Raw genomic sequence first — 56420 nt, forward strand, 5'->3', positions numbered from 1 at the left:
GGAGAATTAATCATGACAGAAGAACTGAAATTTTGAAAATGTAAATATGAAATACTCACATAGTGTTATTTAAAATTAAAAACAACAACCTACAAAAATAAATGCAACAAAATACATTTACATTTCTGCCCTAAATGATTCTTGAAAACTGAGAAAATATAGCCGGTTAAAGAGGTAGTTGTTAAATGAAGTTAAAACATGTAAAATATGGATTGGTGCGAGAGGGGGGATTCGAACCCACGAACTCCTACGAGAATGGATCTTGAGTCCATCGCCGTTGGCCGCTTGGCTACTCTCGCACACTTTTTATTGCAGATTTGGTTTGACATTTTCCTGCAACCAGAATATGCAACCTCTAAATAACATGATTTTTTATAAATCTATCGCAGGAGACCTGTAATTGAGACAGCACCGACAACTTGCTAGCCATTCCAATAAGTGCCCTAAAAAGTACATTTTTTATTGCAAGCAGGGACACCTCAATACATCATACAAAATCTATTTTTGCAATAAGTTCCAGGTTCCATATACAGAGGTGGTTTCATGAAACATCCAATATTTCTTTTCCTTATCATTATAGTGCTTGTAGCAGGCTGTATTTCCAACACACCGCAGGAAACAGAAGATGGTGTGCAGGACAATGAGACAGAAACACTGGAATATGACGGTGTTGAACTTACACCGATTGAAGAGCAGCGCAACAATGGCATCAAGGGAACCCAGTATATTGATAGAGAGACCTACACACTCAAAATCAGTGGAATGGTAAATGAAACTACACATACAAGTTATGAACAGCTCGCCTCTTACCCGGCCGTTTCCAGGGTTGTGCCGCTTGACTGTGTAGAAGGCTGGCGCTTTACAGCACTGTGTACCGGTACAGACCCTGCTGGAAGAAGCCGGAGTCAGGACAGGGGTGAACACGGTTATTTTCTATTCAAAAGACGGTTATTCTACATCCCTTTCCCTGAATTACCTGATTGATAACAATATTATCGTTGCCTACAAACTTAACAACGTCACCCTCCCCCCGGGAAAGAGGTTTTCCCCTGCAACTTGTAGCAGAGGGAAAATATGGTTACAAATGGGCTAAATGGATTACCGGGATCGAGGTGACGGACGATGAGAATTATGAAGGATCCTGGAAAAGGCGTGGCTACAATAATGATGCAGATGTGGATAGCCCAAAGTTTCAATAATCATAAATGAATTTCAGAAATTGGAAGGAGACAGAGATATTAAGAATCGGGTGCAAACCATACAATTTGGGACTTTATGTATCTAAGCCTAAATACCTCCGCCTTACTCTTCCAGAATTTACAATCAATCCTCTGTTGCGTTTATACTTCTACAATATAATATACAGAGTATATAGAATAAATATATCACAGAACCACAGGTCAGAACCAATTGTACCTGACATATACTGATACTACCGGATAAGTCTGCAATTTTCGGGAAATAAACTTTTTAAATAGAAACCCTGTCTATTATTAACGATGGGAAAAAATGAGACTAACGATGAGCAAATCTGTGGCTCTCTTGATAAAAACAAAGAAATCGTGCTGAAAGTCGCCAGAGAAGGCTGGAATCCTGTTATAATAGATAAGCACTGTACAGATGATTATCTGATGCATTATGGCGGAGAAAAGCTGGACCGAGAAAATCTCAAGGAATTCATGGGTGCCATACACCATGCCCTTCCAGACCTCCATTTTGAAATAGAAGATATAATAGCTGAAAATGACAAGGTTGTTACACGCTGGAAGGCAGAAGGGACCCATAAAAAAACATTTCAGGGTGTGTTTCCTACAAACCGTAAAGTTAGTTTTACAGGCATAACCATAAGCAGGGTAAAGGATGAAAAGATTGCCGAGGACTGGGAAGAAGTAGACCAGCTCAATTTCACCCAGCAGTTTGGTGTCTATCCCGACAATATATAATTTATTCTATAGCAGGCTACACTATCCTTTGCCCATTTGATTTTAATATAAAAAGATATTAATTCAACCACCTAATCATCACTGGCATAACCATCGGAGAATTCAATTGGACACTACTAACCTCATATTGGCGATATTTTTAGTATACTGGGCTGCAGTTGCCTATCTTAACAAAAAGGGAGTACTGGAAAAGTACAACATATCCGCATACGGCCCCATACTCATGATCAGAACTGTCAGGGGGCTGGCTCTTCTGGATAAACTTGCAAAACCCCGCCGTTACTGGAGAGTATTTGCAAATACCGGCATTGTGCTAATGTTCATAGGCATGTTTGCCATGCTTTTTATTGTCATTCTTTCAGATATCGCGCTTATTTCTTCCCTTACAGAGAATGCAATGCCTCAACCTGGGAAATTCAACGAGGCCCGCAATGTATTCCTGATTCCGGGAGTCAACGAATTTATTCCGCTTACCTGGGGCATCATTGCCCTGGTAATAACACTGGTGGTTCATGAATTTGCCCATGCCATTCTTGCCAGGGTAGAAGATATCAGGGTAAAATCCATGGGAATACTTTTTGCCCTGGTGCCTATTGGAGGATTTGCTGAACCCGATGAGGAGCAACTTTTCGGGGAAGGGAAAGACGAATTTGGAAGTCCTGCAATAAATGAGAAAAAGGCCACCAGAAACCAGCGTGCACGCATCCTGGCCGCCGGAGTGATGTCCAATTTTGCAGTGGCTCTGATTGCTTTTGTTCTCTTTTTCGGACCAGTACTGGGGGCTGTAGCTCCTATGAGCGACACAATGGTAGTGGATGTTAAAGAAGACTCTGTAGCTGATATTGCAGGTATTGAAAAAGGAATGGTAATTACCGGCATCGATGACAGGGAAGTACGTTATGCCAACGATGTTGTAGCCTATTTGAACAAAACAGAAACCGGTTCCACGGTCACCTTGAAGGCAGCCAAAGACCGAGAGATAAGAGAGTATGAACTGAAAGTAACCGACAGGCAGGATACCGGAGATTTTGGGATATATATCAATGATATTGTAGATGGTTCACCTGCAGAAAGAAGTAATCTTGAAAAAGGGATGTTTTTACTTTCTATCAATAATGTTACTACCCAAACTCCTGAAGAATTTGTCAATTTCATGAATACCACAACTGCAGGCCAGGAAGTGGAAATTAAGGTGAAGAAACCCGAGGGAGAAATTAAAAAATACACCCTGACACTGGGCCAACATCCTGATGGCACTTCCGAAAAAGGCTTCCTGGGAGTTTATTATGGCACAGATGGGGTGAAAAACCTACCTATAGGAATTACCATAGGCGAGTATCCGGCCCATGAATATCTGGATATGCTCAAAAGCCTGCCTTCCATGCTCACAGGTGTAGCGGGCTGGGTGATTCTGCTGGGTTTGCCGATAATCGGATTTGCAGGGGAAGGATTCCCGGGATTTAGTGGTACTTTTGCCCAGTTCTATGAACCTGTTGGATGGGGTGAGCCTCTCGGTGTAGGAATTTTCTGGATTGCCAACAGCCTTCTCTGGATTGGATGGCTGAACTTCTATGTAGGCTTATTCAACTGCCTTCCGGCTGTCCCGCTGGACGGAGGACATGTATTCAGGGATTATCTCCAGTCATTCCTCAAACGATTTACAGGGGATGAAATCAAATCAACCACCCTTGCAGGAACCATAGCAGGCACATTTACGATCTTTATCATATTGTCCTTTGTCCTGATGATATTCGGACCCTACATGGTCCATGGTTTCTAAACACAGGAAGGATGAAAATGAAATTGCCGGCTATGTGGAGACGATCACTGTACCATTACCTGGGTATTTCCCTGGCAGTGGTAATCATATATACGATCGTCTTTCTTTTGCTGGTAAATTATGAAGGGCAAACGCAGTTTTCTAATCCTGTAGATGCTCTATATTGGGTAATTACAACTACCACTACTGTAGGTTACGGAGACATTGTATTAACAAGTCCAATTGGCAAATTTTTTACCATCTTCGTAGAATTGAGTGGTGTAGTCATGGTATTTGGTATTTTGATTACTTTTGTCATAACACCGTGGTTTGAAAAAGCCCTGAACATGCCCCTTCCAACAAAAGCGCCGGACTCCTTTTCTTCCCATATAATCATTTGTGGCTACAACCGGTTAATGGAAACGCTTATAGATGAACTTGAGGAGCAGAAAGTCAATTTCATAATCATTGAAGACAATGAAGAGATACTTCGAAGCCTTATTGAAAAAAAGCTACCATGCATATACGGTAAAGCCACAGATGATGAAACACTGGAAAATGCCAGGGTTGGCAATGCTCGCTTTTTGATAGCAAATCGCTCTGATGAAGAAAACGCCAGTATTGTCCTTGCCGCTTCCAGTCTTGCAGATGTTCACATAATAGCAGTAGCCGAAGATTCAGCAAATATCAAATACCTCAAATATGCAGGTGCAAATCGTGTAGTTTCCCCAAAGCTTGTACTTGGCAGGTTCCTGGGAAAAAAAGCACTGGACCCTTATGTAATGGGTCTTGGTGGTGCAACTACATTCCTGGATAAATACAGCATTGTAGAACTTCCCGTATACCCTGCAAGCCAGCTTGTTGGCAAATCATTCAACGAAGCTAATATCCACAAGAAAACAGGAGCGAATATAATAGGAGTAAGGAAAGAAGGTAAATTGTTCCTGAAAGTTGAGGATGAAGAAATAATTAAAGAAAATACTGTACTGCTTGCAACCGGTACAATGGAACATTTGAGTGAATTAAAAGATCTTACAAAATGATAGGTGATCTGGAATGCAAATGGGCCATATAATCGTTCTTGGATACGGGGATGTAGGTAAAAGAATTGTAGAAGTACTTGACGAGAACGACATCCCTTTTGTCATTGTTGATTCAAAAGAAGGGCTTTTCCCAAGACCTGATTTTGAATATATAGTGGGTAATGGTACGGAAGAAGAGGTACTCAAAAATGCAGGTATTGAGAATGCCTCTACAGTGATAATTTGTCTGAATCAAGATACAGATATTATTTTTGCCACTCTTATCTCCAGAGGGTTGAATCCGGAGTCCACAATATATTCCAGAGCAAATTCAGTAGAATCCATTGACAAAATTTACAAAGCAGGAGCGGATTACGTTGCTTCCCTTTCTATAGTTGCCGGCCAGATGCTGGCAAAAATAACTTCTGTTTGTTATGGGACCGGAGGATACTGTCCGATAGAAGACATAATGCTTTATGAAGGAATTGAAATTGAGCGTCATGTCGTGGGTAAGAATATGGAGAATAAGACAATCGGCGAACTTGACCTCTATAATACTCTAGGATGCCGTGTAATCGGCTATATGCAAGGAGATAAGAAAAAGATAGAAGAACTGGATGATGTAGTACTTGAAAAGGGAGATGTCATATCTGTTGTAGGCACACGTGAGGATATTGCCCGCTTCAAAGAAAGATACAAAGATGTAAAGGACAAGTAAGATATAATGGCTGTAGATCCCTTTCTTCTTACAATCCTAATCCTGGGACTTTCCTCCATTTTTGCATTATTGGGAATTGGGGGGGCAGTAATATATGTACCCCTTTTTTACTGGATGGGCATTGACCTGAGAATAGCAATCCCGCTTGCCCTTCTACTCAATGTGACCACAGCCGGTTCAGCTTCATTTACATATCTGAAAAAGAAAATGATAGATTTTCATACTGCAATTCCTTTCCTTATCTTTTCCGTAATCGGAGCACCGATTGGAACACATATTGGCATGAGAGTTTCTGAGGAGACAATTCTCTTTATTTTCAGTGTTGTAATCGTTCTTGTCGGATTAAGCATGCTCATTAATGGCAAAAAACAAGCACATATAGCAGAACCAGCAACCCACAGGAGACTGTTTTTGGGATCACTTGTGGGTATTGGGGTAGGAATATCTGCGGGAATGCTGGGTATCGGAGGGGGAACTTTCGTGGTGCCCCTGCTCCTTGGTCTTGGATACGGAATAAGGGAGGCACCTGCCACTTCATCGCTAATTGTAATGATCTCTTCACTGTCCGGCCTTCTCTCCCACCTTAACAATATAGAAATTTCTGTTACTACCATGATACTATTTGCGACTGCCTCACTGATTGGAAGCCAGTTTGGCTCCCGGATTATGTATACCTCAAAATGGAATCTAGAAACCCTTTCCAGAAAATATTTCAAAAAAATATTCGGATTGATGCTTATAGTAGTTGCTGTATTGTTGCAATATCGTATCAGTTTCTAAATGCCGCTATAGAAAAGTTTAATAGAGGTTATCACTATGATAAGGCTGCTTCCTGCGGGCCCGTGGGGTAGCCAGGATATCCTGATGGGCTTCGATGTTACCTAGAAAGGTGCGAAGATACCCATTGACTCGTGTTCGAATCGCGGCGGGCCCGTTCTTTTTTAGATCGTAATTGAACCTCAGTTACTCATTCCAGGTTTATTTCAAAACCTACAACAGGTTGTCCAAGCCCGAAATTGAGTATGACTTGCGGATGAATTTCTCCCATCACACCTACTTTAATACCATTTACCAGGATATCTGCTCTCCTGCCTTCAATAAATGCAGGGTCTTCTGATGGCTTGACTGAATAAGGGATATTTCGCTCCATCATCATTGAATCAACAATTTCTCTTATTTCCTCGAAATTTGCCAGTGCATGGATAGACATAGCTGCCAGATGCAGTTTATTTGCACAATTTACGATTGCCTCACCGACCTCAAATATGCGCTGAGGTAGTTCATGATGCTGGTTCAGGGAAAGAATTTCCAGCTGGTTGGGCAGGAGGGTCGTGCGTATCATTGTCTGGTCTTCACTGATGGGATGCATTACAAATGTTACATCTTCTGTATGTGGCCTTCTCATATTATCAAAATGCACCTTCTCACTGGTAAGAGTGAATGGCATCACTTCAGAATATCCCAGCCCGACCATAATTTCCCTGATATCATCCTGCATCAGGGAAAGGGGATGTGCTTTCCCGATTGTGGAAGTAGATGGAAATATTGCTTCAATATTGTCAAAACCTACCGAAATTGCAATGTCTTCAATTATGTCATAATTATGGAGGATATCTGCCCTGTAGGGAGGAATTTCTATCTCCACTGCATTGGTGCCTGCAGGTGATGCTGCATAACGCATTCTTCTCAAATGACCTGCTACTTCCTCTGATGTGAAGTCCATACCAACAAGGGATTTTACTTCATCCATTGAAATAATACGTTTTTCCGGTGAGAGATCAGGAGTGATCTTTGATTCCCCATCGGGATTATTAATCTTAACTGATTCAATCCGGCCTCCACGATCGGCTAGTGCAGCCACAACAATGTTGAGGGCTGTATAAACTTCGCCACTCAGGCCTGTTACATCTATGAAAATATCGGTGGTATTTTTGTTCACCATGGTTAGTGTTCCGTTAATTATAGGTGGGAAGGAAAGCACCTGATCATCAGCATCAAGTATAAGGGGATATTTGGAATAGCCTTTAAGGAGATGGGCAAAACGTGTGCCCTTTGGGTGCTTTTCAAGAATGTCGGCCAGGTTCATGGGTTCGGTGAAATCGAGAGGAACAAAATCCACTGATGGGTCGCCACCAATATACTTGAAAGGTGGTTTGACCCCGGAGAGATCATGAACCCCGATTGACACTTTCTTACGGTCTCTGCCCAATCCCCAATGCAGGGATTCCTGCAGATCCATCAGGGATTTTATTGAGGATTCGGTGAATTTGACTCCGCGGACAATAGCACAAGCAAGCACAGGACGGATACTCTTTATATCGTTGTCCAGAAATATTTCAACATCTGAATCGTTAATATTATATTTTACAGGCCCTGTTTCAATATCCATAAAACCCCGCATTGCTCTGGAAACACCTTCAACACTATATAGATCGGGACGGTCGGGGAAGAATTCGATATCAATGGATTTGTCTTCAAGACGTTCGATATCTGCTCCGATCATGGGAACCCTATCTATTATGCTATCCCGGTCAGTACCTGTAAGTTTCTCAAGGTCTTCATAATCCAGTGTTATAATGGGCATGGGGATCTTCCGTAAAGTTGGTTTGTATGCTTGGAAAATGGGTATCTAAGATTTAATGTTTTTCATGGATAGAAGGAGAATATTATCCATAACTATAATAATGATTATAATATTATTACTGATATATATGTACGCTGCATATAGGCTCATAATACCCATAAATAATAATTGATTTCCGGTGACAAAATGAGTGATGAAGATTCCGTAAAAAGGGGTATGGATTATTCAGGCAAGGGAGATAATTCAAAGAACAATAAAAGCTCATCCACTGGCAAGCGAGAAGGACCGGGAGTAATAGAACCAAAACTTTTCAAACCCGGCTCCTTCCGTAAAAAAGAAAAAACTTCTCAAAAAGATACCTTGTTTGTTAAAGAAAAAAAGGATGAAATTATTTTCTCACCTTCCAAAGGTGAAAAAATCATAAGTAGAGAAAATCCATCTGCAAACGAAAATAATGAAGAGCAAAGAATACTATCAGGTGGAGAATCAAATACTTCCGATTCTAAAGAGGATTTGCCAAATATATTCACTCCACATCCAGAAAACGAAACTGCTGACAAAAATATTGATGAGGTACAGAAAAAAACAAATGAAGCCCTTGACACAGAAGACCTAAATGACAACGATATGATGAAAACGTCTTTATCTCAAACTCCTACTGCCACTGATAATACGGAAAATTTACAAGAGGATGAACCAAAAGGAGAAAATAAAGAATCAGGCGAAGAGACTGATTCACAAACTAAAATAAAGACAAGTTTTAAAAATATTAATTTCATCCAGAAAATACGTAATCTCCTCGAAAGAGAAATCGAACCAATAGAACAGTATGACCCTGCTATCCATGGCCCCATTACATATTTTGAAGGGATAGCAAATTATGAAGAAATTGAGAGATATTGGCTTGATGAGCCATTTTGTTTTGTAGTCATTCTTTATAATGAACTCCTCAATGATTATCTGTACCAGATAGTAGAGCCAAAATTGGATGAATTTGAAGAAGTCTTCCTGACAGAGATAAAAGATCGTCTGCGTGATGTTTTACTCGTGGAAAATATTGACAGGCAGGCGGACAAAGAAAAGATACTGGAAGAGAAGATACTGATCATCCTTACGGATTATGCTATTAAATTTACCCCCCTTATGCTGGGAAAAATCATTTATTATATAAAAAGAGATTTTGTCCGACTGGGAAAAATAGATCCACTGATGTATGACGAAGGGATAGAAGATATATCAGGTAACGGACACGACAAGCCTATTTTTCTCTACCACAAGAAATACAGCAATATTTCCACCAATATCTACTTTGAGGAAGATGAACTCAATTCCTTTATAGTCCAGCTTGCTCAAAAAAGTGGTAAACATATATCTGTAGCCGAACCAATGATAGATGCCACAATGCCTGATGGGTCCCGTATCCAGATGACTCTGGGTACAAGTGTAACCACTCACGGCAGTACTTTCACCATTCGTAAATTCAGTGAAACTCCTATTACACCAATTGACCTTCTTGAGTGGGGCACCTTCTCTTCGGCAGGAATGGCATATCTGTGGTTGTGTATTGAAAATAATAAGAGCCTAATATATGCTGGAGGGACGGCTTCAGGTAAGACTTCATCATTGAACGCAGTCTCCTTATTCATTCCTGAAAAGGCAAAAATCGTTTCCCTTGAGGATACAAGGGAACTTAAATTGCCGCATATTAATTGGATACCGGGAGTTACCAGGGATTCATTTACAGCAGATGAAAGGGGAGCTGTTGATATGTATGACCTGCTTAAGGCGGCTTTGAGGCAAAGACCGGAGTACCTGCTGGTAGGTGAGGTCAGAGGCAAAGAAGCACTGACATTGTTCCAGGCGATGTCTACAGGCCATACCACATTTTCCACCATGCATGCTGATTCGGTGTCATCGGCAATTCACAGGCTGGAAAATCCTCCTATAAGTGTACCCAGGAATATGATCCAGGCTCTTGACATAATGAGTATTCAGGCACAGACATTTTCAGCAGGTAAACGTGTCAGGAGAAACCTGAAGCTTGTGGAGATCACCGACATAGATCCAAATACCCGCAATATTCGAACCAATGACATATTTACGTGGGATTCATCTGCTGATTCCTTCAGGCATACCGGTAAATCCAAAGCATTGAACGATATAAAACTACAAAGGGGCTGGAAAGAAGAAGATATAAAGCGAGAACTGCAAACCCGGCAAAATATACTTGAATATATGCTGGACAATGGTATCCGGGATTTCAAAGAGATTGCTACCATCATTAAAGAGTACCAGGCAACACCTGAAAGGACCCTTACCAGATTTGGAATGGATCAATAAATGGTGGGATAAACTTGGATGGATCAAAAGATGGAGAAGATGACGCCACAGTTGAGCCCAATGTAATAAGGGAATCTACGAATCCTGTCAATAAGACATCCCGCCTGCCTCAAACCAATAAAATATCGCACAAACAAAAAATAATAAATTCTTCCAGGCATCTGAAGACACGTTTCAAATTAAATGGAACAAGCAATTCAGAAAAAGATTATGGTCAAATTCTTTTTGAACTTGCCAGAAAAATTCCTTTTGCCCTTCTGGGAGAGAGGGTAAAGGAAAAAGGTGACAGGTATTCAAGTCTCCAGCTCCAGCTAAAACAGGCACGAATTCCTGTGTCTTATGAAATGTATGTATCAGCAGGGATATTTTATTCTGTTGTTGCCGGGGTTTTCGGGGCTTTGCTGGGACTTTTATGCGCATACCTCATAGTCACAGTCATAGGATTACCCGATCAGCTAACCGGCATCCAGATCAATTCATCGTTTGTATGGTTGCTGGCTTACAGGGATATTATAGTAGGTTTTTTTATTGTTATTTTCCTGGCACTTGTGTTGGGAGGTATAACTTATGTCCTTTTCATGTTTTATCCTGCATTCCAGGCTGGCGAGAGGAAAAATAATATCGATCAACAACTCCCCTATGCAGTAACTTTTATGTATGCATTAACAAGGGGCGGGATGAATATCCTGGATGTATTCAAAGCCCTTGCAAAAGCGGAAGATACCTATGGGGAAGTGGCTGTCGAAGTCGATACCATTGTAAAGGATATGGAATATTTCGGCAACGACATCAGAACAGCACTGACAAATATATCCAGTACTACCCCTTCAGACAGGTTTCAGGATTTGATATACAATCTTGTTACAATTATAGATAGTGGAGGAGATATTGCAAAATATTTCCAGGATAAATCAGACCAGTACTTGCAGAAAAGTATGGTGGACCAGAAAGGTTTCCTGGAAACACTGGCATTGCTTTCTGAATCATATGTAACCGCATTTGTGGCCGGCCCACTGTTTATCATAATAATGGGAATCATGATGATAATTATGGGTTCCGGCTCAAAATCAATGGTATATGCAATCATATATGCTGTCCTACCCATCGGTTCCCTAATGTTTGTTGTTATGATCAGCATAATAACACCTGGCGAGCTCGGGGAACCAAAGTTACTCAAGACCAATGATACATATGATCATGGAATTCCCGAAGTACCTCTACACCTCCAGCCTGTTTATGACGAAAAGGGGGATGTTATAGATGAAAAAGAGGAAAAAGTACAAAAACGCGGATATTTTGAAAGTTTCATTAAATCAAAAAAAGGCCTTCAGTATAAGAAATATATAAAGAATCCTTTAAAGCCAATGCTGGAAAAGCCCGAATATACACTGGTTATAACGGGTCCGATTGGTGTATGCATAATAATAATTCCTCTCCTGCTCAATATGAATGATGGAGGATTACCCTCCGGGATAATTGATTTTATTGATGATTATCTTGTATTTGGATTTTTTGCAGCAGTTGTTCCCCTGACAATATTCTATGAGAAGAAAAACCGGCGCAAGAAGAAACTGGAACAAAATATTCCTGACCTGTTGAAAAAACTGGCCAGTACTAACGAGACCGGGATGACCTTACAGGATTCAATAAAGCTTATGTCAAGAAAGGAAACTGATACTCTCAGTAAGGAAATAAAAAAGGTATGGAGGGATATTTCCTGGGGAGTAAACATAAATGACAGTCTTATCAGGTTTGCAAACCGACTGAGGACCCAGGTTGTGGCAAGGTCATTTACCCTTATTACCAAGGCCAATGAGTCCAGTGGAGATATAGGTCAGGTTTTACTCGTAGCATCCCGTGATGCATCATCTGAACAGGATATGAAACGGGAACGTTCAATGAGCATGATGATTTATATAGTAATTATCTACATTGCTTTTTTTGTTTTTGTAGGTGTGATCTATGTAATATCCACTACCTTCCTGACAGAAATGGCATCTGCAGGTGCGAAAATGGCTTCTTCGGGAACACAGGCAAGTTTCCTTTCGAGTTTTAACCTGGATGAGTATACGAGATTGTTCAAACATGCCTGTCTGATACAGGGACTGAGTTCCGGCCTGATGGCAGGTGCAATGGGTGAAGGGAAAGTCCTCGCCGGATTGAAACATTCAATAGTGATGATGACAATTGCATATGTTATCTTTACTTTATTTATATGAAGATGAGGACAACTATGAAAATTGCAGGAATTGACGAAGCTGGCAAAGGACCGGTAATCGGACCAATGTGTGTTGCCGGTGTTATTATGGATGAATCAAACATAAACGCCCTGAAGAATCTGGGTGTGGCAGACTCAAAAAAACTGTCTCCTAAAAAAAGGGAAAATCTCGCCCGCCAAATACGTAAATATGCAGAAGGGATATTTATTCAGGAAATCGAAGCCTGCCAAATAGATGAGTTACGCAACATAATGAGCATGAATGATATCATGATAAGAGGGTTTTCTAGTGTCCTCGAAAACCTGAAACCCGATCTGGCATATGTAGATGCTGCAGATGTAAACGCAGAAAGGTTTGGCAAGAAACTTCTTGCTGCATATGAAAATAAACATGAAGGAGAAAAAAAACTGGAAATTGTTTCCGAGCATCGTGCCGATGACATATACCCAATAGTATCTGCAGCCTCCATTATTGCAAAAGTCAGAAGAGACGAGCTTATAGGAAATATCAAAGAATCTATCAATGAAGATTTTGGAAGCGGTTATCCATCAGATCCCAAAACCAAAAAATTCCTTCAGGAATGGATGGATAAAAATGGGAATTTACCCGATTTTGTCAGGCATTCCTGGAAAACCGCTGCAAAACTAAAAGCAAGCAGATGATTATTTCCAGCCGGCTTCAACCATCGACTTAAACATCAAAAGACCATCATCAGAACCTATAATTGTCTCCGATGCTCGTTCGGGATGTGGCATCATACCCAGTATATTACCCATTCTATTTGTGATGCCTGCAATGTTATTACGTGAACCGTTTGGGTTGACAGCTTCGGTTGGATTGCCTTTTTCATCTACATATCTGAATACAACCTGTTTATTATCTTCCAGCTGCTGCAGGGATATGTCATCGTGGTAGTATTTGCCATCCTTATGGGCAATCGGGATGCGGATTACCTGACCCTTTTCATACATTGAAGTAAAATGTGTATTCGTATTTTCTACCTTCAGGTATGACCATTCACATTTGAACTTGGGATAACTGTTTGTTGTAAGGGCTCCATCCAGCAGCCCTGACTCAGTAAGTATCTGGAAACCGTTGCATATTCCCATAACTGGCTTGCCATTGTCAGCCAGTTTTCTCACAGATTCCATGATAGGTGTTCTTGAAGCAATAGCACCTGATCTCAAATAGTCACCATATGAGAAACCACCCGGGATTACAACAGCTTCATAGCCATCGAGTTTCTCTTCTTTATACCAGACAAGTTCGGCATCAATTCCAAGTACATTCTGCAAGACATGCAGGACATCATTATCACAATTACTCCCACCGAACTGTATGATGGCAACGGTCATTCTATTTCCCTCAGGTCAATCGAGTAATCGTGAATTATAGGGTTTGCAATCAGTTTCTGGCACATTTGGTCAACAAGTCCGCGTGCATTTTCTTCTGATTCTGCATTAAGTTCAATCACATACCTTTTGGTGCTTTTAACACTCTCTGTATTATAACCCAGGTGTCCCAGAGCACGCTTGATAGTAGTTCCTTCAGGGTCCAGCATACCGGCCTTTAGATTGATGGTGACTTCTGCCTCATATAGCATATTAATCCTCAGCTGTGATTGTAAAGAAATCCAACCCTAGACATAAATGATGTGTTATATAATCTCTTCTATAGACGCTGTTTTGCCTCCATAACCCGCTGTATAAAAGTAATATGGGTCAGGATTGCAATAAGTGCAAGTGCTTGCAGGAGGAAACCTGAAAGTGCGCCGAGTATCAGAATTATAATTCTTTCAGATCTTTCTGCCACCCCTATATCAAGTTTGGATGCACCTGCTGCTTCGGCACGGGCGCGTGTGTAACTGACAAGATATGAGCCGATCATTGCAAAGATACACCAAATCCATCCTTCTATAAAAAATCCGGTACCTTGAATTGTGTTGTTTACAAAACCATAAATCAAACCTGCGAAAACAATAGCATCTGCATAACGATCACATACCGAATCAAGTACCCCTCCAAAAGCCGATGTTGTACCACTGGCACGTGCAACGGCCCCGTCTAAAACATCAAGTACCCCTCCAAGAATTAAAAAAAGGGCACCATATAAAAGATAGCCTTTTGCGAATTCGAAAGCTGCCAGAAAACTTACAAAAAGCCCAAGATATGTGATTACGTCGGGGGAGAAGGGGATTCTGGATGCAAATGGCAATACATAATGACGTATGGAGTTTTTTAAATTACCAAGTATTTCCATCCCTCTTCATAAATTGGTAGTATCCAAGTATTTCCATCCCTCTCCATAAATTGATAGTATAATCGTAGAGATATTGGGATTCCACATATATAAAATTAAACACAAATAATGGTACTTAGTAATTGGATGTTTGTTTTTTTTGCTGATTAAGCAGGGATATAGCCTTTTTCAGGTAATTTTTTGCTTCTTCACATTCAGGATCAAGATTTAATACATGAGAAAAACATCGTGTTGCTTCACCATATGCCCCTTTTAAGAAATATGATACACCCCTACAGTTCCACAAAATAGTCCTCTTTTCAGCAGAATCAGTTTCCCTGATATTAATATGTCCATAACAAATAAGGGCTTCATCATATTTCTTTATAGTACACAACATCATTCCTTTATTCAGCCATGCATTATCATAATCTGGATCAATCTCGGTAGACCTGTCAAAGCATTCAATCGCTTTTTCTGGCTATTTCAACTAGGAATAAACTATGCCTTTATTGTACCAAATATCGGGATTATTCCCATTAAGTTCAAGAGCATTATCAAAACAACGAATAGCTTCCTGATATTCTGTCAGATCGCTGTGGGCGATGCCTTTGTTCGTCCATACAAGGGCAATCGCTTCATCATCCCAGATCAAAGAATCTTTTTCCACTTCGAGAACGCGTGAGTAGCAGCGAATCTTGTCTTCAGGATATTCGGCGTGAAAACCAAGCTGAAACCATTTTTCTGCCGCCATTTCTTCCATTTATAGTATACTCCTGACTACGCCAGATATTAAGTATAAGTACAAATATAAGGTTATTCGAAGTATAAAATACTTATTATCTATTACATATAATCATCCAAAAAGGACATCACGAAAGTTCAACTTTATAGAATTTACAACCATAATCATTGTTGAACCATATATCCACTGCAGTCTATTATCATACTTTTCTGAGATACTGACGTGATAGAACTGGCAAATTTATATCCTGCGCCTTTCTTACAGGAAATTGTGGGGAAATAGAAAACTATAAATTTTTTGGCTCCATTATATAAAGCAAAAATGGAATTATGAATAGACATTCAATCACTGATTCGACTTTAAGAGGGAGAGAATCAGGATAAAAAATATATTCATAGTACAAAACATCATCCATAAATGGGGGGGAATTAAATGGATTTTCATCAGGAGGATATTACTACAATACATGATTTTTGCATTGATGTCAATAAACTTGAAGAAAAAATTAAACAACTTGAACAAAAACGACCTGCTTGCCTGATCATACCGATATTATACGAGGAAGTCGAAAAACTTCCTCTCCAGCAAATCGTGGAGGCACTAAATAAATGCGACTGTATTAAACAGATAATTATTCCAATGGCAGCTGATAATCCTGAACAATACCGAAAAGCTGCACAATTTTTCAGCCAGTTAAAAACCGACCATATGCTCATATGGTGTAATGGCAAAAGGGTCCAAAAAATCATTGATGATATGAAAGAGATTGATCTTGACCTTACAGGGTTCAGGGGTAAGGGCATGGATGCCTGGCTGGGCCTGGGTGTTGCCAGCCTGAATTCTTATGCAATTGCCCTGCATGATGCGGATATTGTCAATTACACATCTGCCATTCCTTTAAAGCTTTTTTATCCCATAGTCAGTCGTGATCTGAATTTCTTTTTCAACAAAGGTTATTATGCAAGGATAAACCAGGACAAAAAAACTATGCATGGACGTGTTTATCGTCTTTTTGTCCAGCCCCTTATGAATACCCTGCACAAAGAACGTTGGTGTGATTCAGATATCCTGGACTATTTCAGATCTTTCCGCTACACCCTCTCCGGCGAATTTGCAATGACAAGCGATCTTGCACTCAATATAAGAATCCCGGCAGACTGGGGACTTGAAGTCGGATTACTTGCAGAAGTCTACAATAATGCCACTTTCAAGAGAGTATGCCAGACAGATCTTGGGTTTTACGATCACAAACACAAAGAACTTGGTCATGACCGCACTGAAGGCCTCTGCAAGATGACCGGCGATATTTTCTCAACGCTTCTACGTATAATCACGGAATCATCAACCACCCCCATATCCCATTCACTCTTGCATAGTATACAGGTGAAATATAAGAGAAGGGGGCAGGACATTATAAGAAAATATTATACTGATGCCCTTTTCAATGGCCTCAACTTTAACCGTCATGAAGAGGAAACCTATGTGGATATGTTCTCAAAGGTCATCATGAAATCCGGGGAAGAATATATTGATAAACCCCATAATATGCTGTTGCCAGACTGGACAAGGGTTCTCTCCGCAATACCTGACCTAAGGGAACAAATCTGTTATGCAGCACGCGAGGATGCCAGGGAATTTTATGGTAACGTTTTTTGAGAATTAGATGAAAGATTGAAAAGGTTTAAATAACAAATACAGCGCAATATCATTGCCATAATATCCCAGAAAGTAGCAGACATACCACCTTTTTACGTTATGGAGGTACTGGAGAGGGGCCAGCAGCTCGAAGCAGAGGGGAAAAGTATTATTCATCTGGAGATTGGAGAACCGGATTTTTCCACTGCTCCCCATATATGTGAAGCTGCCCATATGCCCTCGATGCCTGCAATACCAACCTACACACATAGTCAGGGGATACCCGAACTCAGAGAGGTAATCACTGACGACTACAACACACGTTTCAACCTAGACCCTTCAGGTAGTTATCACTTCTGGTACAAGCCCTGCCCTTATGTTGAGTTTCATGGCGCTTGTTGATGAAGGGGTAAAGGTAGCGATGTCCAATCTATGCATGTTATCCCAATTTCGTCAAAGCCATTGGAGGCAAGGCAGTCCTTGTTTCTACAATGGAAATAAGTTTACCGGGAATTCACTTGAATTCAGCAGGCAGATTCTGGAAAAAACCGGAGTTACCACATCGGGTATCGACTTTGGGTCCGGTGGAGAAGGCCATGTGATATTCTCGTATGCCAACAGTTTAGGAAATATCGAAAAAGGAATGAAATACTTGATGCTTTCCTTAACGGGCAATTTTGCTTTTCTGGCGCTTACGCAGCATCTTTTCAGTTTCGATCACAAAGAACACAGAACTGGCGATTATTACTATAATTACCCAGTCAACCAACCTTAAAGGTACTGTGTCAAGGATACCATTAATCAATGGGTTATAGGTTATCAGCAACTGTAGCAGGACAACCACAATCACCCCGGCCAACATTGCCATGTTAGAAAATAGCCGGCCAAATGTATTTTCATAAATGGATTTTGAACTGAAAAGATAGAAGATCTCAAAGAATACAATGGTATTCAACGCAATGGTCTGTGCTGTAGCTACCGGGGTTTTCTGGTTGTTAATCTCAAAGAAGAACAAAAGGAATGTTGCTGTTACCATCAGCAGGGCAACTAAAACAATTCTTTGCTTGATAACCGGCAGTAAAAGTGGCTCTTCGGGAGGGCGTGGATGTCTTCTCAATAACAAGGATTCCTTCGGTTCAAAAACGATGGGTACACCCAAACCGATTGCTGTTACAGTATTAATCCACAATATATGTAGAGGCAATAGAGGAGGATTGGTAATTCCCAGCAGCACTGCAGCCATTACAGCAAGCCCCTCGGCAGCATTGGTGGGCAGCATCCATAAAATAACCTTCTGGATTTTGTCGTAAACATCCCTGCCTTCCTCCACAGCATTTACAATGGAAGCAAAATTGTCATCCGCAAGCACCATGTCCGAGGCTTCCTTGGCAACCTCTGTACCGGATTTGCCCATTGCAACTCCTATATCTGCCCTTTTGAGGGCTGGTGCATCATTTATCCCGTCTCCCGTGACGGCCACAACCTCTCCCTGCTCCTGCAGCAACCTGACAATACGAGATTTATTTTCCGGGGAAGTACGCGCAAAGACAGAAACATATTCTAATTTTTCATGCAGGTGCTCATCCGACATGCTATCAAGTTCTGAACCTGTAAGTACACCTTCTGTGGTTATACCGAGTTGATTTGCGATACTGTGACCTGTGAGTCCATGATCCCCCGTTATCATGATTACACGGATACCGGCTGTTTTGCATTTTTTGATAGCATCCCTGACCTCTTCCCGGGGGGGATCACGCATTCCCTGCAACCCCAGAAAAATAAGATCGTCAATATCCTCTTCCTTTACTTCTTCCCTGTCAGATCCCACTTCCCGGTATGCCATGGCAATAACACGCAGGCCTTCAGATGCCATGTTTGAAGCAACTTCAAGTATTTCAGTCGGATCAAAAACCTCCTCATCTCCGTATTTAGAGGAGCACATCCTGATTATTGTTTCCGGTGAGCCCTTTACAAAAATTATATTGGATTTTTCATCCTTTTCATGCAGAGTTGCCATAAATCGTTTTTCGGATTCAAAGGGCAGTGAATCAATACGAGGTAAATGGAAAGATGATGCTTTCAAAGCGGATACCAGTAGTGCCCCTTCTGTGGGATCACCAACCACACCTCCTTCTTCACGCAGATACGCATCGTTACACAGGAAACCTGCCTTGAGGGTCTCCATCAAGGAACCATAATCATGAGGGGAAACTTGCACTCCTTCACTGGCAAAGGTCCCTTTGGGCAAATAACCTTCACCTGTAACATCAAACCACCCTTCTGAGGTATATATTGTTGTTACTGTCATTTGATTCATAGTCAGGGTGCCTGTCTTATCGGAGCATATGACAGTAGCGGATCCCAGTGTTTCCACTGAAGGCAGGTTTCTCATTATGGCATTCTTTGAGGCCATGGATTTTACCCCTATGGCCAGTGATATGGTGATAAGAGCTGGCAAACCTTCAGGAATGGCCGCCACTGCAAGACTAACTGAGGCCAGGAAAATTTCCAGATATTCAAAGCCCTGCAGACGTCCAATAATAAATGTCAGGACCGAAACAAAAAGGATGACAACAAACAGTAATTTGCTCAGGTGATTGATAGTGCGTATCAGTGGAGTAGAAATACTTTCCGATTCCTTGATGAGTTCTGAGATCTTGCCTATCTCGGTACGAGGGCCGGTTGCCACCACCACACCATATCCAACACCCTGTGTTACAAGAGTGGCTGAAAAAGCCATGTTTTTCTGGTCTGCAAGTGGTACGTCCTCACCGGAAATGGCTGTAGTATTCTTTTCAACCGCCATGGATTCGCCGGTAAGAGCTGATTCATCGATACGCAGGTTCTTGGTCTGGAAAAGCCTTACATCGGCAGGCACCCTTGCACCGGCATCAAAGAGCACCACATCCCCTACCACCAGTTCCCGACTGGGGATGACTTTGCGCTGTCCATTGCGAAGTACAGTAGCTTCGGGACGCATCATCCGGGCAAGGGATTCCAGAGCGTTTTCAGCCTTTTTTTCCTGCACAAAACCAATTATTGCATTAGCCAGGACCACTCCGGCAATCACAGCAGTATCTGCATATTCTTTTAAGAAGAAAGTGACTATTGCAGCAGCGATTAACACATAGATCAATGGGCTTGCAAATTGTCTGGCAAAAAGATACAGTTGACCATGTTTCTTTTTTGCCTCAACTTCATTGTATCCATAGGTAGATAAGCGGAAAGATGCTTCATCTTCACTTAAGCCTTCCTTATTGCTTTCAAGGAGAGAAAAGGTCTCCTTTAAACTAGCACGATACCACTTAACCTCCCCATTCATAAAAAAGAATGGATTTATGGATTTAAAGTTTTTGTGATTGAATTAACGTCCCCAGAAATCCCCATCTGGATATCGGGTGTAACATCTTCATCAATGTTTGTATAAGTAACTGAAATATGCACCATGATGAAATATAATAGGAGCAAATATAATCAAACAGGGTGTGAAGATGGTTAAAAGACAAATTGAAAGTGTACTTATAGAAATTCCAAAGGGAAGCCGAAATAAATATGAGTATGACAAGGAAAAGGAAATGATAAAGTTTGATAGGATGCTTTTTTCTTCGATGGTCTATCCCTGTGATTATGGTTTCTTTCCCGACACACTCGCCCTTGATGGGGATCCTTTAGATGCACTGGTATTAACATGGGAACCTACATTCCCCGGTTGTTTGATAGATGTGCACCCTGTTGCACTATTTGATATGATGGACGAGAAAGGCAGAGATGAAAAGATACTATGTGTTCCGGAAAGTGATCCCTTGTGGATACACATAGAAACGATAGATCAAGTCCCACCCCATCTTTTGAAAGAGATTACCCATTTTTTTGAGACGTATAAATATTTAGAAAATAAAGATGTGGAGATAATAGGATGGAAAGGTCTGGATAATGCAATCAATGTAATTAAAGAAGCTAAAAGCAGACACGTAAAACAAAAGTAACTTCCTGCAAATATTCCTATTAACTCTTAAATTTAGTTAGAAATAGAAAGACGCTGAGGGGGAGATTCGAACTCCCGAGGGGTCAAGCCCCACAAGCTTTCCAGGCTTGCGCCGTACCGCTAGACTACCTCAGCAAATATGATTTCATGTACGCTGCATACGTTTTGTATTCCAGCGACTCGGATAAACATCGGCATCCATTATTACTCTTTCGGTGATAGCAGCAATTCCGCTGGATGAAGCCAAGATTTCAGAGGAGTCCATTGATGCTTTTGCAAGAGCAACAACTTCACCTTTCAAACTAAAAACGGCAACATCACCCTTTTTTTGGACATCAGAATCGATACCGACAATACCCGGTACTGTTAGTGCCGCCCCATGACAAATTGCACTCACGGCGGAATCACGAATTGTGATGTGCGGCAGGTGTACAAGAGCTTGCTCCATTGGTCTGATAATACGACGCAAGTGCTCTTCATCACCATTTTCCTGCCAGAATACAAAAGCGTCTTTCAGGTCATGCAAAGTGACAAGTGATGACTCATCAAATGGTCCTGTGCCAATCCTTCTGAGCTGTTGCATATGGGCCCCACAACCAATCACAAGCCCGATATCATGACAGAGTTTGCGTATATAGGTTCCTGCCTCACATCTAACCCTGAAAAGGATAAGATTGTCTTCAACTTCCAGCACATCCAGGGAATAGATATTGCGTGTCCTGATAGCACGCTTGACAGCCGAAACTACAGGAGGGGTCTGGTATATAGGACCGGTAAATTCATCGCAGACCTTCCGCACACGTTCTTCAGGAACATTTTCATGGAGGCGCATAAGACAGATGTATTCCTTGGCTGAAAGGCGAAGTGCTGAGACAGCTTTTGTTGCCTTACCCAGCATAATCGGCAATACACCTGTCACCCGTGGATCCAGTGAACCTGAATGCCCTGCTCTGGGGAGTTCAAGCATATCCCTGACCCACGCAGTAACCTCATGACTTGTAGGCCCGGCGGGTTTGTCAAGGTTTACCACTCCCATTCTGATGTAAAAAGAGAGAGGACGTTTAAGTGGAGGACAACCATAAGACGGATCTGTATTAGCATTTGCCTTGAGAATATATTCCCTTTGTCGATTTAAATCGTAATCAACATTAATATTATTCGTTAAAAAACCCACCCAGATTATCAATTGCAGTTTTTAATATATCACATATCTGGTATTGGTTCCAGCGGTTTGACTCGATCACCAGATCATAGATAGAAAGGTCATTTATATCTATATCATAAATTTCGCGATATCTCAAAGCTTCGGAAGATTCCCTTTCTATTGTTTCGTTAAGTTTTGCTTCAAAAGAAGAACCTTCACGCCCGACGATACGTTCAACACGGACCTTACGGGATGCTTTGAGCCAGATACACAATGCTTCATCACCTGCCATATGACCGGCCAGCCTGCCCTCCAGAATAATGTTATCCCGGCTTAAAGCAATATCTTGCTGCCTCTCATCAATCATCCTGTCTATTGCAGGATCGGATTCGGCAAGTTTTCCAAATTCACCCAGACTCATAGAATGCTCTTTTGCAAGGTTGCGGAAAACGTCACCTGCTGAAATCATTTCGATGGCGTAATATGAGGCAAGCATCCGGGATACAGTGGTGGTTCCACTGCCCGGAAGACCGCTTATCGTAACAAGCATTCACGCGCCACCGATATCCAGAGCCTTTCGTACAACCTGACTGATAGCCAGAGAAGTGATAAAATACCAGAATATCCAGTACTGGATAGGCCCGATTATAGGAGTTGTTAATAGTGTCTCTCCCATAAAGGGGAAGGTCAGTACAGCACCACCATGTTCACTTATATAGTAATATGCCCACATGAAAAGGGGAAGGGAAATGATACTAATATAGGCCATGGGCTTGAACTGTTGCTTGGACATTTCCATCTGGTCAGACATCATTTCTTTACGCTGCTCATCCAGTTTATTGATCATGTAATTGTTCTGGGCCAACTGTGCTTCGCGATACTCCTTCTGGAAAGTCTTCATACGTTCCTGAGTACTACGCATAAGTTCCCAGTCAATAGTATATTTCTGAATAAGAGAAGCATAAAGAGCAGTAATGGCAGCCATGATAAAAAGCATAACATGAAAATTACTTTCACCAACCAGCATAATGATTGGATCCATTATAATTCCCACAACCGATCCAACTATTTCTCTGCCTTCCTGTCCAATCAGAACGATTGCAAGCATAAGGGATATACCTACAGCTATGACAAATCTTTCAAGCAGCTGTTTTAATTTTGCATTTTCCAAGGCAACCATCACCGACATTTTTCATTAAATTCAATTCACATATTTATCAAGGACATCACGAATATCATCAAATACATCCTTTATGTCCTTTTCGCCATTGATATGCACTACTAAATTCTTATTAGCATAATAATCTATCAATGGCTGTGTCTTATTTTTATAGGATTCAAGACGCTGGCGAATGACTTCTTCCTTATCATCATCACGCTGGTACAATTGGCCACCACAGGAATCACATACGCCTTCATTTTGTGGAGGATTAAACCTGATGTGATAACTTTCGCCACATTTACACATGTAACGACCTGAAAGACGTCCTACAAGTTCTTCATCCGGAACATCAATATTCAACACAACATCCAGTGGCATTCCTATTTTTTCAAGAATACCATCCAGGGCATCAGCCTGTGGTATAGTACGTGGATAACCATCTAACAGGTAACCTTTCTTGCAATCAGGTTCAGCCAGACGATTCTTAATAATACCAATCAGAACTTCATCAGGCACAAGTTCTCCGCGGTTCATATATTGTTCTGCTTCTTTGCCAAGTTTGGTACCTTCCTTTACATTGGCCCTGAGGATATCCCCCGTGGATATATGGGGAATATCATAGTAATTGGAAAGTTCTTTGGCCTGAGTACCTTTTCCGGCACCCGGTGGCCCAAATAACACCACATTCATATTTTTACTTCCTGATATTAATCCTGTCCGAAGAAAGACCGCATCATTGGATGCATTTCCATCATTTGTTCAGAAGCTATATCCTCATACAATCTATATACGATACTTACTGTCAGCAAAAGACCAGTACCGCCTGCTCCTCCAATGGTACCAAGCATACTGGCAACCAATGTAAGAGCACCTATAAATGCACCACCAATTACCGTAACCTTTGGTATGTAACGCTCCATCACTTTTTCGATACTGCCAATATTTCTTCTGAAACCGGGAATCTGCATTCCTGAATTGAACACTTTTTTGGCCGTGGGTTTGGCACCCATTCCTGTAGTCTCTATCCAGAACAGTGCAAAGATGATACCACCAGCAATCAACATAAATGCGTCTACAAATACATGGAGACCAATCTGCCAGAGTTCAGGGGCAGCCACACCATAACCGGTAAAGGTTTCCTGTACTAAAGAAGGAATCCAGTCATAAGGGCTATTTAGAGGTGCCAGGTAATACATTAACCCATTTATAGGGGTTGAACCGGAGTATTCTCCGAGGAACGTAATACCACGACCTGCAAGCATAAGACCAATTAACTGTATGTTTGCCTGTAGTGCCCTGACAAGAATCATCGGCAGAACTGAAGCATAGATAAGTTTCACAGGGAAACGACCTCTTGCCCCTTTCACAGAACTATGCGCAAGAGGGATCTCAATACGGGTACTTTCTGCATATACAACCAAAAAGAAGATTGCAACTGTAGTGATAAGTGCCAATATTCCACCCTGTATCAGGATGAACATTAAGCCGTCACCCGAGAAAAGGTAATCTGCCCCTACATTCTGAATTATATAAATCCATTTGGGAATGATACCGGCAGGTAAACCGGATGAATCAGGCACCCAGTTAATTAAACCGGTTACAATCTGCTGCGAAACACCCGCAACAATGAAAAGACCTACACCGGATCCAATACCCCACTTGGAAACGATTTCGTCCATAAAGAGGATCAATACTCCACCCACACATATCTGGAGGAATATCAGGAATGTAATTACTCCCAGACCCACTCCCAGAGATGCGGCAATACCAGCATCGGGTTGAATATAACCTCCAAGAATCTGAGGCAACGCCTCAAGGACAATCATAACAAATACAAGGAATTTTTGTGCACCCTGGAAAAAGGCTTGATCCCGGGGATCTGACATATCAAGTTTTATAATATCTGCACCGGTGAGAAGCTGAAGAACAATGGATGCAGTAACAATAGGCCCAATACCAAGAAGCATCAAAGAACCAGAAGCTCCAGCAAAGAAAGCCCTGTATTGTTCGAATAGGTCAATGGATTCCGAGGAAAGCCCAAACAGAGGTACATTTGCAAGAGCAAAGTACAGCATGAGGATCCCCAGAGTCCACAGCAGTTTATTCTTGAAGTGAATATGCCCTTGTGGACTTGCCACAGCAGGTAATCTGTTAAAAAACGGTTCTAAACTTTCCTTAAAGCTCATCAATTACACCTTTTGCTGGGTTCCAATATTGTAATATATAAATGTAAATATATCGGACAGGTTAATAAGAGTAATGTCATTTAGACATTACTCTTCTATAGCAACACATGATCCGCCGGCTTCCTCGATCTTTGATCGGGCAGATCCGGAAAAACTGGATGCTGTAATTTCCATTTTTTTGTTAACCTTTCCTGAGCCCAGAACTTTTTCAATTTCCAGGTCTGCAAGATTGATTTTATAGATATCATCCTCAACATTTGCAAGACCATCCACTACAAGCTGGTCTGCAAGTTCATCAAGTTCACCCACATTAACAATGGAGACTTCATGAATTGATTTTAAAGGACGTTTGAATCCATACTTACCGTGAGTGTAACCACCCTGGAGTGCAAGGACAAAGTGGTGATTGACTTCCCCACATCTGCCACGCCCACCGCGGTTTCCAGCACCACGCCTGTTTTTGGTAGTACCGCCCCCGCAGGTTCTGGAACCCCTATACTTCTTTGTTTGAGTTTTACCCATGATTTCACCTCATCTTGTTGAGAAGAACATTGATGTTTCCATCATGGTTACCAAGTACCCCACCCTTCTGAGTAGGTCTCTTGATACCTGAATGACCTTTCCTTGGAGGATGCAACCTGAATACGGGTTTCAGACCTGGAACTGCGGAAAAACTGGCTTTGCCTTCAAAAACGGCTTCTGCAAAAGAAGCAATCGAATCAAAATCTGTATTTTCAGCAATGTATTCATCGGTAAGGGAAATCCCACCTTCAATTTTACCACGATTGGCAAGAATCTGGGCAAGGGTCTCCGCGTCAATCTTACCATAAGCCACGTAGTCCTTCACTTTTTGGATCATACCACTGTTATTGGGTGTCTCATCGAGTATCACACAGTGATTTATACGATTCAGACGAAGCATAGTTAATGTATCAGCAATTGTTTTCCTGACATTAACATTTCCACGCATTCTTATAACCGCATACATTTTCAGGCCTCCTTACATTCCGTTTTGAGAGGTTCCCTAATTGTACCGGTATGCTTGAGAGCATTGTAAGTTGCTTTGGCAAAATTGAGGGTAGTTCTGGTCTGACCTTCGGTCCTTGTCCAGACATCCTTGATACCAGCCTTTTCAAGCACTTTCCTTGCAGTGTCCCCTGCAGCAAGACCAAGACCCCTGGGAGCTGGTTTGAGTTCTACATTAACACTGCCTGCTTTGCCACGCACCTCGGAAGGAACAGTATGTGGAAGTCCACAACCACATTCCCAGGAACCACAGCCACGTTTTACACGAGTAATGTTCATCTTGGCATTGCGAATTGCCTTGCGGATAGCAGGTCCAACCTGTCCGTCTTTGGCCTGACCAAGACCCACATACCCGTCACCATTTCCTACAATAACTGTTGCCCTGAACTTGACACGTCTTCCAGAGTCAGTCATCCTCTGGACCATATTAATATCAAGTACTTCATCTTCAAGACCGGGTAACAGTATATCCACAATATTAGATTCCCTGATTGGCAAACCTGACTCAATAGCTTCATCCATGGAAGTTATCTGTCCTTCAGCTACCAGACTGCCAAGTCTTGTGAGGGGAACCCAATCTTCTTCATATTGATATGCCATATAACCACCTTAATTGAAATCCGAAAGGATCTTTTCTTTTGTCGCCTCGAAAACCTCTGGCAGATTTGATCCTTCAAGATATTCTGCCACATGTTCTCCACTTATGCGTTCATCTGATGGGAATACAGCAGGATTGTGCGGGATATCCATTCCGGAATCCACTACACCTTTAAGAGCTGCATAGACTTTACAACCGGCAGAGGGAGATTGTAATCCAATATCCAGAACACCTGTTTCATAGCCTTCAGCAAGCGCTTTATTTCCAAAAAGCAAGCCTGTAAGATAAGCCGCGGTGGTGTTGCTGGTAGATCCCTCATAACCGTATTTGCCCAATTCGCCTGAAATTGCGGAGACAAGAGTTTCGTCTCCTTCATTATTTGGAATTACCAGCTGTATCCTGACATTCCTAATACTTTTCCTAACAACAAGACGATTTTCTTTTGAAAGGAGCAGTCTCAGACGTTGGTGATAATCAGTACGCCCTTCCCTTCGTCTTCTGAAAGGAACTTTATAACGGGGGCCTGTTGCCATGATTTATCCTCCAACATATAATATGTAAATTCATTTTAATCAATACTCATTCATCTTTTCCGATATCGAGGTGAGCTTCAAGATGAGCAACACTTCTGTATTCCCCACCTTTGGCTTTCCTGTAAACCTTACAATAGGTGGATCTGTCGAGTGTACCATCATCACGAAGTTCTTTGAGCCTGCGACGAAGTGCACGGATCTTTTTCATCCATTGCTCTTTACTAGGGTTTCTTGCACCTTTCTTACCTTTCCTGGACCCATGACCCTTTCTATGGCCATATTTCCTCTTGGCATCCCTTGCACGAGCCCTGCCACGACTTACACCTTTTACCGGTACAGACTTAATATTACCACTTTCAACAAGTTCACGAATATCTTCCCTTGTGATCGCAGCAGCGATATCCTCCGATGCTTCGGGGTCAAGCCAGACACGGTTCAGTCCGCATCCTAAGACTTTAGATGCAATCCTGCGCTGGTTGGTGAGATCTGTCATCTCACTGACCTCCTTTGCGATTGAATATCTTTATACCCATTTCATCCGCTTTGGATTCAATAAGAGCTCTTTTCCTGCCGCCGACTTTACCAGATATACGGATTGCCTGTATGGAGGCATCGATATCATCCACATCAGCCGGATTGTGCACGAGCACCTCTACAAAGCCGGATGGATGTAATCCCTTTACTGTTCTGGGACTTCCATAACCTGCCTGTGCAATAGCACCCTTGGCAACATAATGTCTACGCAGTTTGCCCTGTAAACCTCTGGGACGTCTCCAGTTGGAATCAAGACGCTTGAATTTGTGGGAACCCGCTCTTTTGAAAGTGGGTTTTTTACTTTTCTGGATTCTGCGTGCCTTGAAAAGCCTTTTATATTCGGCATCTTCGAAAAGCCCACATTTTAAATCAGTATTCTCTTCCATTAAGACCACCTATCTCAACTCTTCTCAATAAGATATAATCCGTCCTGGAATACACGGGGATCAAAAGCTTTGATGCGGGTAATCTGTTCCATATTGGAAGCAGTTTGTCCTACATCTTCCCTGTTGATACCAGTAATTGTCACTTCATCAGAGCTGGTTTTGACATTGGTTTCACCAATTATCCTGGAAACCCTTGCTCTTTTCTCACCAAGGAAATTATTGATAAGCAATTTATCTCCTTCCACTTTAAGCTGCATTGGAAAGTGAGAGTAAACGACTTTCATCTTATACTCAAAACCATTGACAACACCATCCATAAGATTGCTGATGTGAGATGCAAAAGTTCCAACCATTGCTTTTTGCCTTTTCCTTACGGACTGACAATCCACAGTTACTTCAGATTCATCAACGGTAATAGTGATCCCGGGATACCAGAGACGCTTTGTATTGGTTCCTTTTTCTCCTGAAGCTGTGAATACCTTATTTTCATAAGAAACTGTCACACCTTCAGGGATTGGGATTGCCTTTTTCGTTTCATTAACCATATCAACTTCCCCTTCTCATCAGTAGACAAACGAAAGGAGCTGGCCTCCGACATTCTGCTCACGTGCCTGGTACTGGGAGATTACCCCAGCTGGAGTCGTGAGAATTAATGTACCGAAGTTTCTTGCAGGAAGGAATTGCTTTTCCCATTTTTCGAGGTTGTCAGCACCTACTGAATGTCTGGGTTTAATAGCACCACATTTGTTTATCCTTCCGGCAAGTTCAACCTTATAGAGACCAGCTTTGCCGTCATCTTCAAACTCAAATTCACCGATATATCCGGACTCTTTCATTACTTTCAGGACGTTGCCAATCAGTTTTGATGCAGGTTTGACGGTACATTCCTGTTTACCTACGGATTCTGCATTCTTAATTACCGACAGAGCATCTGCAAGAGGATCTAATAATACCATAATCAATCACCTCATGTATATTTTTCAAAACCCATTTCATGGGCTACTTCCCTGAAACAATGCCTGCAAAGGTAGATGCCGTATTTACGGATCAATCCCTGCTTACGACCACATCTTCTGCACTCGCTGGCACCACGTCCAAAACTTTTCTTGGTTTGTACCATTATACGACCTCCACCGCATATTTCTCCTTGAAGAATGAAATTGAATCATCCTTTGTTATTTTATGTGAACTGGAGATTTTGTGTTTAGAAGCACGCCTTTTCTTGACCCTGTAACCCGGACGGTTTACTATGACATTTATGTCCATTCCAAAGATACCGATATTCGGATCGTATCTCATTCCAGGGAAATCAGTGTGCTCCTCGATTCCGAAAGCCACGTTTCCATCATTATCAAACTGGGAAGCAGAAAGTTTTTTTTCAATAATGTTAATCGACGTTGAAAGAAAATCTTCTGCATTCTTTCCCCTGAGAGTTACTTTACATCCTATTGGTTCATGCTTTTTGATACCAAAGGAAGGCATGGTTCTTCTGGAATAACATCTGACAACTCCCTGTCCGGTAATAGTTGACAATATTCCTTCTGCATCCACAAGATGCTGACCACTCTCTCCTACACCCATATGGACAACTACTTTGTCAACTCTGGGATCTTTCATGGGATTAGTCAATCAGCTCACCACCCATTGTAATTTCAGGTTCGTTTTCGCCAATTACAAAAACATAATCCTCAATTGTTTCAAAATCGGTTTCTCCTGAAATGGAAACCGTATTTTTCTTGGAACTGAGAACGGTGTTTATCTCGGCGATCTTCCCGACCTCTCCGGTGTGGCTACCGCCTACAATAAGGGCAAGATTACCTTCTTTGTATTCGATGTGCTTGAGGATCTCTTTATCAGGAATGGACATCACTACAGAATCCTTCCTGTTGTAATCGTTTGATCCGAGCACATTGGACCCGTCGTCCAGATTAAGCTGTAACTTGCCACCTTTTATGCAGGTCTTTCCGTCGATCCTGCAAAGTTTCTTATCCTCAACACCTTCCATTTTCTGGAGGGAAAGCCTTCCCATTCTGTCAAGCAAAACCCTGTATGAAGTGTTATCGGAAGGTATGGTAATAATATCCATTATCCCTACGGGAAAACGAACATCTTTCCGTACTACACCGTCAACCAGAACTTTCCCTTCGGAAAGGACTCTTTTTGCCTCTGCCCTGTTATCCACTATGCCAAGCATATCACGCAGCACTACGGCAAGAGGTACGCTCTGGTCTTTGCTGTGAGGGCCTGGCCTGGTAGAGGTTATCCATTTCCTAGATTTCTTGGATATCTGCCAGCTCTTCGGGACAGATATTCTCTTTTGATGTTTGCCCACACTATCACCTGCTCTTTAGTAATCTTGATTCTCTCTGCTTATCTTTCAAATCCAGTGATGTAATCATTACATTTGACGGATAAAGCGGCCTGGGCACTTCAGTCCCATCTGCCTTGGTGACGTAGATGCCCTCAATCACAATCATTCCACTTTTTAAAGAAGCACCTTCTACCAATCCTTTTGTTCCTGCATGGTCACCACGCATTACCTGTACAGTATCGCCTACCGCTACAGTTGCGTTGCGTCCATACTTGGAACGCAGGTCCTGGGAAAGAGGAGCCTTCATGTATTTTTGCTTGACGTGAAGAGGGGCAGTGCCACGTGCCTTTCTCTGTTTTCTTGGCTGTTTTGACACCATATTGATTACCTCACACAATCATTGATGCTGTAGTCCCTATCTTGGGGAAACGTTCTGCGACTTCCCTGGCAATAGGGCCCTTAATGTCTGTTCCTTTGGGGAAACCGGTGGGATCTGTAATTACCACTGCGTTATCCTCAAAGCTAACCCGGGTTCCATCCGGCCTGCGGAATTCTTTTTTCTGCCTGACAACTACTGCGTGGAGGATCTGTCTTCTCATTTCAGGAGTTCCTTTCTTGACAGAGACAACACACATATCACCTAGACCTGCTTTTGGCTGACGGTTTTTCACACCACGGTATTTCTTGACAGAAATAATTTCCACAGTCCTTGCACCGGTATTGTCGACACAGTCGATACGTGCACCGGCATTAAGGCATTTAGAGACACTGGAACGCATTCCTTTCATACCTGTGCCTCCGCCTTAACAACTACGTAAGATTTGGTCTTGCTCAGGGGACGGCATTCTGCTATTGTTACAATGTCCCCTTCCTTTGCATCAATGCAAGGAGGATTATGAGCATGTATCTTTGACTGACGTTTCTCGTACCTCTGGTACTTATTGATGAATTTATCATATTTTCGCTGGATTACAACTGTCCTGTCCATACTGTCACTAACTACCTTTCCAGACAACACCTGTCCCCTTACGGGAAGTTTGCCATGGAAAGGACAATTTACGTCGTCACATTCTTCGGAAGGTTCAGGAACATTCAATCCAATGTTTCGTGCCATGATTATTACCTCATGCGTAATTTCCTGATATTCTTGGTCCTGTTTTCGGGTTGTGAGAGCAAGAGGGTGCCCCCGACCTCTACTGATGTGGCCGGGGAACATCCAGAACCAACTGGAAGATGAAACACAAATGTGGAACCTTTTTTTGGTACTTGTTTTTCGTACATATCCTCGACCTCGATTACCAACATGTTCCGTGTCTCATCAACTACTTTTCCATTAATACCTGCAAGATATTGATTGGTAGAATCAACCACCTCAACCATCAATCCTATCAATTCGTGATAGATCAGGTTTTGGGGTGATATATCCAATTTATATCTCCTTCATTTCTCTCTGGATGGTTTTTATTCTCGCAATCGTCCTCTTAAGTTCCTTTATACGACCGGGATTTTCAGGCGCGCCACCTGCAGAGGAAAGGGCACGTTCCTTGATAAGCTCATTCATGAGTTTTTCAAGTTCATCCACTTTTTCATTGGGAGACATATCCCTGATTTCCTTTACACGAAGGATTGCCATCAGTTATCCCCCCTGTGAACACGTGCCATGGGATGCCAGTAATCATGTTCTTCATGCTTGTGCTGCCATACACCTTCAACAAGCCGGCGCTGCTCACCTGGAAGTTGTTCATCTTCCGGTTCCGGGACATTTTCTTCGGAGCCTTCGGTTGATTCAACTTCTTCGGATTCTGCTTTAACTTCCGGTTCTGCCTCAGGTACTTCTTCAGCAGCTTTAGCTTCTGTTGCTTCTTCTGTGGATTCGACATCCTCAGCTTCTGCAACTTCACCGGTTGCTTCTGCTTCCACAAGTTCTTCAACGCCAGCACTTTCAGCTTCTTCAGGAGCAACTTCTGCAACTGCCTCTTCCACAACCTCTTTCAGGTGGTAGGAATCTGGCAACACAGCACCCGGATGGATAATTCTCACTTTACAGCCAATTGTACCGAGTTTTTTAACGGCTACTGCGAACCCTTCGTCCACAATATCATCAACAGGTTTTCCTGCATGTTTGATATAGCCATTTACCATTTTCTCGACCCTTGACCTTGCACCAGTAACCTTTCCGGAGAGGATTATTTCACACCCAAGAGCACCGGAATTCATAATGGCACGCATTGCATTGTGACCTGCTTTCCTGAAATACCAGCCACGTTCAATGGAAGAAGCAAGCCTTGTTGCCATCATCTGGGCATTCAGTTCTGGCCTCTTTACTTCCTGTGCATCAATTTGAGGGTTATCAAGATTATAAAGGCGCCCGACGTCTCTTGTGAGCCGGCGGATGACCTTTCCGGCCTTCCCTATAACCATACCGGGTTTTTCGGAATAAACAACAATCTGTGTCCCCATAGGAGTTCGATTGATCTCCATGCCACCATAACCGGCCCGACTCAGCTGGTTTGCGAAATATTCGTCAAGCGAGGCTTTCACATAGCCGTCCTCAACAAATTTCTTCTCTACTGCCATTTTAGCGCACCTCGCTCAGAATAATTTCGATATTTACGGTTTCCGTATTCTTGGGGGTAGCCCTTCCACGAGCCCTGGGGCGCATTCCATGGATAACCCTACCTTTCTTTGTAGAAACATGGTTTATGTACATTTGAGAAGGATCAAGACCCTTGTATTCCGCATTGCTCTCAGCATTCTCTAAAAGTTTGAGAACTTCTGCAGCCACTTTTACAGGATAACGACCTGCCGCCATTGGACCTTTCTTGTGCCCCAGACTGTCATTGTGCCTCCTGAATGGTACAGCCCTTTTGAAATCAATTACCTCTCCAAGATAATTCTTTGCAGATGTAGTACGCATTCCTTTAAGCTCGCGACAGAGTTCGCGTGATTTCTTGGGAGAGATATGTAGCTCTGAACCCATAGCTCTGGCACTTGTTGCTGGCTCAAGTTCCGTTGAATAATCAATTCTTGCCATTAACAATCACCTTACTTAAGTGGTACGAATTTACTGGAACGGGTTGCACCAACACCAGCGCTTCCGTGGGAAACTCTGCCTCTTGTCTGTGCGAATTCTCCAAACCTGTGACCTACCATCTCAGGCTGTACATCTACACTTACGAATTCTTTACCGTTGTAAACTGCAATTTGCTTACCTACCATTTCAGGGAAAATTATCATTGACCTGTGGTGGGTTCGCACACTATCCTTTCCAGCCCTGTATTTCTCCAGGACTTTTTTATGCCCATCGGGAAGCCCACGGTGAATGGTCCTCCTTTCCCTTGCGGGAAGAAGTTCGGCGAATTGCTCAATACTCAATTCCTTGAGCTCATCCACAGATTTGCCCCGATAGGTATATTCTCCTTTCCTCTTTGGTAACCTTGATGAAGATTTTTTAGCCATATATACACCTCATTTAACGCTTTCCGGTCCTCCGGGCTGCAATCTGTCCTACCTTCCTGCCAGGCGGGGCGTTCCTGCCTACGGTAGTTGGTTTGCCGGGATGTTGCCTGTTACCTCCACCGAATGGGTGGTCAATAACATTCATTGCAATACCGGAAACTCTCGGATACTTGGCTGCCCTGGATCTCAACTTATGATACTTCTTACCGGCCTTCAGGAATGGTTTCTCGGCACGTCCGCCACCAGCAACAACCCCAATAGAGGCCCTGCATTTTGGATTCAGCCATTTCATTTCACCTGAAGGAAGCTGGACAACTGTCCTATTCCTTTCATGACCCACAAGGGTAGCATAGGCACCGGATGAACGAGCAAAAGCTCCACCATCGTTTGGTTTGGATTCTATGTTGCAGAGAGGTACGCCTTCCGGGATCTCAGCCAGCGGGAGGATGTTACCCTGTTTGATCTCTGCAGAGATACCGCATTCAATGCGATCTCCTACACCGATACTTTCCGGAACGAGAATTAAACGCTCTTCGCCACTTTCAAAGGAAACCCTTGCGATAGGCGCGGATCTTGCTGGATCATGGACAATTTCCACCACATCGGCAAAAATTGTGCTGCCTTCTTCAACTGAAGGATGTTTAAGAGCAGCTTTATAGCGATGTGAAGGTGCCCTATATGTAGGTGTTCCACGACCCCTGTTCTGTGATATAATTCGTCTTGCCATAAATCAACACCTCACATCAAACCAATACGTGTAGCAATCTCATGTGCTGCATCTACTTCATCAAATGTGACAAGAGCCTTTTTTTCTCCCTTCATTGTTGTCGTTGTGCAAACGGACTTTACGGGAAAACCGTAGATCTTTGTCACATCTTCCTTGATCTGGCTCTTGTTGGCACGGGTATCGACAACAAACTGAAGTTTGTTATCCTCCATATGCGTCATAGCTTTTTCGGTGATGAACGGGTACTTAATAGCGTTCATATGAACATGTCCTCCAGACTGGATATTGCGGATTCTGTCCATACCGTCAGTCGTCCTGCCTTTGCACCGGGTGCAAGTAATTCAGTATAAAGTGAATCTACTGTTGTAACATCCACACCTGGCAGATTACGTGCCGAGCGGAATATTGGACTTTCTGAACCGGCAACGATCAGAACACTTTTCTTATGTTTGTATTTCCTTCCTCTCATCTTACCCTTACCGGCCCTGATGGAACGGCTGTCTTTGGCACGCAGGACATCATCATAAGCACCTGCTGCTTCGAGGAATTTAATAACTTCTGCTGTTTTCTCAACATCCTGCAGGGCATCTTCTGCTACAAGAGGCAGGGTAGCGTCACATACATGACCTCGTCCTTTCACGAGTTCTGCATTAATTGTAGCTGCTATTGCAGAGCGAACTGCAAGACGTTTCTCTTTTTTGTTAACCTTCTCTGTCCTGTCAGCTTCAGGTTTTGGTGGATGGGTACGCCTTCCGCCTACTGCCTGGGGAACTCTTGCAACCCGACTTCCGTTGACAAGCCTTGGAATCTGAGCAACCCCTCTCCCGGATCCCCAGGAGACTGCAGAAGTTTCCATTCCGGCATACATCTTGGGACCATAGGGCTGATACCTTTTAGACTGGGAAGAAAGCACGGTCCTTTTGATAAGGTCCGGCCTGTAAATCTCTTCGAAAACGTCGGGTAAGGTTATTTCACCTTTGGAATTACCTGAAATATCAAGAATATTTGCTGTGACCATCTATCTCACCCCTGCCGGGACTGTGTGTTTATATGCATAAGCTGGGGCTCTCCCACAGCAGATGTCTTTGGCCTGGTTGGTTCCCTGAGTCTGATAAGCCTCTTGGAAGGACCTGGGACAGTACCCTTTACAAGGATATAATCTCCGCCAACAAGGCCGTAGTTCACAAAGCCTCCTGCAGGATTTACTTCATCCACATCAGAAGATACTTTCAGGATACGCTTGTTATACTCGGTACGCTGATGGTAACCGGCCTGGCCCATTTGTGGAACTCTCCAGCTTACATGTGGTGGATTCCATGGCCCAAGAGTACCTACCTGACGCAGACTGCTCTGACGAGAGTGTTTGTTCTTTGCCAGCTGGATACCCCATCTTTTCACAGGTCCCTCAGTACCGTAGCCCCTTGTGATAGCGGCTACATCGATGATATTACCTTCCGAGAAGATATCAGAGATTCCAACCTTGCTGCCAAGTATGTACTTTGCATACTCAAACTTGGCTTTTACATCGGAACCGCTAATTGCAGTTTCCATAATATCCGCTTTCTTCTTGGGAATTCCACTTACTGAAGAGGGGATTGTATATGTGATCACACGAATCTCGGAAACTTTCCCTTCTTCCACAAAGGAAGCCATATTTTCAAGTGATTTTTCTGTATCGTAATTTTTGGGAGTTTTTATCCTGCGTCCAATGTCGCCATCCAGATTTGCTGACCATGCCTCTGAAATTGTTTTTTCTCCATAAGGAGTATCCTTATAGGCACGTATTGCTGCAATACCGATCTGCGGTGTTTCGATAACAGTAACAGGTACGGCAATTTCAGCGCCTTCAGTCAAACTGTTTTTGGCGTCGTCAATCATAATTACATGGGTCATTCCGACCTTGTAACCTGCAAATCCCTGCAATTTTGGCTCACCTTCAGCCTCAGGCCATGACCTGAACCTCGGGATGTGGCTCTTTGCTCTTTTGCGTGGACTGAACGCTAGAGAACCTCGCCTTGGTCTGTGTATTGTTGGCACTTGTATTCTCCTTGAGTTTTTTTATGTTCAATCGCTTACGCAGGTTGAATTAACAAAAAAGTGTGTTGGCTACCTATCAAGGTTTGAGCTCAACATGGATATTCTACGTTATGCGGATAGGAGCAGCAATACTGCAACATCATCACAAAAAGATTTACACATCTACCATCCACACATACACAACGCGCATGCATGGGGGCTTTCATTGAATTGGCCCACTGATGGTCTATGTTAAATCCTACATTTCCACACTTTTTGCCTACCTGCGAAGTATGTATCATCTACATACTATATTCTCAGCTTGGGCTGTATGATGTCATATTAGGTATATAAATGCTTTGGACCAAAAACAGTGATACAGGAAACAACACCTTTAAAAGCACCAATAAACCATTGGAATGCAATGAAAAACAAAGTCAAATTCACCAAACCGATAAGTTCTGATCATGATGGATTACGCTTTGCTACTCCCGAAATTGTAGCAAAGTACCGGGCCAGAAGACTTAAATGTGACGTTCTGGCGGATATAAGTTGTGGTATCGGCGGACAGACCATTTTCTTTGCAAAGGAGTGCAAAAAAGTCTATGCCATAGAAATCGACCCTGTAAAGATAGAACATGCCAAAAAGAACTGCCAGTTATATGGAGTGGACAATGTCGAATTTATCTGTGGTGACGCCCTTGGCCCCGAAATAATACATAAACTTCCTGAACTCGATGTCGTGTTTTCTGATCCTGCAAGGCCCCCTAAAGAGAAGAGGCGCCTACTTTCAAGCATTACACCATCCATAGAAGATATGATTAATGCTTATTCATCCCGGGCAAAAGGATTCGCCTTTGAAGTACCCCCCCAGCTGACTCCAGAAAGAATTCCCTTTGATTGTGAAATGGAATACCTGTCCCTTAATGGCAAAATCAATCGCCTTACACTATACTTCAACCATCTCAAAAAATGCAATCGATCCGCCATCACACTTCCTTCCGAAGAATCATTGTGTGGCAGCGGGACAGGAGAAATCCCTGAATCGGAAATAATTAAAAAATTTGCATATGAACCAGAACCATCTGTTGTGAAAGCAGAGCTGTTGCCCGAACTTGCAGAAAAAATGAGAAAGGGAGATAATAGGACATATTTGTTCCGAATTGATTCGAAAAGGGCATTAATGACATCTGATGAAAAATTGAAGTCCCCCTTGCTTAAAAATCAGTATGTTGTGCTGGCAGAGACAAAGGTATCTGTTGAAGATATCAATAGGAAACTCAAAGAATTAAATGCCAAAAATGCATTGATAAGAGGAAAAATCGACCCTGACAATTACTGGAATTTCCGTAACCGTATAGAAACCGGATTAAATGGCGATAAGACAATTCATCTCTATATTACTGACAATTCTGCGATTATCTGCCAACCCCTTGCTGGAAAAAATTAATCCAGAAGACTACAAACACGTTCTATGAGTTCATCATTGCCAAAAGGTTTGGTAATGTAATCCTCAGCTTTGAGAATATCCAATCCCATCATCCTGTCAAAATCATGGTTCCTGACAGTCAGAAGGACAACCGGCAAACCTTCATACTTTTCCTTAATCCGGTGGAAAGCTTCCCACCCATCCATACCAGGCATCATAACATCAAGAAGGACGAGGTCCGGCAGGGAAGATTCAAGCATCAAAAGACATTCTTCTCCACTGGAAGCACACGATGTGGACATACCATTCAATTCCAACAAATTTTGAAGAAGTTCACGCAAATGCGCTTCGTCATCCACTACAAGTACTTTCTTCCCAGAACAACTCATCCGGTGCACCTTCAAAATAAATTAATGTGAAGTTAATTGATTTTAATATCTACTTTCCCGGTTTCTTCCATAACAGAAAATATTATCTCGAGGACACCATTATTGAAAGTTGCTTTTGCACTATTGGGATCTACTTTTAGTGGCATTTCAAGAGTTTCTGAATATGTATAATGTTTGTTGGAAGCATCGATCTCCAGATACTGACCTGTTGCACAGACCGAAATATCATCCCTGGACATACCCGAAATTTCGGCGGTAACATACACTTTTCCATCCATTTCAAGAACATCTATCAGAGGTTTTTTCTCATCTATGGAGAGGGGGGCGTCTAAAGGATCAATTTCTTCTTCGAAATCATTATAATCAGAAGGTATGTTACCGAATTCCCTGATTTCAGGGTCCTCATTGGCACGCTGTGTAATAGAAAAACCATAAATGAAAGGTTCATCAGAGAATTCTTCTATACCTACTCCGAATCTCTGTAACATCTGTTCGATCATATCAGTAATATCACTGAATGAATCATCACTGCCAGACGGATTGTTTCCTTTCTTTTTATCTGCCATATTGACCCGTTCCATAAATAAATTCTTATCACTTAGAGATATTTGGCCATAAAGCCGCACCTGAACAAGGATCACTTATCCCTGCTTTTATCGGCAGAAAGTAAATCGGATTGCTGATATTCCACCATTATCATATAAATACTATTTCGTTTCATGTATTAATAATAAACGCAGGACCTAGTAATCATTCCTTCTCCTGTAAATCAAGGCAACAGTATTCGAACAGGTCATGCCCCCATCTTATAGCTTCCTCACTCGTACTGATCAGTTTATTGTGATCATATATTCCTTTCTTGTTAAAGAGGGACAACAGGAAAAACCCGTCCGCACAGACCATACTAACTACCGGCAAATCACCCTCGTAGATATATATACTGGTGTTATCCATTCCGAAAAAAACCTCGGCTTCTTCCTCATAATCCTCAACAATGCGTTCATAGACATCATTGGTCAAAATCAGGTTTACCCCCACACTTTTTTTAGCCAGTCCTACAAAATGCTTGACATAATAAGGATGGAAATAAGAAGTAATGGTTGTAACATGCTGACTTACAAGCAGATGGTCTATTAATTCCTGAGGCGGATCAAAGAGAGAATTGATATCCGGTTCAATGACCTCTGAATCACCCAGATCACCCAGCCTTTCCATGAATTTCATAGGAAGGGTGGAAATATCCCTGGAAAACCAGTATTCAGGATTCTTTTCAAGCATTCTGGTGAGTTTAAAAACCGGCAATATTTTCTGCACTACGATATTACCAAAAATAGACAATTCATATTCATCGTCTTTCTGCACAACGATATCATTATCCTTAAGAAGCTTTATCTGGGGGAGAACGCCCGTTGATGTAACATCAAGAGCCTCTTTGATAGCTGCCAGATTCCGGGGGCCATCTTTTAGATAGACAAGCAAGTTTTTCCGTTTTTCCGAGCGACATACAAGCTCGATTATAGATACACCCATATTAGTACCACAAAACAAAAAATCAAGCATCACTGAAAAACTGGTTGACACATTCTTTCAATTGTTTATACATTGGGCTATCGATAATACTATGAGGAGGGGATTCAAAGGACTGTAGCAATCGGTTATAATACCATTTATAAGATTCTTTTCCTACTACAAAATGATTCCATGTTATATTTCCATGAAATTTTTCCTCATCCCTCATATCCCTGATGCTGGCAAGTTTGCCGGCACAGAATAGGAGTTTGACATCCCTTCCAACACCATCAAGTGCCTTCAGGCAGGCTTCATTGCGCTCCTTCCACATATTTTCATCAACAGATAACAGGGAGGGATCATCTGTTTGGTCCAATTCAGATACTGCTCTTACAAAATTTACAACCGTCTCACCAAACTTATTCTCCACTTCAACCATATCTATTTTAGACTCTTTTTTGATCGAATGCAGCAGACCTGCAATTACAACTATATCAGGGGCACTGTTCTTTAAGAGGATGGATGCAACGTCCATTGGATGAGAGATATAGGGTGTCCTGGAACATCGTCTTGCTGTATCCCGATGTGCATTATAGGCAAACTCGAAAGCTTCAGGGATTGAAAGTACGAAATGTCCCGCTCGTGAGGAGGTCTCGTATTTCTCTTCCAGCTCCAGCAGATGAATCCGGAAGTTGGCTTTTCTGAGGTGTTCGTGTATGATGAGTTGCCCATTTTCATGAATCAATACTGACTGATAAGGTTCACTTTTCCATATACGCCTGGAAGGCACATCAGACCACTCGGCCATGTAGAAAAAGCGATCCGGCAATTCAGGAAGTTGTTCTCCTATTTCTGCGCTATGAACTATGACACCTGTTGGCTTTTTCTTAGAATCGGTACAATAAGTGGCTATATAATTTCTCAGATTCATGGTAAATCCCGTTTTTATATTAATATTATAGTAAAGGAATTAAACATTTCTTTTTACAATCCAGGAAGTAACTCTTACCCAGTTCTCAATTATTGATTCTTTCGGATCCAGCAAATAATCATAAGGAACATCTACACCCAAATTCAAAATATTGTGAAGTTGAACCATCTGGGAAAAAGATACTTTCTTTGCACTGTTTTCAGGGATCAAACCCCACCTCAATTCATCGACAAGATGGAGAATAGAAGAAATCAATGCAACCATAACAGGATTACGTGAAATGTTCCTGAGATTGTCATAAAATGGACCTTTTTTGTTTTCCCCTTCAAGGGATGTCGAAACTTTCCAGAAGTATTTTTCATCAATCCCAAACCTATCAAGCCTTACGAGCATATCCCTCTGGGAAACAGTTGATATACCTGATTGCTGATCCAGGGCCTTTAAAAGGACCTGGTTTACACATTTACAGATCAGTTCACCAAGTTTGGAATGAGGACCTGCGTCAGTCAACTGCAGAGAAGCAGAATCATTGGATACAATTGCCATCATATCAGTCCCGGTTCCGGTAGCCAATTCTTCAGAAAAACGACTTGGAATCATTAATTGACGCAGAACTGCTGATTTGGCTTCAGTAGCAGTCATCCAGGCCCTGGTAAGAGCATATGCTGGTAAATTTGCATCTATTAGAAGAATCATATTTATTGTCCCGCCAAGAGATTGCCATTTACCATTTTCCTGATAATAGGAAGCAGGGTCTGCAGGACTGCATGCATTTACTTCAACGCCCGCGGTTGCAATTGCTGTTACTTCAAGGCCACGGAAAGAGTGCGTGACAAAAGCAACATTCTCCATACTTGCAGCAGTTAGCAATGCAGCTGCATTTGATGCAGAATAGCCAAGTTGCTCCACTACATGGGAGAGATAGCCTTCAACACTTCCTTCTTCCAGCTCATTCTCACTTCCAACATGCCTTCCTATCCGCTGATTGATAAGGACATTGATATCATCACGGATACCCCCATTGAGCCAGGAATTGGAAATTATTCTCCTGTCTTTTGGCAGTGTAACTATAACGGAATCTGTGCCTGACCTGAAAACTTTTTCACCGGCAGATGTTTCAAGAAGAGGTTCACAGCCCCCATCCCGACAATTTACGGTCAACTCATTTTTGGTCATGCACCTTCTCCTGAATATAGATCAACACCGGACCTGAAGTAAAAAGTAAAAGCCTCAGAACTCATAGGGCTCATCACTATCTCAGAAGAGTATATCATCACTGGCTTTTTCCTTAGATACCAATCCCGGTAACAAGTTCCATGGCTGTTTCTTTGGGGTTTTCTGAATTATAAATACTTCGACCCACAATAATCCAGTTCGCACCTGATGCAATCACATCAGATGCTTTACCTCCCTGTGCACCTACACCGGGAGATATAATAGAAAGGCTATCACCTATTATAGAACGCAGGTGCTTTACCCTTTCTGGCCGGGTAGCCGGTGCGACAATACCTGTAGCACCGAATTCATACGCCATTGAAGCAATTTCATCGGCTATCGGCTGGAAATATTTCGCACCGCCCGGGTGGCTCATTTCAGAGACTACATAAATATCCCCATCATAAAGTCGGGCCACACCTATACAGGCTTTCAGGCTATCCTCACCTGTAAAACCATGCACGATTAGACCGCTGGCACCTGCCTTGAATACCTGCTCGCAGATAAGTTCATCCGTGTATGGAATGTCGGCAACCTTAAAATCAGCAATGACAGGAGCATAATCGGCAAGTCGGGAAATTACACTTAAACCTTCTGAGAGCACCAGCGGATAGCCCACCTTTATTGCATCCACACATTCAGCAACTTCGCTGGCAATCTTGACGGCGCGATCCATACGCGTAACATCCATTGCAATTATAAGGCCGGTATTCCTTTCCATGAAAATTAAACCTCTAGCAGTTTGAATGTTAATCTGATAGATGAACTTTTCTTTTGAGTTCTTCGACCACTTCAGGATTCTGCAGAGTAGTCACATCCCCGGGATAAGTATTATTTGTTATTGCGCGCAGGACCCGGCGCATAATCTTTCCACTACGTGTCTTTGGCAGGTCCCTTGCAAAAACTATCGCCGCCGGACGGGCTATCGGCCCAATCTCATCTACAACATGACCCTTAAGTTGCTCTTTCAGCTCATCACTAACAGGAACATCGGCTTCAAGCACAACATAACCGACTATTACCTCCCCCTTAATTTCATCCTCTTTCCCCTCAACAGCAGCTTCTGCAACGGCCGGATGGGACACAAGAGAACTTTCAATCTCCATGGTACCCAGTCTGTGACCGGAGACCTTGATCACATCATCAAGTCTTCCAAGTACCCAGATATAGCCATCCCTGTCAGTACGGGCACCATCTCCTGACATATAGATGTCATTACCCCATTTACTCCAGTAAGTTTCAATGAAGCGTTCTTCATCCCCATGAATGGTCCGGATCATGCTGGGCCAGGGTTTTTTAATTGCAAGATAGCCCCCATACCCTTCTGGAACCGCATTTCCTTCTTCATCGAGAATGGATACCTCGATTCCCGGGAACGGACGGACAGCACTACCGGGTTTCATCGGAGTAATGCCTGGCAGGGGTGTGATCATTATCATACCTGTCTCTGTCTGCCACCATGTATCAACTACCGGGCATTTCTTGTCCCCGATGTGCTCATAGTACCAGAGCCATGCCTTCGGGTTGATGGGTTCACCGACACTTCCCAGAAGCCGCAACGAAGAAAGGTCATGCTTTGCAGGTAATTGTTCTCCCCATTTCATGAATGTACGAATAGCTGTAGGTGCAGTATAAAAAATCGTCACTCCATAATTCTCAATTATACTCCAGAACCTGTCCTTTTCTGGATAATCCGGTGCTCCCTCATACATCAGCACAGTTGCACCGTTCAGCAGGGGACCATATGTAATATAGGAATGACCTGTAATCCAGCCCACATCCGCGGTACACCAGTAAACATCATCATCTTTCAGATCAAAGACCCATTTAGCAGAGATCGCTGTTCCGACAAGATAGCCTCCGGTGCTGTGGACCACACCCTTGGGTTTGCCTGTAGTTCCGCTAGTATACATTAAGAAAAGTGTATCTTCAGAATCCATGTGTTCAGGCGGACATTCATAATCCACCTGTTTTTCGATGTCATGCCACCACACATCCCGTCCCTCTGTGAAAAATACAGAATTTGCCGCATGATTGACAACCAGCACATGCTCTATGTCATCTAATTTTTCAAGTGCATTATCGGTTTTTTCCTTCTGGTTAACCAGTTTACCTTTGTGATAGTAACCATCACAGGTAATTACAAATTTGCTGCCTGCGTCCTCAACACGTTGGGCTAGTGCTTCCTGGGAAAATCCGGCAAATACCACACTGTGAGGAGCACCAATCCTTGCACAGGCAAGCATGGCAATAACAGCTTCAGGGATCATCGGAAGATAGATTGTTACAATATCTCCTTTCTGCACCCCCAATTCTTTCAATGCATTGGCAAAGCGACATGTGGAGTAAAAGAGTTCATTATAGGTAAAGGTACGATTGTTTGCCATTTCCCCTTCCCATATAATCGCTGTCTTATCGCCCTTTGAAGAAAGATGCCTATCAATACAGTTATATGATGCGTTTAGACTGCCATTAAGGAACCATTTGCTATGCGGAGGTTTCCATTCTAAGACTTTATCCCATTTTTCAAACCAGTCTATATCCTCTGCAACTGAAGCCCAAAAACCTTCAAAATCCTCTTCAGCCTTCTTGTAGATGTCGGGGTCATTCATATTCGCCTGCATCCGGAAAGATTTGGATGCCTGAAATACACGCTCCTCTGCAAGTGATGATTCTATTATTTCATGCATGCTAGTGGACCTCCTTAAAAGTATATATAACCCTAATGATTAATCATGTATAAATGTAATGGTCCCGGTAAGATAAAAATCAACAGAAAGGCGAGCTCTGTATCAATCACAGAGCCCTGTAGTAACAATACCTACCTTCCCTGACAGGTTCAATTTTGCTCTTGTTTTCAAGTTTCTCAAGAATAGGAGAGAGCGTGTTTTCCTCAATTCCAAGGGATGTAAGCACCTGTGCAGCAGTACAGGGACGGCGCAAAATCAGGTCATACACTTCCTCCTCAATATTCTCATGTTTGAGGACGGAGCGGCCTCTTTTTATACCTTGCAATACAAGGCGCACTTTATTCCTGCCAAATTTACCGTCAAAATAGCTGGCAATTTCCTTCAACCTTTTCTCATCAACAGCATGTAGGGAAGATTCAGCGGGAGGTCGGGTTACAGTCAAGACTTCAACTTCATCCGGATCGATGTACTCCAGAACTTCTACAAGACGTGAAATTTCTCTATCGGATGAGTTGCCTGGAAACTCGTTACTTTCTACAAACATAGCCTCAATGGAAAGCTTGCAGCCATCCATCAGAGAAAGAGCCGCAAGTCCTTCTATAACTTCCTCCAGATGAATACCCGAAGCAGGTCTGTTAATATTCTGGAATGTATCCTCATAACCTGAGACTAGAGTGGCAACCACTAGATCAGCCTTTGCAAGATTCTGGCGCACATCCTTTCTGCCAACAAGGGAAGAATTAGTAATGACACAGATGGGTACATCAGAAATATCACGGATACCGTCGATCATCTCCCCAACCCATAGATTGAGGGTTGGTTCACAGGTTCCTGAGAATGTAATATAATCAATATCTTCTATACTGCGATGATAATGCCGAATACCTTCAACAACTTCGGAACACGTAACACATCCCACAGCATCCTCTGGAGATTGGATTTTATCTGTAACTGGACCCAGCTGACAGTAGACACAGTCAAAATTGCAGTTTTTCCGGCTGGAGAGGTTGCGTATAACATCCACACCCAGAGACCTGCCCAATCTTCGTGAGAGGATTGGCCCATAAATTATTCTGGACTTTCGTTTTCCCACAGAAATTCCCAAAAAATAAACAGGAGATCAGACATCCTCTGATCCCTTCCCTGAAAGTTGGGTTTTCAATTGTTCTATACGCCGGGAAAGCAAGTCCTTTTCTCTTTCAAGCACTTCAAGCTCGCTTTGTGGAGATACAGGCTGAGAAAGAGTCGCAAATGGACCCCGTCTACAGTAAGCCATACCTCGTTTGAAAGGGAGACCGAATCTGTAAAAGCCCCCCCTGAAAGAGTTTCCTCTTACCAATCGATTCTGCCATCCTGGAATATCATATCCGGTGCAATAACCTGCACCTCTTCCTGTCATTGGCCCCATTCCCCTGGGACCGGTTCTGTCTCCACCTGGCATATTAATACAACCTCCTTTGTCATTCTAGCATTGTTTCTGGTCTATAAATTCAACCTCGCACCATCTGGGAACCGCATTCAGGACATTTGGCCTGACTGCATGGTAAACCCAGTTGGTGTGGTTCAAGATGTCCACATGAAGGACACCTGCAATTCTGCGGAGCTGCAGCTCCACGGCCCGGGCGATTTCCACCACCTCTGCGACCCTGTCCCCTGGCCCCTATCGGACCATTTCCATCTGGACCTGTGCCATCTCCTCCAGGCATATTGAGTTCACCTCCTTCTAAAAAAATACCTTTTCCATTGACCAGTGCATCCGTGACTTTTTCAAGACCCCTACGAAGGGTTCTTTGAAATGTAGACTGATGGACTCCCATTTTCTGTGCAGCCTCTCCCTGAGACAAATTTTCCAAAATATTCAATCTCATGGATTCCAATTCATCTACACCGACATCAACAACAGGCATACTTTCATTCGTATCATCGGGACTGAAACGCCGACACCTGTAATGGAAGCCTACCATTCTCTTTTTCTTGGGACGCACCATAATATTGCATTATAATGCATAACTATATAAATTTAACTCCAAGAACAGATTGAATTCCAAACAGAAGGATAGCAGGACATAAAGATCACACATAATCAATTACTGCAGAGTCATGGTTTTTCATAAAACAGGTTTGGGATCGAATCCATACTACCCATAGTTTTTGAAGAGCCTGCGGGATAAATAACTACAAGAGAATCAACTTGTCTGCCAAGTTTCTTCTCATCATGAAGATAGAAATTTTCACTTTCCCGGGATACATTCTTAAGTAAAAATCTGGAATGGCTCCTTCCGAGTTCTATAACCTTAACTTCTTCAAAATCGTAGAAAAAAGATTCGAATTCGGGTTTAAGATGACGACTGCCTAATGCAAAAACATACATGTCTCCGAAAAAATCCAGGTCATAGAACAGATCAACTGTGGCATCAGTACCTGAAAATCGGACCTGCATACTTGAAATATGTATATAATCCCCGCCATCCTCAGCCGCAAGTGCCCCTGATATAGAGCACGAAAGCAGCAAAGTTACGAGTATAAGCCCTGCAATTCTCATTGGTATAGGATAATACGCTATAATTAATATGTCTATTCATATCTGTGGTGCATATAAAAGGGAAAACATTAATACTAACAAAAATATGTTAGGGCAAATCGAACATGGCACACATCAATCTAAAAATTTTGAAACGTTAATTTCTTATTAGGTGTGTTCTATTTCAATCTGCCTTCCCGGCGCCTTTACAAAGTATTATTTCAGGATAAGGGCAGCTTAACAGCAAATCTGCCTGAAATCCAATCAAAGCATTATCATTACAGTTAAACAAATTTAGGAGAACAATAATGCAGGATATTATATACCTCGCCCCTCTGGCAGGTATCGTAAGTCTGGTATTTGCTGCATTTTTCGCGACCCGTGTCCTCAAGGAAGGAACCGGTAACGAGAAAATGCAGGAAATTGCCACTGCGATACAGGAAGGGGCCATGGCATATCTGAATCGCCAGTACAAGACAATAGCCATAGTTGCTGTAATCCTTGCTTTCTTAATCTACGCCCTGCTGGGAGAAAACAGCGGAAAAGTAGCGATAGGATTCATAGTAGGAGCAGCCAGTTCAGCTATTGCCGGATACATTGGGATGAATGTGTCTGTAAGAGCAAATGTCAGGACAACAAACGCCGCATCCAGAGGACTGCATGAAGCCATGCAGGTCGCTGTCCGCGGAGGAGCAGTAACCGGGCTTGCCGTCGTAGGACTGGCCCTTCTGGGTACCAGTATATTCTACATATTATTCGGCAATGTCGATCAAGTAGTAGGATTCGGATTCGGTGCAAGTCTAATCAGTCTCTTCGCAAGGGTTGGCGGTGGAATATACACCAAAGCAGCCGATGTGGGAGCAGACCTCGTAGGAAAAATTGAAGCGGGAATCCCCGAAGATGACCCCCGAAATGCCGGTGTAATTGCTGATAACGTCGGTGATAATGTCGGTGACTGTGCGGGTATGGGAGCAGATCTTTTCGAGACATATGTAGTAACAGTCCTTGCAGCGATGCTGCTTGGTGCACAGGTACTCGAGTCATATCCCAATGCAATAATCTACCCATTAATTCTCGGTGCCGTGGCAATCTTTGCCTCCATTATCTCCATCTTCTTCGTGCGTGTCGGAAACGATAACAAGATCATGAAAGCCCTTTACAAAGGAGTTGCTGTAGCCGCATTGTTGTGTCTTGTTGCCTTCTACTTCGTAACAGACATACTCATTGGAGACATCAACATTTATTATGCATCCCTGGTAGGTGTTGCTATTATGGTGTTGATGGTTGTTTTCACCGAATATTATACTTCAACGAGTTACAGACCTGTCAAGAAAGTAGCAGAGGCTTCTGAGACCGGTGCCGGTACAAATGTAATTTCAGGACTTGCAATGGGCTTTGAAAGTACTGCCCTTCCTGTTGTAATTATCGTAATCGGAATTCTTGCCGCATTCTTCGTTGCAGGCGGAGCTGTAAATCCTGCAATGGGGCTATATGGTATTGCAATTGCCGCAGCAGCAATGCTCTCTACCACAGGAATGATCGTTACCCTGGACTCCTACGGACCAATTACGGATAATGCCGGCGGAATAGCCGAAATGGCCGGTCTACCCGCCGAGGTGCGTGAGATCACAGATGCCCTGGATGCTGTAGGTAACACCACCAAGGCAGTAACAAAAGGATACGCTATCGGATCCGCTGCACTGGGAGCACTGGCTCTTTTCGCCGATTACAGGCACAAAGTAAACATTGAAACAGGCGGACTCAGTCTTGACAATCCTATCGTACTTGTCGGATTGTTTATCGGTGCTCTCCTGCCATTCATCTTCAGTGCTGTCACGATGCAGGCAGTTGGAAAAGCTGCTTTTGGCATCATCAATGAAGTTAGGCGTCAGTTCAGGGAAATACCTGGTATCATGGAAGGTACAACCAAACCAGAGTATGGAAAATGTGTGGATATTGTAACAGCCGCTGCAATCCGCGAGATGGCAATTCCTGGTATTCTTGCAATCGCAACTCCATTACTTATAGGCTATATCCTCGGACCACTTGCCCTGGGAGGATTGCTTATAGGAATTATCGCATCAGGACTTCTCCTTGCCCTTACAATGGACAATGGTGGAGGAGCATGGGATAATGCCAAGAAACTTATCGAGGATGGACATCATGGCGGAAAAGGTTCCGAAGCTCATAAAGCAGCAGTTGTCGGAGATACCGTCGGAGACCCTTTCAAAGACACCGCAGGACCCGCACTGAACTCCCTTATTAAGGTAGTCAACATGATTGCAATCCTGTTCTCCTCCCTGTTTATAGGGGCAGGAATATTCTGAAGGTCTCTTGACCTTCATTTTCTTTTTTTTGATATAATAAAACAGTAAAAGCTATCCTACACTTATTTGTTATAAAGATAATAGAGATTGCCCTATTGAGAATTACTAATGGGGAAAAGCTGACGGGTTTTAAGGGGGGTTTAATATTTGGGGAGTGGGGTTTTAGGAAAAGAAAGACAACCCGTCAGCAACCCTCGTGATGACTACATGTTATATATATTTTACTGTTTGTGGCAATCCTGCATACTATAGCATATTCCACGCCTGACAAGTTCCATCTCGATTTCTTCAAAAAAAACACCCCTGCCAGCAATATATTCATGTGTAAAGTTTGACACCCTGCCGGCAGGACCACTCACTGTTGTGAGATCTGCAGCACAGGAGGGGCTCTTTCCTACTCCTACAAATTCAACGGAAAAACCCCTGCGATAAAATTCCTCGAGCATATCTGCAAAAGGGGCAAATAATTGTCTGCAGAATTTCCTGTAGGATGAATGGATTAACTGGTCTCTGGTAATTTCCCGGCGACTTGAACCAAAATATATCAGTTCCGGACAGGGAAGTTGAATTACATTCTTTTTCCCGGGAGAAAACTTTCCCGGATTTTTAATCCCTGCCAGACGCGACTCAGGGTTGAGAAGACAGTGAGAAACTACCATAATTTTATCATTTTCGGCATCCATTGAATCACCTGCATGAGAATCTTTATACAATAAGAAGACTTATGGGTACGCAGTTATATCCATAGGGATACTTCCATATAACTATCACGATATGGTAATCGGGAGATAATATTTAATGGAAAATATAAATACGGTTCTGAGAAAAGGTTTTCAGACCTGGACACACAATCTCAATATTTGCATCCCCTTCTTTTTGAACATATTTGCAGGTATATTTGCAATGTTTGTTATTTTCATGGTTGCGGTCATCATATTTGTTATGCCTGCAATGCAGGACATTACAACAGACCCCACAAATATCAATCCTGAAATGGCATTTGGAGTCCTCACAGCCGCCTTTTATGAAAATATGGGATTGTTCATACTCCTGTTTATCGCAGCATTTGTAGTATCCACCCTGATAAGTTCCTATTTTTACGGCGGAGCCATAGGAATGGCAAAAAAAGCTCTTCAAAATGGGTCCACCAGCATCAATGAGATGTTTACATCAGGAAAAAAGAACTTGATCAACCTCTTCCTTACCAGATTCATAGTAATACTGATTATCCTCGCAGGAATAATCTTCGTGGTGCCCGGAATACTGGCAATTGGGGATCTGAGCATATTGATACAAAACCCTGAAGAAGCACTCTCGGGAACATTAATCCTTGTTTTTGGAATATTTGTCTGGATATTCTATGCAATCGTAGTCAAACTGATTTTTACTTTTGCAGAATATGCACTGGTTGTTGGTGGACTGGAACCCCTGGAAGCCCTGGAAGAAGGTTTCTCATTTTTCATGAACAATAAACTTGATACAGTTATCCTCTGGCTGGTTCTGATTGGCCTGTCAATACTCACAGGAGTAGCCGGGGAAATTCTCAGTTCCATCGAAATACTCAGCACATTCTGGTCATTTGCCGATTTTGTCCTGTCCTTTGCAGTAATCCAGCCTCTGACAGTACTGTGGTGGACAAGGATGTATTTAAGCGGTAAAAGCACACAGTTTTATGATATTGATGACTATCTGGAGTTTAAGCGTTGATCAGGTCTTGCCAAGAAGCCGACATGCCTGACAGACATCAGCAGTGCAGGCCTGTCCGCAAATTGTGCATTTTTTAATTTCCGCCTGAGGGAATTCTTTTGCAAGTATTCCCACCATTTTATCAAAGCCCTTCTGGATTGAATATTTCGTACCGGGATGTTTTTGCTCAAAATCATCAAGCATCAGTCTTACTTCGTTACGCAAGGCCTCGTGTTTGTAAGGACACAGGCTTATATCTACCGGAATATCATTGACCTTTGCATACAATTCCACTTCTTTTTCAGGGATTTTGCGTAAGGGTTTGGCACGCAGGACCAAACCTTCGAGTTCTCTTGGCGGAGAAAGACGTATCATCCGCTCCACATCACCCCCCAGATGATTCATCATTATCGTCTGGGCTTCATCATCAAGGTTATGGCCTGTCACAAGTCGTTTTGCCCCGATATCAAGAGCTATCCTGTTAACCAGGGATTTGCGCAGCACACCACAATAACTGCATGCACCATGTACCCTTTCTTTTGCTGCCAGTTCATCAAGGGATGTATCGTATTCCTCAGCAAAACTATGGATAAGATGCTTTACACCAATATCAGATGTCAGTTTTTTGGCATAGCCTATTGAGCGCTTTCTGTAAACAGAAATACCTTCATCAACTGTAATTGCAACCAGTTCCAGATCCCTGCGTTTGCCAAAAATCTTGTTCAAAATATACAGGGCCACACAGCTATCCTTACCACCACTCAAGGCAACTGCAATTTTTTCGTTTTTACCTATATTGTAATTCTTGCGAATCGTAAGCTTGACCTTGCGTTCTACATCTTCTGTAAAATGTTTTTTGCACAGGTGCATACCGGAATATGGCTGGTAAATGATAGCTTCATGATTGCATTTCATACACCTGGTTTTTTCTTCGGTCATGTGACCACATTCAATTTGACCTCGTATAAATACTTACGTTACACATTGAATACAAATAAAAATAGCAAACGGATAATATTCTAATATAAACAAAAATATAAATATTGTTATGAATGAATAACGGGCAATCATGACAGTTGAAATATCCCTGATACTGTTGTCAATCCTTGCAGGTTTTCTGCTGGGAATTGTTTCCGGCCTTATCCCGGGCATACATACAAACAATTTCGCCCTGATACTGGTAGGAGTAAGCCCCATTCTTCTGAATCAGGGAATCGAACCTCTTTATGTAGCAATAATTGTATTATCCAACTCCATATCTCACACTTTCCACGACATAATACCTGCCATCTTTCTGGGCGCACCTAACGATGACATGGCCCTTGCAGTCCTGCCTGGCCATAGGTTGCTCCTGGATGGGTATGGTGCCGAAGCTGTCAGGCTTTCTGCCCTGGGAAGTGCAGGTTCTGTTGCCTTTGCCCTGATAATGGCATATCCCCTGGTATTTTTTTTCACAAATGCCTATGATACTATACAGGAAAATATGGCCTGGATACTCATAGCCATATCAGCCATACTTATCCTGACCGAGAAAGGAGAATATGTCACAGGGCAGGGATCACTTGCCTCATTTAGATACAAAGGTTATGCTCTTTGTCTCTTTATACTAAGCGGATTGCTGGGATATTTTGCATTTGAGATGGAATATCTGGCAACGCCAATCTTAAAATTTGGAGAAACGTCCATTCTGTTACCTATTTTGAGCGGATTATTCGGTGCCTCCCAACTAGCAATCAGCCTGATGTCAGATTCGCACATCCCTTCTGAAAATATATCCCGCATGCAACTTTCAGTAAAGAGAATATTACGTGGCATAATATCCGGCAGTTTTGCTGGCTCAATTGTTGCGTGGCTGCCCGGGATCTCGGCTTCAATTGCCACAGTGGTTGCAAGATTTACTATTCCAAAAGAAATTGACAGGGACGATATTGAAGATGAACTGGAAGATTCAAAAGAGTTTATAGTATCTATATCCGGAGTTAATACAGCAAACTCTATTTTTGGCCTTTTTGCCCTGGCGATGATCGGTAAAACAAGAAGCGGTGCTATGGTAGCAGTCAACCGTTTGCTTGATTCTGCAACCATTGATAGCCGCTCAATAATTCTTTTCCTGACAGCAATAGTTGCAGCAGCCCTGCTATCCTACCTATCTACCATAGCCATTGGAAACAACGTACATCATGTCCTGAAGAAAATAGAATACAAAAATCTCTGTTTTGCTGTCATAGCCGGACTTACTATAATGGTAGCCCTTTTCACCGGGATTTTCGGAATACTGCTCTTTTTGACAGCCACTACAATAGGCATGCTTCCCCCTTTCATGAAGGTCAGGAGAAGTCACCTTATGGGAGTAATTTTGCTGCCTGTGATCCTTTACTTCATTTGAGCATCATCAAAGGATGTAATCATATCCACCATATTGTCCCTGACATTTTTGATAGATTCCAATGCATCCCCACCCAAATCAATGGGTGACAGACCCTGCAGATCGGCTTCTATAAAGTCCGATGAAAAAGGAATCTCGCCAATTACCGGGACACCGATATCCTCCAGCACAGTTGACATGTCAGCTTCATTACTCTTGTTAATGACCGCAGCAATATGTCTGATACCAATCTCGTCAGAAAGTTTCTTTATGCGTGATGCAGTTTCAATGGAACGTCTGCCCGGCTCCACAACGATCAGCATTAAATCAATGCCTTTTGTGGTTCCCCTGCCCAGATGTTCTATGCCGGCTTCCATATCCATTATGACAGCACTGCTGTCCTTGAGTACCACATGTCGCAGCAGGGCGCGCAAAAATGCTGATGCAGGACACATACAGCCACTTCCGCCCCTTTCCACCGTACCCATGACAAGCATTTTCACATTATCAGGGCCCACTGCCCCGAATCTTTCAACTACATCATCCACTTTCGGGTTGTATTTGAACATGCCTCCTGTCTGCCCCGCACGCTCCTCGATCATTTCCCTGTATTCGGTCAATGGTTTGGGAGGAACTGTTATACCCAGTGAGGAAGCCAGGTTCATATCTGGATCCGCATCTATTGCCAGTACATCATAGCCATCCCTGGCCAGTAAACGTGCAATCGTACCTGAGATGGTGGTTTTTCCCACACCGCCTTTGCCTGTAATCGCAACTTTGAACATCTTAGTCACCATGTTAACGAAATAACGGAAAGCCAATATACTTCTTCATTAAAGTAGTATCTAAATATAACAAACAGGACTTAAATTATTATGATGGATTCCCCTACAGATAAATACCGGTTAATAAGATCGATACTTGTTAAGATACTTGTACTTAACCTGATTGTATCCTTTGCCAAAATCGGCTATGGTAGTTTTACTAACACCTTAAGTATGGAATCTGACGGTTATCATTCCCTATTTGATGGCATCTCCAACATAATAGGCATTCTCGGAATCCAGATCGCATCAAAACCGCCTGATCGCAGTCATCCCTACGGACACCAAAAATATGAATCCCTGGCATCGGTTTTTATTGCGGTATTGCTGTTCATAGTAGCGGTGGAAATAATCTCCAAATCAGTTGAACGTTTTATCTCACCATCCACACCGGAGATCACTTTTTTAAGTTTTGTTGTAATGATACTTACCATTGCGGTCAACCTCTTTGTAACAATATACGAAAAAAGAGAAGGGGACAAACTGAAAAGTGACATCCTGATTGCAGATTCCATGCATACGAGAAGTGACATCTATGTTTCCATATCAGTCATCGCAGGCCTGCTTGCTGTAAAAGGTGGATACCTCCTTATAGATCCGATAATAGCTGTCATTATCTCCCTGTTTATAATCCGCGCAGCGATCAATATAATCAAAAGCAGCAGCAAAACCCTATGCGACGAATCAAGGATTGATGAAGATATAATATGTAACATAGCTTTTGAAGTAGATGGCGTCATGGAATGCCACCGGATACGCACAAGAGGGACAAAAGGAGAATATTATATCGATCTGCATATAGAGGTGGATCCAAAAATGCCGGTTGATCAGGCCCATGCTATATCCCATCAGGTGAGCGATCAAATAAAGCAGTACATGGAAGATGTAAAGGATGTAGTTGTGCATACGGAGCCACATGAAAAGCAGGATTGAAGCAAATTGATAAATAACGGAATGTGTAACATAATAGCATGGCAGGAAACACGTTTGGCCATTCATTCAGGATAACCACATGGGGAGAATCCCACGGAAAGGCATTAGGAGTAGTTGTGGACGGAACTCCTGCGGGGTTGGCTCTTGATGAAGCGGATATACAGAAGGAATTGGATCGCCGCCGACCGGGACAGAGTGGCGCTGCAACACCCCGCAAAGAAAAAGATCGGGTAGAAATTCTGTCGGGAATTTTTGAAGGTATTACAACAGGCACCCCAATATCACTGATAGTTTACAATAAGGATGCAAATTCCAGTTCCTATGACAAATT

68 protein-coding genes, 3 tRNA genes and 1 pseudogene (1 of these 72 only partly in view) are annotated in these 56420 nt (G+C 42.6%); 21 read left to right on the plus strand and 51 right to left on the minus strand.

Going from position 1 to position 56420, the window contains the following annotated elements:
* Positions 1-213 precede the first annotated feature (213 nt).
* A tRNA-Leu gene (locus tag CI957_RS03305) sits at positions 214-299 on the minus strand.
* Positions 300-543: 244 nt separating this feature from the next.
* Here CI957_RS03305 and CI957_RS11050 point away from each other — a divergent pair.
* The 9 genes from CI957_RS11050 to CI957_RS03340 all read left to right on the plus strand — a co-directional run bounded on the left by CI957_RS11050 (position 544) and on the right by CI957_RS03340 (position 6376).
* On the plus strand, positions 544-984 hold the full coding sequence (locus CI957_RS11050) for a molybdopterin-dependent oxidoreductase (RefSeq protein ID WP_253247321.1): 441 nt from the start codon (positions 544-546) through the stop codon (positions 982-984).
* Positions 917-1093 (plus strand): hypothetical protein, encoded by a 177-nt coding sequence (locus CI957_RS11055; protein ID WP_253247322.1) that lies wholly within the window; start codon positions 917-919, stop codon positions 1091-1093. Before CI957_RS11050 ends, CI957_RS11055 begins: the two co-directional genes overlap by 68 nt.
* Positions 1050-1199, plus strand: coding sequence for a molybdopterin-dependent oxidoreductase (locus tag CI957_RS11060; protein ID WP_253247323.1), 150 nt, complete (start codon positions 1050-1052; stop codon positions 1197-1199). The genes CI957_RS11055 and CI957_RS11060 overlap by 44 nt, the downstream gene beginning before the upstream one ends.
* Before the next feature lie 300 nt (positions 1200-1499).
* Positions 1500-1943, plus strand: a complete 444-nt coding sequence (locus CI957_RS03315) for an ester cyclase (RefSeq protein ID WP_096711727.1) — start codon at positions 1500-1502, stop codon at positions 1941-1943.
* Positions 1944-2049: 106 nt separating this feature from the next.
* Entirely contained in the window at positions 2050-3723 is a 1674-nt protein-coding gene (locus CI957_RS03320; protein WP_128754212.1) for a site-2 protease family protein, read from the plus strand.
* A gap of 17 nt (positions 3724-3740) precedes the next feature.
* Entirely contained in the window at positions 3741-4745 is a 1005-nt protein-coding gene (locus tag CI957_RS03325) for a TrkA family potassium uptake protein (protein ID WP_128754213.1), read from the plus strand.
* 13 nt (positions 4746-4758) lie between these two features.
* Entirely contained in the window at positions 4759-5442 is a 684-nt protein-coding gene (locus tag CI957_RS03330; protein ID WP_105459996.1) for a TrkA family potassium uptake protein, read from the plus strand.
* Positions 5443-5448: 6 nt separating this feature from the next.
* Complete coding sequence (locus CI957_RS03335; protein ID WP_105459995.1) at positions 5449-6222, plus strand: sulfite exporter TauE/SafE family protein; 774 nt, start codon at positions 5449-5451, stop codon at positions 6220-6222.
* Positions 6223-6278: 56 nt separating this feature from the next.
* Positions 6279-6376: transfer RNA gene (locus tag CI957_RS03340), tRNA-Arg, on the plus strand.
* Between the two features lie 33 nt (positions 6377-6409).
* Here the strand turns inward: CI957_RS03340 and pheT are convergent.
* Positions 6410-8026: a phenylalanine--tRNA ligase subunit beta gene (gene pheT, locus CI957_RS03345; protein WP_128754214.1), complete on the minus strand. Its 1617-nt coding sequence runs from the start codon at positions 8024-8026 to the stop codon at positions 6410-6412.
* A 186-nt stretch (positions 8027-8212) separates the two neighbouring features.
* Between pheT and CI957_RS03350 the strand changes: the two genes are divergently transcribed.
* From CI957_RS03350 to rnhB, 3 genes are read left to right on the plus strand one after another with little or no spacing between them, the layout of a single operon-like run.
* Positions 8213-10366 carry a type II/IV secretion system ATPase subunit gene (locus tag CI957_RS03350; RefSeq protein WP_096711733.1) on the plus strand — a complete coding sequence of 718 codons (2154 nt, stop codon included), beginning with the start codon at positions 8213-8215 and terminating at the stop codon, positions 10364-10366.
* 14 nt (positions 10367-10380) lie between these two features.
* The gene (locus tag CI957_RS03355; RefSeq protein WP_241645868.1) at positions 10381-12585 is read left to right on the plus strand and encodes a type II secretion system F family protein; all 2205 of its coding nucleotides are present in this window, start codon (positions 10381-10383) and stop codon (positions 12583-12585) included.
* 14 nt (positions 12586-12599) lie between these two features.
* Positions 12600-13247 (plus strand): ribonuclease HII, encoded by a 648-nt coding sequence (rnhB, locus tag CI957_RS03360; RefSeq protein ID WP_128754216.1) that lies wholly within the window; start codon positions 12600-12602, stop codon positions 13245-13247.
* Here the strand turns inward: rnhB and purQ are convergent, their stop codons facing one another.
* From purQ to CI957_RS03385, 5 genes and pseudogenes are all read right to left on the minus strand, one after another.
* Positions 13248-13940 (minus strand): phosphoribosylformylglycinamidine synthase I, encoded by a 693-nt coding sequence (purQ, locus tag CI957_RS03365; RefSeq protein ID WP_096711736.1) that lies wholly within the window; start codon positions 13938-13940, stop codon positions 13248-13250.
* Positions 13937-14188 carry a phosphoribosylformylglycinamidine synthase subunit PurS gene (gene purS, locus CI957_RS03370; RefSeq protein WP_072359950.1) on the minus strand — a complete coding sequence of 84 codons (252 nt, stop codon included), beginning with the start codon at positions 14186-14188 and terminating at the stop codon, positions 13937-13939. Before purS ends, purQ begins: the two co-directional genes overlap by 4 nt.
* A 68-nt stretch (positions 14189-14256) precedes the next feature.
* Entirely contained in the window at positions 14257-14844 is a 588-nt protein-coding gene (locus tag CI957_RS03375) for a CDP-alcohol phosphatidyltransferase family protein (RefSeq protein ID WP_181079125.1), read from the minus strand.
* 115 nt (positions 14845-14959) lie between these two features.
* Complete coding sequence (locus tag CI957_RS03380; protein WP_128754217.1) at positions 14960-15226, minus strand: tetratricopeptide repeat protein; 267 nt, start codon at positions 15224-15226, stop codon at positions 14960-14962.
* A pseudogene (locus CI957_RS03385) lies at positions 15200-15586 on the minus strand (tetratricopeptide repeat protein); the annotation flags it as partial. The pseudogene CI957_RS03385 and the gene CI957_RS03380, both read right to left, overlap by 27 nt.
* A 414-nt stretch (positions 15587-16000) precedes the next feature.
* On the opposite strand from CI957_RS03385, the gene gpgS reads away from it, so the two are divergent.
* Complete coding sequence (gene gpgS, locus CI957_RS03390; protein WP_096711739.1) at positions 16001-17224, plus strand: glucosyl-3-phosphoglycerate synthase; 1224 nt, start codon at positions 16001-16003, stop codon at positions 17222-17224.
* A 99-nt stretch (positions 17225-17323) separates the two neighbouring features.
* A complete protein-coding gene (locus tag CI957_RS10740) occupies positions 17324-17605 on the plus strand; it encodes a hypothetical protein (RefSeq protein ID WP_206631033.1) in 282 nt (93 codons plus the stop codon).
* Positions 17606-17867: 262 nt separating this feature from the next.
* Here the strand turns inward: CI957_RS10740 and CI957_RS03400 are convergent, their stop codons facing one another.
* Complete coding sequence (locus tag CI957_RS03400; protein WP_128754219.1) at positions 17868-20525, minus strand: HAD-IC family P-type ATPase; 2658 nt, start codon at positions 20523-20525, stop codon at positions 17868-17870.
* A 169-nt stretch (positions 20526-20694) separates the two neighbouring features.
* Here CI957_RS03400 and CI957_RS03405 point away from each other — a divergent pair, with 169 nt between their 5' ends.
* The gene (locus CI957_RS03405; protein ID WP_128754220.1) at positions 20695-21189 is read left to right on the plus strand and encodes an inorganic diphosphatase; all 495 of its coding nucleotides are present in this window, start codon (positions 20695-20697) and stop codon (positions 21187-21189) included.
* A gap of 51 nt (positions 21190-21240) precedes the next feature.
* Here the strand turns inward: CI957_RS03405 and CI957_RS03410 are convergent.
* The 29 genes from CI957_RS03410 to rpl3p form a co-directional block, all read right to left on the minus strand.
* Positions 21241-21323: transfer RNA gene (locus CI957_RS03410), tRNA-Ser, on the minus strand.
* Positions 21324-21333: 10 nt separating this feature from the next.
* Positions 21334-22362, minus strand: coding sequence for an RNA-guided pseudouridylation complex pseudouridine synthase subunit Cbf5 (locus tag CI957_RS03415; protein WP_128754221.1), 1029 nt, complete (start codon positions 22360-22362; stop codon positions 21334-21336).
* On the minus strand, positions 22343-22882 hold the full coding sequence (gene cmk, locus CI957_RS03420) for a (d)CMP kinase (protein ID WP_128754222.1): 540 nt from the start codon (positions 22880-22882) through the stop codon (positions 22343-22345). The genes CI957_RS03415 and cmk overlap by 20 nt, the downstream gene beginning before the upstream one ends.
* The gene (locus CI957_RS03425) at positions 22883-23512 is read right to left on the minus strand and encodes a DUF106 domain-containing protein (protein ID WP_241645898.1); all 630 of its coding nucleotides are present in this window, start codon (positions 23510-23512) and stop codon (positions 22883-22885) included.
* A gap of 21 nt (positions 23513-23533) precedes the next feature.
* Positions 23534-24184, minus strand: a complete 651-nt coding sequence (locus tag CI957_RS03430) for an adenylate kinase (protein ID WP_105459983.1) — start codon at positions 24182-24184, stop codon at positions 23534-23536.
* Positions 24185-24201: 17 nt separating this feature from the next.
* Positions 24202-25680 (minus strand): preprotein translocase subunit SecY, encoded by a 1479-nt coding sequence (gene secY / locus CI957_RS03435; RefSeq protein ID WP_105459982.1) that lies wholly within the window; start codon positions 25678-25680, stop codon positions 24202-24204.
* An 87-nt stretch (positions 25681-25767) separates the two neighbouring features.
* Positions 25768-26202 carry an uL15m family ribosomal protein gene (locus tag CI957_RS03440; RefSeq protein ID WP_096711747.1) on the minus strand — a complete coding sequence of 145 codons (435 nt, stop codon included), beginning with the start codon at positions 26200-26202 and terminating at the stop codon, positions 25768-25770.
* Positions 26203-26206: 4 nt separating this feature from the next.
* On the minus strand, positions 26207-26668 hold the full coding sequence (locus tag CI957_RS03445; protein WP_096711748.1) for a 50S ribosomal protein L30: 462 nt from the start codon (positions 26666-26668) through the stop codon (positions 26207-26209).
* Between the two features lie 2 nt (positions 26669-26670).
* Positions 26671-27306 (minus strand): 30S ribosomal protein S5, encoded by a 636-nt coding sequence (locus CI957_RS03450; protein WP_096711749.1) that lies wholly within the window; start codon positions 27304-27306, stop codon positions 26671-26673.
* A 9-nt stretch (positions 27307-27315) separates the two neighbouring features.
* Positions 27316-27837 (minus strand): 50S ribosomal protein L18, encoded by a 522-nt coding sequence (locus CI957_RS03455; RefSeq protein ID WP_072561679.1) that lies wholly within the window; start codon positions 27835-27837, stop codon positions 27316-27318.
* A gap of 46 nt (positions 27838-27883) precedes the next feature.
* The gene (locus CI957_RS03460) at positions 27884-28330 is read right to left on the minus strand and encodes a 50S ribosomal protein L19e (protein WP_096711750.1); all 447 of its coding nucleotides are present in this window, start codon (positions 28328-28330) and stop codon (positions 27884-27886) included.
* Position 28331: 1 nt separating this feature from the next.
* Positions 28332-28757 carry a 50S ribosomal protein L32e gene (locus CI957_RS03465; RefSeq protein ID WP_128754223.1) on the minus strand — a complete coding sequence of 142 codons (426 nt, stop codon included), beginning with the start codon at positions 28755-28757 and terminating at the stop codon, positions 28332-28334.
* Between the two features lie 14 nt (positions 28758-28771).
* Positions 28772-29302 carry a 50S ribosomal protein L6 gene (locus CI957_RS03470; RefSeq protein WP_128754224.1) on the minus strand — a complete coding sequence of 177 codons (531 nt, stop codon included), beginning with the start codon at positions 29300-29302 and terminating at the stop codon, positions 28772-28774.
* 18 nt (positions 29303-29320) lie between these two features.
* A complete protein-coding gene (locus tag CI957_RS03475; RefSeq protein WP_013037792.1) occupies positions 29321-29713 on the minus strand; it encodes a 30S ribosomal protein S8 in 393 nt (130 codons plus the stop codon).
* An 11-nt stretch (positions 29714-29724) separates the two neighbouring features.
* Positions 29725-29877, minus strand: coding sequence for a 30S ribosomal protein S14 (locus CI957_RS03480; protein ID WP_013037793.1), 153 nt, complete (start codon positions 29875-29877; stop codon positions 29725-29727).
* Positions 29877-30374 (minus strand): 50S ribosomal protein L5, encoded by a 498-nt coding sequence (locus CI957_RS03485; protein WP_096711920.1) that lies wholly within the window; start codon positions 30372-30374, stop codon positions 29877-29879. The genes CI957_RS03480 and CI957_RS03485 overlap by 1 nt, the downstream gene beginning before the upstream one ends.
* Positions 30375-30378: 4 nt before the next feature.
* Positions 30379-31089 (minus strand): 30S ribosomal protein S4e, encoded by a 711-nt coding sequence (locus CI957_RS03490; RefSeq protein ID WP_096711753.1) that lies wholly within the window; start codon positions 31087-31089, stop codon positions 30379-30381.
* Between the two features lie 4 nt (positions 31090-31093).
* Complete coding sequence (gene rplX, locus CI957_RS03495) at positions 31094-31447, minus strand: 50S ribosomal protein L24 (protein WP_105459981.1); 354 nt, start codon at positions 31445-31447, stop codon at positions 31094-31096.
* A 10-nt stretch (positions 31448-31457) separates the two neighbouring features.
* Complete coding sequence (locus tag CI957_RS03500) at positions 31458-31856, minus strand: 50S ribosomal protein L14 (protein WP_105459980.1); 399 nt, start codon at positions 31854-31856, stop codon at positions 31458-31460.
* Entirely contained in the window at positions 31853-32182 is a 330-nt protein-coding gene (locus CI957_RS03505) for a 30S ribosomal protein S17 (RefSeq protein ID WP_128754225.1), read from the minus strand. The genes CI957_RS03500 and CI957_RS03505 overlap by 4 nt, the downstream gene beginning before the upstream one ends.
* A 5-nt stretch (positions 32183-32187) precedes the next feature.
* A complete protein-coding gene (gene rnp1 / locus CI957_RS03510) occupies positions 32188-32496 on the minus strand; it encodes a ribonuclease P protein component 1 (RefSeq protein WP_105459978.1) in 309 nt (102 codons plus the stop codon).
* A gap of 1 nt (position 32497) precedes the next feature.
* Positions 32498-32701 carry a 50S ribosomal protein L29 gene (gene rpmC, locus CI957_RS03515; RefSeq protein WP_105459977.1) on the minus strand — a complete coding sequence of 68 codons (204 nt, stop codon included), beginning with the start codon at positions 32699-32701 and terminating at the stop codon, positions 32498-32500.
* Positions 32701-33645, minus strand: coding sequence for a 30S ribosomal protein S3 (locus tag CI957_RS03520; RefSeq protein ID WP_128754226.1), 945 nt, complete (start codon positions 33643-33645; stop codon positions 32701-32703). Before CI957_RS03520 ends, rpmC begins: the two co-directional genes overlap by 1 nt.
* A 1-nt stretch (position 33646) precedes the next feature.
* On the minus strand, positions 33647-34102 hold the full coding sequence (locus CI957_RS03525; RefSeq protein ID WP_072359999.1) for a 50S ribosomal protein L22: 456 nt from the start codon (positions 34100-34102) through the stop codon (positions 33647-33649).
* Between the two features lie 11 nt (positions 34103-34113).
* On the minus strand, positions 34114-34527 hold the full coding sequence (locus CI957_RS03530; protein ID WP_096711759.1) for a 30S ribosomal protein S19: 414 nt from the start codon (positions 34525-34527) through the stop codon (positions 34114-34116).
* A 13-nt stretch (positions 34528-34540) separates the two neighbouring features.
* Positions 34541-35254 carry a 50S ribosomal protein L2 gene (locus CI957_RS03535; protein ID WP_096711760.1) on the minus strand — a complete coding sequence of 238 codons (714 nt, stop codon included), beginning with the start codon at positions 35252-35254 and terminating at the stop codon, positions 34541-34543.
* An 11-nt stretch (positions 35255-35265) separates the two neighbouring features.
* The gene (locus CI957_RS03540; protein ID WP_096711761.1) at positions 35266-35514 is read right to left on the minus strand and encodes a 50S ribosomal protein L23; all 249 of its coding nucleotides are present in this window, start codon (positions 35512-35514) and stop codon (positions 35266-35268) included.
* The gene (rpl4p, locus tag CI957_RS03545; protein ID WP_096711762.1) at positions 35511-36272 is read right to left on the minus strand and encodes a 50S ribosomal protein L4; all 762 of its coding nucleotides are present in this window, start codon (positions 36270-36272) and stop codon (positions 35511-35513) included. The genes CI957_RS03540 and rpl4p overlap by 4 nt, the downstream gene beginning before the upstream one ends.
* Before the next feature lie 5 nt (positions 36273-36277).
* Positions 36278-37291 (minus strand): 50S ribosomal protein L3, encoded by a 1014-nt coding sequence (gene rpl3p / locus CI957_RS03550; RefSeq protein ID WP_096711763.1) that lies wholly within the window; start codon positions 37289-37291, stop codon positions 36278-36280.
* A gap of 403 nt (positions 37292-37694) precedes the next feature.
* Between rpl3p and CI957_RS03555 the strand changes: the two genes are divergently transcribed.
* Entirely contained in the window at positions 37695-38720 is a 1026-nt protein-coding gene (locus CI957_RS03555) for a methyltransferase domain-containing protein (protein WP_096711921.1), read from the plus strand.
* On the opposite strand, the gene CI957_RS03560 is transcribed toward CI957_RS03555, so the two are convergent.
* The 11 genes from CI957_RS03560 to CI957_RS03610 all read right to left on the minus strand — a co-directional run bounded on the left by CI957_RS03560 (position 38717) and on the right by CI957_RS03610 (position 47975).
* Positions 38717-39088, minus strand: coding sequence for a response regulator transcription factor (locus CI957_RS03560; RefSeq protein WP_096711764.1), 372 nt, complete (start codon positions 39086-39088; stop codon positions 38717-38719). The two genes, CI957_RS03555 and CI957_RS03560, sit on opposite strands and share 4 nt — an antisense overlap.
* 32 nt (positions 39089-39120) lie before the next feature.
* Positions 39121-39669 (minus strand): Hsp20/alpha crystallin family protein, encoded by a 549-nt coding sequence (locus tag CI957_RS03565; protein ID WP_241645870.1) that lies wholly within the window; start codon positions 39667-39669, stop codon positions 39121-39123.
* 169 nt (positions 39670-39838) lie between these two features.
* A complete protein-coding gene (locus CI957_RS03570; protein WP_164909017.1) occupies positions 39839-40618 on the minus strand; it encodes a winged helix-turn-helix domain-containing protein in 780 nt (259 codons plus the stop codon).
* A gap of 22 nt (positions 40619-40640) precedes the next feature.
* On the minus strand, positions 40641-41528 hold the full coding sequence (locus CI957_RS03575; RefSeq protein WP_096711766.1) for an HD domain-containing protein: 888 nt from the start codon (positions 41526-41528) through the stop codon (positions 40641-40643).
* Positions 41529-41567: 39 nt separating this feature from the next.
* Entirely contained in the window at positions 41568-42704 is a 1137-nt protein-coding gene (locus CI957_RS03580) for an adenosylcobinamide amidohydrolase (RefSeq protein WP_096711767.1), read from the minus strand.
* Between the two features lie 112 nt (positions 42705-42816).
* Complete coding sequence (pyrF, locus tag CI957_RS03585; protein WP_096711768.1) at positions 42817-43464, minus strand: orotidine-5'-phosphate decarboxylase; 648 nt, start codon at positions 43462-43464, stop codon at positions 42817-42819.
* Between the two features lie 28 nt (positions 43465-43492).
* The gene (gene acs, locus CI957_RS03590) at positions 43493-45433 is read right to left on the minus strand and encodes an acetate--CoA ligase (RefSeq protein ID WP_096711769.1); all 1941 of its coding nucleotides are present in this window, start codon (positions 45431-45433) and stop codon (positions 43493-43495) included.
* Between the two features lie 106 nt (positions 45434-45539).
* Positions 45540-46526, minus strand: coding sequence for a radical SAM protein (locus CI957_RS03595; protein ID WP_128754228.1), 987 nt, complete (start codon positions 46524-46526; stop codon positions 45540-45542).
* A 27-nt stretch (positions 46527-46553) separates the two neighbouring features.
* Positions 46554-46874, minus strand: a complete 321-nt coding sequence (locus tag CI957_RS03600) for a DUF5320 domain-containing protein (RefSeq protein ID WP_128754229.1) — start codon at positions 46872-46874, stop codon at positions 46554-46556.
* 49 nt (positions 46875-46923) lie between these two features.
* Positions 46924-47421, minus strand: coding sequence for a DUF134 domain-containing protein (locus CI957_RS03605; RefSeq protein ID WP_128754230.1), 498 nt, complete (start codon positions 47419-47421; stop codon positions 46924-46926).
* Positions 47422-47531: 110 nt separating this feature from the next.
* The gene (locus CI957_RS03610) at positions 47532-47975 is read right to left on the minus strand and encodes a hypothetical protein (RefSeq protein WP_128754231.1); all 444 of its coding nucleotides are present in this window, start codon (positions 47973-47975) and stop codon (positions 47532-47534) included.
* Positions 47976-48262: 287 nt separating this feature from the next.
* Between CI957_RS03610 and CI957_RS03615 the strand changes: the two genes are divergently transcribed.
* The gene (locus CI957_RS03615) at positions 48263-50281 is read left to right on the plus strand and encodes a sodium-translocating pyrophosphatase (RefSeq protein ID WP_096711774.1); all 2019 of its coding nucleotides are present in this window, start codon (positions 48263-48265) and stop codon (positions 50279-50281) included.
* A gap of 221 nt (positions 50282-50502) precedes the next feature.
* On the opposite strand, the gene CI957_RS03620 is transcribed toward CI957_RS03615, so the two are convergent.
* Complete coding sequence (locus CI957_RS03620) at positions 50503-50964, minus strand: DUF523 domain-containing protein (RefSeq protein WP_128754232.1); 462 nt, start codon at positions 50962-50964, stop codon at positions 50503-50505.
* A 115-nt stretch (positions 50965-51079) separates the two neighbouring features.
* Here CI957_RS03620 and CI957_RS03625 point away from each other — a divergent pair, with 115 nt between their 5' ends.
* Positions 51080-51988 (plus strand): hypothetical protein, encoded by a 909-nt coding sequence (locus CI957_RS03625; protein WP_105459961.1) that lies wholly within the window; start codon positions 51080-51082, stop codon positions 51986-51988.
* On the opposite strand, the gene CI957_RS03630 is transcribed toward CI957_RS03625, so the two are convergent.
* Positions 51989-52906 carry a TIGR00269 family protein gene (locus tag CI957_RS03630; protein WP_096711777.1) on the minus strand — a complete coding sequence of 306 codons (918 nt, stop codon included), beginning with the start codon at positions 52904-52906 and terminating at the stop codon, positions 51989-51991.
* A gap of 130 nt (positions 52907-53036) precedes the next feature.
* Between CI957_RS03630 and CI957_RS03635 the strand changes: the two genes are divergently transcribed.
* Positions 53037-54353: a tripartite tricarboxylate transporter permease gene (locus CI957_RS03635; protein ID WP_181079119.1), complete on the plus strand. Its 1317-nt coding sequence runs from the start codon at positions 53037-53039 to the stop codon at positions 54351-54353.
* Here the strand turns inward: CI957_RS03635 and CI957_RS03640 are convergent.
* On the minus strand, positions 54341-55117 hold the full coding sequence (locus tag CI957_RS03640) for an AAA family ATPase (RefSeq protein ID WP_096711779.1): 777 nt from the start codon (positions 55115-55117) through the stop codon (positions 54341-54343). The two genes, CI957_RS03635 and CI957_RS03640, sit on opposite strands and share 13 nt — an antisense overlap.
* A 90-nt stretch (positions 55118-55207) precedes the next feature.
* Here CI957_RS03640 and CI957_RS03645 point away from each other — a divergent pair, with 90 nt between their 5' ends.
* Together CI957_RS03645 and aroC are read left to right on the plus strand one after the other, a co-directional pair.
* On the plus strand, positions 55208-56089 hold the full coding sequence (locus CI957_RS03645) for a cation diffusion facilitator family transporter (RefSeq protein WP_105459958.1): 882 nt from the start codon (positions 55208-55210) through the stop codon (positions 56087-56089).
* Between the two features lie 38 nt (positions 56090-56127).
* A protein-coding gene (gene aroC, locus CI957_RS03650; RefSeq protein ID WP_105459957.1) for a chorismate synthase crosses the window boundary here: on the plus strand, positions 56128-56420 show its start. Its footprint extends 808 nt past the window's final position; 293 of the gene's 1101 nt are visible here — the first part of the coding sequence; the start codon lies at positions 56128-56130; the stop codon falls past the right edge of the window.

This window comes from Methanohalophilus sp. WG1-DM (genome assembly GCF_004104135.1).
GTDB lineage: Archaea > Halobacteriota > Methanosarcinia > Methanosarcinales > Methanosarcinaceae > Methanohalophilus > Methanohalophilus euhalobius.

What these genes read in the sequence shown, in the direction of transcription:
- CI957_RS11050 (WP_253247321.1), top strand. Translation starts at nt 544, where the DNA reads ATGAAACATCCAATATTTCTTTTCCTTATCATTATAGTGCTTGTAGCA.
- CI957_RS03315 (WP_096711727.1), top strand. Translation starts at nt 1,500, where the DNA reads ATGGGAAAAAATGAGACTAACGATGAGCAAATCTGTGGCTCTCTTGAT.
- CI957_RS03325 (WP_128754213.1), top strand. Translation starts at nt 3,741, where the DNA reads ATGAAATTGCCGGCTATGTGGAGACGATCACTGTACCATTACCTGGGT.
- CI957_RS03330 (WP_105459996.1), top strand. Translation starts at nt 4,759, where the DNA reads ATGCAAATGGGCCATATAATCGTTCTTGGATACGGGGATGTAGGTAAA.
- CI957_RS03335 (WP_105459995.1), top strand. Translation starts at nt 5,449, where the DNA reads ATGGCTGTAGATCCCTTTCTTCTTACAATCCTAATCCTGGGACTTTCC.
- pheT (WP_128754214.1), bottom strand. Translation starts at nt 8,026, where the DNA reads ATGCCCATTATAACACTGGATTATGAAGACCTTGAGAAACTTACAGGT.
- CI957_RS03350 (WP_096711733.1), top strand. Translation starts at nt 8,213, where the DNA reads ATGAGTGATGAAGATTCCGTAAAAAGGGGTATGGATTATTCAGGCAAG.
- rnhB (WP_128754216.1), top strand. Translation starts at nt 12,600, where the DNA reads ATGAAAATTGCAGGAATTGACGAAGCTGGCAAAGGACCGGTAATCGGA.
- purQ (WP_096711736.1), bottom strand. Translation starts at nt 13,940, where the DNA reads ATGACCGTTGCCATCATACAGTTCGGTGGGAGTAATTGTGATAATGAT.
- purS (WP_072359950.1), bottom strand. Translation starts at nt 14,188, where the DNA reads ATGCTATATGAGGCAGAAGTCACCATCAATCTAAAGGCCGGTATGCTG.
- CI957_RS03375 (WP_181079125.1), bottom strand. Translation starts at nt 14,844, where the DNA reads ATGGAAATACTTGGTAATTTAAAAAACTCCATACGTCATTATGTATTG.
- CI957_RS03380 (WP_128754217.1), bottom strand. Translation starts at nt 15,226, where the DNA reads ATGATGTTGTGTACTATAAAGAAATATGATGAAGCCCTTATTTGTTAT.
- gpgS (WP_096711739.1), top strand. Translation starts at nt 16,001, where the DNA reads ATGGATTTTCATCAGGAGGATATTACTACAATACATGATTTTTGCATT.
- CI957_RS10740 (WP_206631033.1), top strand. Translation starts at nt 17,324, where the DNA reads ATGGAGGTACTGGAGAGGGGCCAGCAGCTCGAAGCAGAGGGGAAAAGT.
- CI957_RS03400 (WP_128754219.1), bottom strand. Translation starts at nt 20,525, where the DNA reads ATGAATGGGGAGGTTAAGTGGTATCGTGCTAGTTTAAAGGAGACCTTT.
- CI957_RS03405 (WP_128754220.1), top strand. Translation starts at nt 20,695, where the DNA reads ATGGTTAAAAGACAAATTGAAAGTGTACTTATAGAAATTCCAAAGGGA.
- cmk (WP_128754222.1), bottom strand. Translation starts at nt 22,882, where the DNA reads ATGCTTGTTACGATAAGCGGTCTTCCGGGCAGTGGAACCACCACTGTA.
- CI957_RS03425 (WP_241645898.1), bottom strand. Translation starts at nt 23,512, where the DNA reads ATGGTTGCCTTGGAAAATGCAAAATTAAAACAGCTGCTTGAAAGATTT.
- CI957_RS03430 (WP_105459983.1), bottom strand. Translation starts at nt 24,184, where the DNA reads ATGAATGTGGTGTTATTTGGGCCACCGGGTGCCGGAAAAGGTACTCAG.
- secY (WP_105459982.1), bottom strand. Translation starts at nt 25,680, where the DNA reads ATGAGCTTTAAGGAAAGTTTAGAACCGTTTTTTAACAGATTACCTGCT.
- CI957_RS03440 (WP_096711747.1), bottom strand. Translation starts at nt 26,202, where the DNA reads ATGGGTAAAACTCAAACAAAGAAGTATAGGGGTTCCAGAACCTGCGGG.
- CI957_RS03445 (WP_096711748.1), bottom strand. Translation starts at nt 26,668, where the DNA reads ATGTATGCGGTTATAAGAATGCGTGGAAATGTTAATGTCAGGAAAACA.
- CI957_RS03450 (WP_096711749.1), bottom strand. Translation starts at nt 27,306, where the DNA reads ATGGCATATCAATATGAAGAAGATTGGGTTCCCCTCACAAGACTTGGC.
- CI957_RS03455 (WP_072561679.1), bottom strand. Translation starts at nt 27,837, where the DNA reads ATGGCAACAGGCCCCCGTTATAAAGTTCCTTTCAGAAGACGAAGGGAA.
- CI957_RS03460 (WP_096711750.1), bottom strand. Translation starts at nt 28,330, where the DNA reads ATGACAGATCTCACCAACCAGCGCAGGATTGCATCTAAAGTCTTAGGA.
- CI957_RS03465 (WP_128754223.1), bottom strand. Translation starts at nt 28,757, where the DNA reads ATGGAAGAGAATACTGATTTAAAATGTGGGCTTTTCGAAGATGCCGAA.
- CI957_RS03470 (WP_128754224.1), bottom strand. Translation starts at nt 29,302, where the DNA reads ATGGTTAATGAAACGAAAAAGGCAATCCCAATCCCTGAAGGTGTGACA.
- CI957_RS03475 (WP_013037792.1), bottom strand. Translation starts at nt 29,713, where the DNA reads ATGGTATTATTAGATCCTCTTGCAGATGCTCTGTCGGTAATTAAGAAT.
- CI957_RS03480 (WP_013037793.1), bottom strand. Translation starts at nt 29,877, where the DNA reads ATGGTACAAACCAAGAAAAGTTTTGGACGTGGTGCCAGCGAGTGCAGA.
- CI957_RS03485 (WP_096711920.1), bottom strand. Translation starts at nt 30,374, where the DNA reads ATGAAAGATCCCAGAGTTGACAAAGTAGTTGTCCATATGGGTGTAGGA.
- rplX (WP_105459981.1), bottom strand. Translation starts at nt 31,447, where the DNA reads ATGGTGTCAAAACAGCCAAGAAAACAGAGAAAGGCACGTGGCACTGCC.
- CI957_RS03500 (WP_105459980.1), bottom strand. Translation starts at nt 31,856, where the DNA reads ATGAAAGGAATGCGTTCCAGTGTCTCTAAATGCCTTAATGCCGGTGCA.
- CI957_RS03505 (WP_128754225.1), bottom strand. Translation starts at nt 32,182, where the DNA reads ATGGCACGAAACATTGGATTGAATGTTCCTGAACCTTCCGAAGAATGT.
- rpmC (WP_105459977.1), bottom strand. Translation starts at nt 32,701, where the DNA reads ATGGCAATCCTTCGTGTAAAGGAAATCAGGGATATGTCTCCCAATGAA.
- CI957_RS03520 (WP_128754226.1), bottom strand. Translation starts at nt 33,645, where the DNA reads ATGGCAGTAGAGAAGAAATTTGTTGAGGACGGCTATGTGAAAGCCTCG.
- CI957_RS03525 (WP_072359999.1), bottom strand. Translation starts at nt 34,102, where the DNA reads ATGGCAAGAATTGATTATTCAACGGAACTTGAGCCAGCAACAAGTGCC.
- CI957_RS03530 (WP_096711759.1), bottom strand. Translation starts at nt 34,527, where the DNA reads ATGGCTAAAAAATCTTCATCAAGGTTACCAAAGAGGAAAGGAGAATAT.
- CI957_RS03535 (WP_096711760.1), bottom strand. Translation starts at nt 35,254, where the DNA reads ATGGCAAGACGAATTATATCACAGAACAGGGGTCGTGGAACACCTACA.
- CI957_RS03540 (WP_096711761.1), bottom strand. Translation starts at nt 35,514, where the DNA reads ATGAACGCTATTAAGTACCCGTTCATCACCGAAAAAGCTATGACGCAT.
- rpl4p (WP_096711762.1), bottom strand. Translation starts at nt 36,272, where the DNA reads ATGGTCACAGCAAATATTCTTGATATTTCAGGTAATTCCAAAGGTGAA.
- CI957_RS03555 (WP_096711921.1), top strand. Translation starts at nt 37,695, where the DNA reads ATGAAAAACAAAGTCAAATTCACCAAACCGATAAGTTCTGATCATGAT.
- CI957_RS03560 (WP_096711764.1), bottom strand. Translation starts at nt 39,088, where the DNA reads ATGAGTTGTTCTGGGAAGAAAGTACTTGTAGTGGATGACGAAGCGCAT.
- CI957_RS03565 (WP_241645870.1), bottom strand. Translation starts at nt 39,669, where the DNA reads ATGGAACGGGTCAATATGGCAGATAAAAAGAAAGGAAACAATCCGTCT.
- CI957_RS03570 (WP_164909017.1), bottom strand. Translation starts at nt 40,618, where the DNA reads ATGGGTGTATCTATAATCGAGCTTGTATGTCGCTCGGAAAAACGGAAA.
- CI957_RS03575 (WP_096711766.1), bottom strand. Translation starts at nt 41,528, where the DNA reads ATGAATCTGAGAAATTATATAGCCACTTATTGTACCGATTCTAAGAAA.
- CI957_RS03580 (WP_096711767.1), bottom strand. Translation starts at nt 42,704, where the DNA reads ATGACCAAAAATGAGTTGACCGTAAATTGTCGGGATGGGGGCTGTGAA.
- pyrF (WP_096711768.1), bottom strand. Translation starts at nt 43,464, where the DNA reads ATGGAAAGGAATACCGGCCTTATAATTGCAATGGATGTTACGCGTATG.
- acs (WP_096711769.1), bottom strand. Translation starts at nt 45,433, where the DNA reads ATGCATGAAATAATAGAATCATCACTTGCAGAGGAGCGTGTATTTCAG.
- CI957_RS03600 (WP_128754229.1), bottom strand. Translation starts at nt 46,874, where the DNA reads ATGCCAGGTGGAGACAGAACCGGTCCCAGGGGAATGGGGCCAATGACA.
- CI957_RS03605 (WP_128754230.1), bottom strand. Translation starts at nt 47,421, where the DNA reads ATGGTGCGTCCCAAGAAAAAGAGAATGGTAGGCTTCCATTACAGGTGT.
- CI957_RS03610 (WP_128754231.1), bottom strand. Translation starts at nt 47,975, where the DNA reads ATGAGAATTGCAGGGCTTATACTCGTAACTTTGCTGCTTTCGTGCTCT.
- CI957_RS03615 (WP_096711774.1), top strand. Translation starts at nt 48,263, where the DNA reads ATGCAGGATATTATATACCTCGCCCCTCTGGCAGGTATCGTAAGTCTG.
- CI957_RS03620 (WP_128754232.1), bottom strand. Translation starts at nt 50,964, where the DNA reads ATGGATGCCGAAAATGATAAAATTATGGTAGTTTCTCACTGTCTTCTC.
- CI957_RS03625 (WP_105459961.1), top strand. Translation starts at nt 51,080, where the DNA reads ATGGAAAATATAAATACGGTTCTGAGAAAAGGTTTTCAGACCTGGACA.
- CI957_RS03630 (WP_096711777.1), bottom strand. Translation starts at nt 52,906, where the DNA reads ATGACCGAAGAAAAAACCAGGTGTATGAAATGCAATCATGAAGCTATC.
- CI957_RS03635 (WP_181079119.1), top strand. Translation starts at nt 53,037, where the DNA reads ATGACAGTTGAAATATCCCTGATACTGTTGTCAATCCTTGCAGGTTTT.
- CI957_RS03640 (WP_096711779.1), bottom strand. Translation starts at nt 55,117, where the DNA reads ATGTTCAAAGTTGCGATTACAGGCAAAGGCGGTGTGGGAAAAACCACC.
- CI957_RS03645 (WP_105459958.1), top strand. Translation starts at nt 55,208, where the DNA reads ATGATGGATTCCCCTACAGATAAATACCGGTTAATAAGATCGATACTT.